The 57,671-nt window shown below is 56.6% G+C and carries 49 protein-coding genes and 1 riboswitch (2 of these 50 running past the window's edge); of the genes, 33 read left to right on the top strand and 16 right to left on the bottom strand.

Annotated features, from left to right (window positions below; all coding sequences use genetic code 11):
• Both ppk1 and ppx read left to right on the top strand, forming a co-directional pair.
• Positions 1 to 1,801, top strand: partial view of a polyphosphate kinase 1 gene (gene ppk1 / locus AC1RKG_RS21440; RefSeq protein WP_020828079.1) — the 3' portion only. Its footprint begins 263 nt before the window's first position; the window shows 1,801 of its 2,064 coding nt (coding positions 264-2,064); the start codon falls outside the window, past its left edge; its stop codon occupies positions 1,799 to 1,801.
• 10 nt (positions 1,802 to 1,811) lie between these two features.
• Entirely contained in the window at positions 1,812 to 3,362 is a 1,551-nt protein-coding gene (gene ppx / locus AC1RKG_RS21445) for an exopolyphosphatase (RefSeq protein WP_020828080.1), read from the top strand.
• A gap of 31 nt (positions 3,363 to 3,393) precedes the next feature.
• On the opposite strand, the gene AC1RKG_RS21450 is transcribed toward ppx, so the two are convergent.
• Entirely contained in the window at positions 3,394 to 5,541 is a 2,148-nt protein-coding gene (locus AC1RKG_RS21450) for an EAL domain-containing protein (protein ID WP_493183687.1), read from the bottom strand.
• A 647-nt stretch (positions 5,542 to 6,188) separates the two neighbouring features.
• Here AC1RKG_RS21450 and AC1RKG_RS21455 point away from each other — a divergent pair.
• From AC1RKG_RS21455 to AC1RKG_RS21470, 4 genes are all read left to right on the top strand, one after another.
• The gene (locus AC1RKG_RS21455; RefSeq protein WP_020828082.1) at positions 6,189 to 6,368 is read left to right on the top strand and encodes a YfgG family protein; all 180 of its coding nucleotides are present in this window, start codon (positions 6,189 to 6,191) and stop codon (positions 6,366 to 6,368) included.
• A 195-nt stretch (positions 6,369 to 6,563) separates the two neighbouring features.
• Positions 6,564 to 7,997: a magnesium transporter gene (mgtE, locus tag AC1RKG_RS21460; RefSeq protein WP_493183688.1), complete on the top strand. Its 1,434-nt coding sequence runs from the start codon at positions 6,564 to 6,566 to the stop codon at positions 7,995 to 7,997.
• A gap of 164 nt (positions 7,998 to 8,161) precedes the next feature.
• Positions 8,162 to 11,503, top strand: coding sequence for a diguanylate cyclase (locus AC1RKG_RS21465; protein ID WP_493183689.1), 3,342 nt, complete (start codon positions 8,162 to 8,164; stop codon positions 11,501 to 11,503).
• Positions 11,504 to 11,715: 212 nt separating this feature from the next.
• On the top strand, positions 11,716 to 12,066 hold the full coding sequence (locus AC1RKG_RS21470) for a DNA-binding protein (RefSeq protein ID WP_261157381.1): 351 nt from the start codon (positions 11,716 to 11,718) through the stop codon (positions 12,064 to 12,066).
• Between the two features lie 10 nt (positions 12,067 to 12,076).
• Here the strand turns inward: AC1RKG_RS21470 and alkA are convergent, their stop codons facing one another.
• Complete coding sequence (gene alkA, locus AC1RKG_RS21475) at positions 12,077 to 13,573, bottom strand: DNA-3-methyladenine glycosylase 2 (RefSeq protein ID WP_142814654.1); 1,497 nt, start codon at positions 13,571 to 13,573, stop codon at positions 12,077 to 12,079.
• Between the two features lie 166 nt (positions 13,574 to 13,739).
• Between alkA and yegD the strand changes: the two genes are divergently transcribed.
• Together yegD and AC1RKG_RS21485 are read left to right on the top strand one after the other, a co-directional pair.
• Complete coding sequence (yegD, locus tag AC1RKG_RS21480) at positions 13,740 to 15,092, top strand: molecular chaperone (protein ID WP_020828087.1); 1,353 nt, start codon at positions 13,740 to 13,742, stop codon at positions 15,090 to 15,092.
• Between the two features lie 89 nt (positions 15,093 to 15,181).
• Positions 15,182 to 15,706, top strand: a complete 525-nt coding sequence (locus AC1RKG_RS21485) for a P-loop nucleotide/nucleoside kinase family protein (protein WP_115058291.1) — start codon at positions 15,182 to 15,184, stop codon at positions 15,704 to 15,706.
• A 5-nt stretch (positions 15,707 to 15,711) separates the two neighbouring features.
• Here the strand turns inward: AC1RKG_RS21485 and AC1RKG_RS21490 are convergent, their stop codons facing one another.
• A complete protein-coding gene (locus tag AC1RKG_RS21490; protein WP_493183690.1) occupies positions 15,712 to 16,665 on the bottom strand; it encodes an aldo/keto reductase in 954 nt (317 codons plus the stop codon).
• Positions 16,666 to 16,934: 269 nt separating this feature from the next.
• Here AC1RKG_RS21490 and AC1RKG_RS21495 point away from each other — a divergent pair, with 269 nt between their 5' ends.
• The 6 genes from AC1RKG_RS21495 to baeR are packed head-to-tail and all read left to right on the top strand — an operon-like array spanning position 16,935 to position 27,917.
• Complete coding sequence (locus AC1RKG_RS21495) at positions 16,935 to 18,182, top strand: MdtA/MuxA family multidrug efflux RND transporter periplasmic adaptor subunit (protein WP_493183691.1); 1,248 nt, start codon at positions 16,935 to 16,937, stop codon at positions 18,180 to 18,182.
• Positions 18,182 to 21,301, top strand: coding sequence for an MdtB/MuxB family multidrug efflux RND transporter permease subunit (locus AC1RKG_RS21500; RefSeq protein ID WP_046372940.1), 3,120 nt, complete (start codon positions 18,182 to 18,184; stop codon positions 21,299 to 21,301). The genes AC1RKG_RS21495 and AC1RKG_RS21500 overlap by 1 nt, the downstream gene beginning before the upstream one ends.
• A complete protein-coding gene (mdtC, locus tag AC1RKG_RS21505) occupies positions 21,298 to 24,378 on the top strand; it encodes a multidrug efflux RND transporter permease subunit MdtC (RefSeq protein ID WP_493183692.1) in 3,081 nt (1,026 codons plus the stop codon). The genes AC1RKG_RS21500 and mdtC overlap by 4 nt, the downstream gene beginning before the upstream one ends.
• A gap of 10 nt (positions 24,379 to 24,388) precedes the next feature.
• The gene (locus AC1RKG_RS21510; RefSeq protein ID WP_493183693.1) at positions 24,389 to 25,819 is read left to right on the top strand and encodes an MFS transporter; all 1,431 of its coding nucleotides are present in this window, start codon (positions 24,389 to 24,391) and stop codon (positions 25,817 to 25,819) included.
• Complete coding sequence (gene baeS / locus AC1RKG_RS21515; RefSeq protein ID WP_046372938.1) at positions 25,819 to 27,201, top strand: envelope stress sensor histidine kinase BaeS; 1,383 nt, start codon at positions 25,819 to 25,821, stop codon at positions 27,199 to 27,201. Before AC1RKG_RS21510 ends, baeS begins: the two co-directional genes overlap by 1 nt.
• Entirely contained in the window at positions 27,201 to 27,917 is a 717-nt protein-coding gene (gene baeR / locus AC1RKG_RS21520) for an envelope stress response regulator BaeR (protein WP_020828095.1), read from the top strand. The genes baeS and baeR overlap by 1 nt, the downstream gene beginning before the upstream one ends.
• Positions 27,918 to 27,923: 6 nt before the next feature.
• Here the strand turns inward: baeR and AC1RKG_RS21525 are convergent, their stop codons facing one another.
• A complete protein-coding gene (locus tag AC1RKG_RS21525) occupies positions 27,924 to 28,310 on the bottom strand; it encodes a type II toxin-antitoxin system VapC family toxin (protein ID WP_493183694.1) in 387 nt (128 codons plus the stop codon).
• A gap of 2 nt (positions 28,311 to 28,312) precedes the next feature.
• Entirely contained in the window at positions 28,313 to 28,576 is a 264-nt protein-coding gene (locus tag AC1RKG_RS21530; RefSeq protein WP_020828097.1) for an antitoxin, read from the bottom strand.
• A gap of 351 nt (positions 28,577 to 28,927) precedes the next feature.
• On the opposite strand from AC1RKG_RS21530, the gene AC1RKG_RS21535 reads away from it, so the two are divergent.
• The 16 genes from AC1RKG_RS21535 (at position 28,928) to gutQ (ending at position 44,971) form a co-directional block, all read left to right on the top strand.
• Entirely contained in the window at positions 28,928 to 29,266 is a 339-nt protein-coding gene (locus AC1RKG_RS21535) for a YegP family protein (protein WP_020828098.1), read from the top strand.
• A gap of 300 nt (positions 29,267 to 29,566) precedes the next feature.
• Complete coding sequence (gene trhP / locus AC1RKG_RS21540) at positions 29,567 to 30,919, top strand: prephenate-dependent tRNA uridine(34) hydroxylase TrhP (RefSeq protein ID WP_041414820.1); 1,353 nt, start codon at positions 29,567 to 29,569, stop codon at positions 30,917 to 30,919.
• Between the two features lie 473 nt (positions 30,920 to 31,392).
• Positions 31,393 to 32,310 (top strand): lipid kinase YegS, encoded by a 918-nt coding sequence (gene yegS / locus AC1RKG_RS21545; protein ID WP_020828101.1) that lies wholly within the window; start codon positions 31,393 to 31,395, stop codon positions 32,308 to 32,310.
• Positions 32,311 to 32,522: 212 nt separating this feature from the next.
• Positions 32,523 to 33,737, top strand: a complete 1,215-nt coding sequence (gene manD / locus AC1RKG_RS21550) for a D-mannonate dehydratase ManD (protein WP_020828102.1) — start codon at positions 32,523 to 32,525, stop codon at positions 33,735 to 33,737.
• Positions 33,738 to 33,751: 14 nt separating this feature from the next.
• The gene (locus AC1RKG_RS21555; protein WP_493183707.1) at positions 33,752 to 34,768 is read left to right on the top strand and encodes a Zn-dependent oxidoreductase; all 1,017 of its coding nucleotides are present in this window, start codon (positions 33,752 to 33,754) and stop codon (positions 34,766 to 34,768) included.
• A 67-nt stretch (positions 34,769 to 34,835) separates the two neighbouring features.
• A complete protein-coding gene (locus tag AC1RKG_RS21560) occupies positions 34,836 to 36,125 on the top strand; it encodes an MFS transporter (protein ID WP_020828104.1) in 1,290 nt (429 codons plus the stop codon).
• 54 nt (positions 36,126 to 36,179) lie between these two features.
• Positions 36,180 to 37,673, top strand: a complete 1,494-nt coding sequence (locus tag AC1RKG_RS21565) for a mannitol dehydrogenase family protein (RefSeq protein WP_493183695.1) — start codon at positions 36,180 to 36,182, stop codon at positions 37,671 to 37,673.
• A gap of 145 nt (positions 37,674 to 37,818) precedes the next feature.
• A complete protein-coding gene (locus AC1RKG_RS21570; RefSeq protein ID WP_201896099.1) occupies positions 37,819 to 38,505 on the top strand; it encodes a GntR family transcriptional regulator in 687 nt (228 codons plus the stop codon).
• 205 nt (positions 38,506 to 38,710) lie between these two features.
• Positions 38,711 to 39,760 (top strand): class I fructose-bisphosphate aldolase, encoded by a 1,050-nt coding sequence (gene fbaB / locus AC1RKG_RS21575; protein ID WP_012146277.1) that lies wholly within the window; start codon positions 38,711 to 38,713, stop codon positions 39,758 to 39,760.
• Positions 39,761 to 40,024: 264 nt separating this feature from the next.
• Positions 40,025 to 40,573 (top strand): PTS glucitol/sorbitol transporter subunit IIC, encoded by a 549-nt coding sequence (gene srlA / locus AC1RKG_RS21580; RefSeq protein ID WP_020828107.1) that lies wholly within the window; start codon positions 40,025 to 40,027, stop codon positions 40,571 to 40,573.
• A gap of 15 nt (positions 40,574 to 40,588) precedes the next feature.
• Positions 40,589 to 41,566, top strand: a complete 978-nt coding sequence (srlE, locus tag AC1RKG_RS21585; RefSeq protein ID WP_493183696.1) for a PTS glucitol/sorbitol transporter subunit IIB — start codon at positions 40,589 to 40,591, stop codon at positions 41,564 to 41,566.
• A 22-nt stretch (positions 41,567 to 41,588) separates the two neighbouring features.
• Complete coding sequence (srlB, locus tag AC1RKG_RS21590) at positions 41,589 to 41,951, top strand: PTS glucitol/sorbitol transporter subunit IIA (protein ID WP_493183697.1); 363 nt, start codon at positions 41,589 to 41,591, stop codon at positions 41,949 to 41,951.
• A gap of 10 nt (positions 41,952 to 41,961) precedes the next feature.
• Complete coding sequence (srlD, locus tag AC1RKG_RS21595) at positions 41,962 to 42,741, top strand: sorbitol-6-phosphate dehydrogenase (protein WP_020828110.1); 780 nt, start codon at positions 41,962 to 41,964, stop codon at positions 42,739 to 42,741.
• A 52-nt stretch (positions 42,742 to 42,793) separates the two neighbouring features.
• A complete protein-coding gene (gutM, locus tag AC1RKG_RS21600) occupies positions 42,794 to 43,150 on the top strand; it encodes a transcriptional regulator GutM (protein WP_122080004.1) in 357 nt (118 codons plus the stop codon).
• Between the two features lie 83 nt (positions 43,151 to 43,233).
• Positions 43,234 to 44,007, top strand: a complete 774-nt coding sequence (srlR, locus tag AC1RKG_RS21605; RefSeq protein WP_020828112.1) for a glucitol operon DNA-binding transcriptional repressor SrlR — start codon at positions 43,234 to 43,236, stop codon at positions 44,005 to 44,007.
• Positions 44,000 to 44,971, top strand: coding sequence for an arabinose-5-phosphate isomerase GutQ (gene gutQ, locus AC1RKG_RS21610; protein WP_020828113.1), 972 nt, complete (start codon positions 44,000 to 44,002; stop codon positions 44,969 to 44,971). Before srlR ends, gutQ begins: the two co-directional genes overlap by 8 nt.
• Before the next feature lie 57 nt (positions 44,972 to 45,028).
• Here the strand turns inward: gutQ and AC1RKG_RS21615 are convergent, their stop codons facing one another.
• From AC1RKG_RS21615 to thiM, 4 genes are all read right to left on the bottom strand, one after another.
• A complete protein-coding gene (locus AC1RKG_RS21615; protein WP_061069179.1) occupies positions 45,029 to 46,063 on the bottom strand; it encodes a methyltransferase in 1,035 nt (344 codons plus the stop codon).
• Between the two features lie 358 nt (positions 46,064 to 46,421).
• The gene (locus tag AC1RKG_RS21620; RefSeq protein ID WP_046372928.1) at positions 46,422 to 46,880 is read right to left on the bottom strand and encodes an inhibitor of vertebrate lysozyme family protein; all 459 of its coding nucleotides are present in this window, start codon (positions 46,878 to 46,880) and stop codon (positions 46,422 to 46,424) included.
• 85 nt (positions 46,881 to 46,965) lie between these two features.
• Complete coding sequence (thiD, locus tag AC1RKG_RS21625) at positions 46,966 to 47,766, bottom strand: bifunctional hydroxymethylpyrimidine kinase/phosphomethylpyrimidine kinase (protein WP_046372927.1); 801 nt, start codon at positions 47,764 to 47,766, stop codon at positions 46,966 to 46,968.
• Positions 47,763 to 48,557, bottom strand: coding sequence for a hydroxyethylthiazole kinase (gene thiM, locus AC1RKG_RS21630; RefSeq protein WP_046372926.1), 795 nt, complete (start codon positions 48,555 to 48,557; stop codon positions 47,763 to 47,765). Before thiM ends, thiD begins: the two co-directional genes overlap by 4 nt.
• Before the next feature lie 36 nt (positions 48,558 to 48,593).
• Positions 48,594 to 48,695: riboswitch (TPP riboswitch) on the bottom strand.
• A gap of 68 nt (positions 48,696 to 48,763) precedes the next feature.
• On the opposite strand from thiM, the gene AC1RKG_RS21635 reads away from it, so the two are divergent.
• Positions 48,764 to 49,189, top strand: a complete 426-nt coding sequence (locus AC1RKG_RS21635; protein WP_493183698.1) for a GNAT family N-acetyltransferase — start codon at positions 48,764 to 48,766, stop codon at positions 49,187 to 49,189.
• Positions 49,190 to 49,235: 46 nt separating this feature from the next.
• Here AC1RKG_RS21635 and AC1RKG_RS21640 read toward each other — a convergent pair whose 3' ends face one another.
• The 4 genes from AC1RKG_RS21640 to AC1RKG_RS21655 form a co-directional block, all read right to left on the bottom strand.
• Positions 49,236 to 50,501, bottom strand: coding sequence for an MFS transporter (locus AC1RKG_RS21640; RefSeq protein WP_122080007.1), 1,266 nt, complete (start codon positions 50,499 to 50,501; stop codon positions 49,236 to 49,238).
• Positions 50,502 to 50,608: 107 nt separating this feature from the next.
• The gene (locus AC1RKG_RS21645; RefSeq protein ID WP_493183699.1) at positions 50,609 to 51,586 is read right to left on the bottom strand and encodes a sugar phosphate isomerase/epimerase family protein; all 978 of its coding nucleotides are present in this window, start codon (positions 51,584 to 51,586) and stop codon (positions 50,609 to 50,611) included.
• Positions 51,587 to 51,595: 9 nt separating this feature from the next.
• Positions 51,596 to 52,303: a GntR family transcriptional regulator gene (locus AC1RKG_RS21650; protein ID WP_046372922.1), complete on the bottom strand. Its 708-nt coding sequence runs from the start codon at positions 52,301 to 52,303 to the stop codon at positions 51,596 to 51,598.
• 195 nt (positions 52,304 to 52,498) lie between these two features.
• Complete coding sequence (locus AC1RKG_RS21655) at positions 52,499 to 53,731, bottom strand: MFS transporter (RefSeq protein WP_493183700.1); 1,233 nt, start codon at positions 53,729 to 53,731, stop codon at positions 52,499 to 52,501.
• A 93-nt stretch (positions 53,732 to 53,824) separates the two neighbouring features.
• Between AC1RKG_RS21655 and AC1RKG_RS21660 the strand changes: the two genes are divergently transcribed.
• Positions 53,825 to 54,289 (top strand): winged helix-turn-helix transcriptional regulator, encoded by a 465-nt coding sequence (locus AC1RKG_RS21660; RefSeq protein ID WP_261159266.1) that lies wholly within the window; start codon positions 53,825 to 53,827, stop codon positions 54,287 to 54,289.
• Between the two features lie 3 nt (positions 54,290 to 54,292).
• On the opposite strand, the gene AC1RKG_RS21665 is transcribed toward AC1RKG_RS21660, so the two are convergent.
• Positions 54,293 to 54,598, bottom strand: coding sequence for a type II toxin-antitoxin system RelE/ParE family toxin (locus AC1RKG_RS21665; protein WP_493183701.1), 306 nt, complete (start codon positions 54,596 to 54,598; stop codon positions 54,293 to 54,295).
• A complete protein-coding gene (locus AC1RKG_RS21670; protein ID WP_128865072.1) occupies positions 54,599 to 54,853 on the bottom strand; it encodes a type II toxin-antitoxin system Phd/YefM family antitoxin in 255 nt (84 codons plus the stop codon). It abuts the gene before it with no gap.
• A 166-nt stretch (positions 54,854 to 55,019) separates the two neighbouring features.
• Here AC1RKG_RS21670 and rluF point away from each other — a divergent pair, with 166 nt between their 5' ends.
• Entirely contained in the window at positions 55,020 to 55,805 is a 786-nt protein-coding gene (rluF, locus tag AC1RKG_RS21675) for a 23S rRNA pseudouridine(2604) synthase RluF (protein WP_149573723.1), read from the top strand.
• Between the two features lie 94 nt (positions 55,806 to 55,899).
• Here rluF and AC1RKG_RS21680 read toward each other — a convergent pair whose 3' ends face one another.
• Positions 55,900 to 57,671 carry the 3' portion of an autotransporter outer membrane beta-barrel domain-containing protein gene (locus tag AC1RKG_RS21680; protein ID WP_115058272.1) on the bottom strand. Its footprint extends 1,315 nt past the window's final position, so only the last 1,772 of its 3,087 coding nucleotides appear in the window; its start codon lies beyond the right edge, outside the window — the gene reads right to left on this strand; its stop codon occupies positions 55,900 to 55,902.

Raw genomic sequence — 57,671 nt, forward strand, 5'->3', positions numbered from 1 at the left:
TCAAGAATTCGACAGCCTGTATAACGATTTGCTGCTGGAAATGGCACGCAACCAGATCTTCCTGATCAACGAACGCCAGGTGTCGGAAAACCAGCAAATCTGGCTGCGGCAATACTTTAAACAGCATCTGCGCCAGCACATCACGCCGATCCTGATCAACAATGAAACCAACCTGGTGCAGTTCCTGAAAGACGATTACACCTATCTGGCGGTGGAGATTATCCGCGGTACGCGCATCGATTACGCGCTGCTGGAGATCCCGTCCGACAAGGTACCGCGCTTCGTCAACCTGCCGCCGGAAGCCCCTCGTCGCCGCAAGCCGATGATCCTGCTGGATAACATTCTTCGCTACTGCCTGGACGACATCTTCAAGGGCTTCTTCGATTACGACGCGCTCAACGCCTATTCGATGAAAATGACCCGCGATGCGGAATACGATCTGGTTACCGAGATGGAATCCAGCCTGCTGGAACTGATGTCTTCCAGCCTGAAGCAGCGCCTGACTGCAGAGCCGGTGCGCTTTGTTTATCAGCGCGACATGCCCAATGAAATGGTGGAACTGCTGCGCGGCAAGCTCGGTATTTCCAACTATGATTCGGTCATTGCCGGCGGCCGTTACCATAACTTCAAAGACTTCATCGGTTTTCCGAACGTCGGCAAGGCCAACCTGGTCAACAAACCGCTGCCGCGCCTGCGCCATACCTGGTTCGAAAAATTCCGCAACGGGTTTGACGCCATTCGCGAGCACGACGTGCTGCTTTACTACCCGTACCACACCTTTGAACACGTGCTGGAGTTGGTGCGCCAGGCGTCGTTCGACCCCAGCGTGCTGGCGATCAAAATCAATATTTACCGCGTGGCAAAAGACTCGCGCATCATCGAATCGATGATCCACGCCGCCCATAACGGCAAAAAAGTCACGGTGGTGGTGGAGCTGCAGGCGCGCTTTGATGAAGAGGCCAATATCCACTGGGCCAAGCGCCTGACGGAAGCCGGGGTGCACGTTATTTTCTCCGCGCCTGGCTTGAAAATTCACGCCAAACTGTTCCTGATCTCACGCCGTGAAGGCGACGAGATTGTGCGCTATGCTCATATCGGCACCGGTAACTTTAACGAGAAAACCGCGCGCATTTACACCGACTATTCATTGCTGACCGCCGATTCGCGCATCACCAACGAAGTACGCCGGGTGTTCAACTTTATCGAAAACCCGTACCGGCCGGTCACCTTCGACAACCTGATGGTGTCGCCGCAGAACTCGCGTCTGAAATTGTATGAGTTGATCGACAACGAAATTGCCAACGCCGAAGCCGGGCTTCCGGCCGGCATTATGCTGAAAATCAACAATCTGGTGGATAAAGGGCTGGTAGATCGGTTATATACCGCCTCCGGCGCCGGCGTAAAAATCCGCCTGTTGGTGCGCGGGATGTGTTCTTTGATTCCCAACCTGCCGGGGATCAGTGACAATATTCAGATAATCAGCATCGTCGACCGCTATCTGGAACACGATCGGGTTTACGTTTTCGAAAACAAAGGTGACAAACTGGTTTATCTGTCCTCTGCCGACTGGATGACCCGTAACATAGATTACCGCATCGAAGTCGCGGTCTCGCTGCTGGATCCAACGCTGAAACAACGGGTTCTGGATATTCTGGAAATCCTGTTCAGCGACACGGTCAAGGCACGTTACCTCGATAAAGAACTGAGCAACCAGTACGTGCCGCGCGGCAACCGCCGCAAAGTCCGTTCTCAGGTTGCCATTTACGAGTATTTAAAAGCTCTGGAACAACCAGGACAGTAGGCCAGCAACTATGCCGCTAAAAAGCACTGCAACGAACAAACCGCAGGAAATCGCTGCCATCGACCTCGGGTCGAACAGCTTCCACATGGTGATTGCCCGCGTCGTCAATGGCGCCTTACAGGTATTGGGGCGTTTAAAACAGCGGGTCCACCTCGCCGATGGATTGGACAGCAACAATGTGCTCAGTGAAGAGGCAATAGAACGCGGCCTGGCCTGCCTGGCGCTGTTCGCCGAACGGCTGCAAGGCTTCCCGGCGGATAACGTCACCATCGTCGGTACCCACACCTTGCGCCAGGCGGTGAACGCCGAGGTATTCCTCAAGCGCGCAGCCAAAGTGATCCCCTACCCGATCGAAATCATCGCCGGGCAGGAAGAGGCGCGTCTGATCTTTATGGGTGTGGAACATACCCAACCGGAAAAAGGTCGCAAGCTGGTGATCGACATCGGCGGCGGTTCTACCGAGCTGGTGATCGGCGAAGATTTTGAACCCCTGCTGGCGGAAAGCCGCCGCATGGGCTGCGTCAGCTTCGCCCAACAGTTCTTCCCGGGCGGGGAAATCAGCAAAAACAACTTCAAACGCGCACGCCTGGCGGCGGCACAGAAGCTGGAAACGCTGGCCTGGCAGTACCGCATTCAAGGCTGGCAATATGCTCTGGGCGCGTCGGGCACCATCAAGGCCGCGCACGAAGTGCTGGTGGCAATGGGCGAAAAAGATGGCCTGATCACCCTCGAGCGGCTGGAAATGATGGCGGAACAGGTGCTGCAGTTTAAAAATTTCAGCGCTATGAGCCTGCCGGGGCTGTCGGAAGACCGCCAGTCGGTATTTGTGCCGGGGTTGGCAATCCTGTGCGGCGTGTTCGATGCGTTGGCGATCCGCGACCTGCGCCTTTCCGACGGTGCGCTGCGCGAAGGCGTGCTGTATGAGATGGAGGGCCGTTTCCGTCATCAGGACATTCGCAGCCGCACCGCCAAGAGCCTGGCCGATCACTACAATATCGACCGCGAGCAGGCCAAACGTGTGCTGGATACCACTGAGCTATTGTATGCGCAGTGGATGGCACAAAATACCAAGCTGGCGAACCCGCAGTTGGAAGCCTTGCTGAAATGGGCAGCGATGTTGCACGAAGTGGGGTTGAGCATCAACCACAGCGGCATGCATCGCCACTCGGCCTACATTCTGCAAAACACCAACCTGCCGGGCTTCAACCAGGAGCAGCAGTTGCTGCTGTCGGCGCTGGTACGCTTCCATCGCAAGGGTATCAAGCTGGAAGAATTGCCGCGCCTGAACCTGTTCAAGAAAAAGCATTACCTGCCGCTGATCCAACTGTTGCGTCTGAGTACCCTGCTCAACAACCAGCGCCAGTCGACCACCACGCCGGAAACGCTGCGCCTGAGCACCGACGATAACCACTGGACGCTGCGCTTCCCGGCCGGTTATCTGGCGCTGAACAACCTGGTGCAACTGGATCTCGAACGTGAACAGGCCTATTGGAACGACGTCGTGGGCTGGAAACTGATTTGCGAAGAGGAAGGTTCGCAAGACGAGCAGCGCTCGGCCTGAGTCTGTCGCCCCCGTACTGCGGGGGCGACCATCAATTCTGTTCTGATAGCAACGTCGCCAAGGGTTGCGGTTCGCCGACGAAATACCCCTGCATATAGTCTACGCCCACCCCTTTCAACGCGACCAACTGCTCCAGGCTTTCTACGTATTCCGCCACAATGGTCAAGCGCTTCATTCGCGCGACTTTACAGATAGAGGCAATCACCTGGAAATCCACCGCGCTGGTGAGCATGTCACGTACAAAGCTGCCGTCGATTTTCAGCATATCAACCGGCAACATCTTGAGCCGATCGTAACCGGCATAACCAGTGCCGAAATCATCCAGAGCAATGCGGCAGCCCATTTCACGCAGCGCCTGCAGGTTGGCGCCGGCGTAATCCGTATTCTGCAGCAGATGCGACTCGGTCACCTCCAACGTCAGTTGATACGGTTCGATGCGATACTGCTGCAACAGGTTGTCTACATCCTGGCTCAGCATCGGTCGGCACAGCGAAGAGGGCGTCAAATTCACCGCAAAGCGTGCACTGGGCAGATCGATACGGTGCTGGTCCATAAACTTCAACGTATTGCGCAGCACCCACAGATCCAGCCGATAAGCCAGGCCAAACTCATGCGCCACCGGCAGAAAATCATTCGGCGATACTGTGTTCCCCTGATCGTCGAGCATACGCAGCAGAATCTCATAATAACGATCACCGCGCAGGCCCACTATCGGCTGCGCCATCAAGATAAAGCCGTCGTTATCCAGCGAACGTTGTACCCCATGTAAGAGCGCCACCTTGCGTTTGACTTCATCCTGCACCAAATTGCCGCTGCTCTGCACATTCTCCGGCTTACCGCTGGTCAGCGACACTTCCGCCAACGCGCTAAGCTCCCCCAGCAACTGGTAGAGGTGTTCAAAATCGGGCAGCACGCTGCAATACCCTAACCCCAGCGGGGGGTGCAGCGGCAAACCGTTCCAGATCAGGCGGAATTTTTCCAACGCGCGGTAAATCGCTTCGACCTTTTCTTCGCTATTGTCCGCATCCACTCGCAGCAACAAGTCATAGCCCGGCAGATGATAGACCCCTTCACCGGGGGCCAATACCTGATGCAGCAGCGCCGCCAGTTGCTGTTTGAAACGAATACGAAGCTGCATGCCATAGTTACGGCTCAGCAAATCCAGTTCGCTGACGCGCAGGAAACACAGGGTTGAAGGCGGAGACTGAGCCAGATCACGCTTGAGGGCACGCAGGTTCGGCAGGCCAATTACCGGATCTTGCAGCGAGGCGCTTTGTGCCCTGGCATGGCTTAACCGTTGGTGAGTATTGAGCGCCGACATCAGGAAAATGCACAGGGTGAACACCACCATCATCGAAGAGATGACCGCCAGGTTATGCAACAGATTGTCGGGTTGTGAAGCGCCGGGATAATGAAAAAACAGCACCAACAGAGTGGCAGACCAGATAAGGCAGTTGAATTGATAGCCAAAACGCATCGCACCGTAGAGCATTACCGGCAGCAGTAAGACCAATCCGTACCCCCCGAGCAACAGGGGAATGGCTTCTTTAGCGTGATGGGACAGCACCGCCACCATCCCCACCAGCACCAACAGCCACAGCGACAGCTCTTTTTTATCGACGTTTGGCGCCATTTCACGACCAAAGCGTCGCCAGAGCGTCAGGGCAAAACGGGGTTTATTCAAGATGCGCAACATGATGTAGAGCAAGGGCATGGCGGAGAGACAGCCCAGCAACAGCGCTTGAAAATTAACCAGTGCCATCAGGTAGCTGTTATCGCCGGGCATCATCCCGAGTTCGTCGGGCAACCGGGCAAAGGCGACCAGCAGTTTCAGGCCGAAGACAAACAGCAATGCCGGTAGCACCACCAGCCAGATTAGCCGCTCCTTCACCAGCGCCGCACCACCCGGGGCCGCACACCAACGGCGTTGCGTTTGCCTGCGATACCCCAGCCAACACAGGCTCAGGCAAGACAGGTACAGCAGCGTCACCAGCAGGCCGCTTTCCAGCCCCAGCCGGTGGGCGTAACGCAGCATGATGGCGAGGGCAATACCCGGCAGCGCCCGCCAGTCGTAGACCATCAACAGCGCAATACAGGCGGTGAGCGGTAGATAGAGCAGATAGACTTTGCCTTCAGGCAGCATTATCCGCGGCGATAGCCAACCTGCGAACGGGATCAATAACAGGCTCCAGAGGAGGGGACACCCCCACCAGCGCTCGCGTAAATGCTTCCAGAATATTGGCTTGATCATAAAAATAACGAGTCCGTCAGGGCGTAATTCCATTCACGCGTTCGGGTAACAAGGCAGGTTCCTTTTCGTACCTCTATCCATTCATGAGGCAAGCTGAAAGTATCATATGCGACAGGAGAATGGCGGAAATTTTAGGCGCCGGGCGGGGGTGAGGCTTGACTCCGATCAACCAAAGAGGAAAAGTTGGGTAAAAATGTGTAAGCCTATTTTTTGCCTCATCTTAAGCTGCTGATCCGACAGATAAAGCCAAACTTAAGCTAAACAGCGGCGAGATACCGGGTTTTGCTGCCCGGAAATATATACTCTAAATAATTGGAGTTGCATCGAGGCGGCAACGCAGCGAATCCCCAGAAGCTTACACTAGTAAGTGACTGGGGTGAGTGAGGAAAGCCAACAAAGATGCAGCTTCAAGTATGACGGGTATAGACAATATTTGTCATCAATGGCTAGAATTCCGTTTACACTCTATGGGCCTGCATCAGTGTTCAATATCTCTATAAATTTCAAGTGGCCGCAGCACGGCCAGCGTGAAAGATGGCGGGCATAACACAGGAAACCGGCATGCCGGGTGATATATGCGTAGAAAATCCACCGGACAGATGACCAAAATAGTGCTGTTTGTCAGCTTTATCATTTTAGTCGGCCGTCTGCTGTATGCCGCGGTCGTCGCGGTGCCCCACCATCAGGAAAAAAAACTCGCCCCTCAGCAAAGCACCACTGAGATGAGCGACGAAAACCGGGACACCACTCCCTGAACTCACAGATTCAAGTTATCCCGCAGGGCTTGCGAATAGTTAAGCAGCCTGCCGTCGGCCAGTATCTCGGCGCGCCAGACCCCTTACTTATTCCTCAGCAACTGCTCCCATTTCATAAAAATGACGCCTGCATTCACTATGCTCTATCTAGTCCAGAGTGGGTCTTAAGGATCACGGGTGCCAGTAAGGAAGACCATGTCAGCTGCAACACATAACGTTAAAAAAGTCGCTGAGTACCGCCAGCGCATTCTTTCTCTGCTGTTAAACAACAAAGATCTGGTCGATGGCATTCTCGGCCGGCCAGGGGATGAAAACACCCTCAGCAAAAGCGAGCTGCTAAACCAGACTGCAGAAATCACCGGCCTGCTGGACGACATGCACGCCGCTGACCTCGCGGACCTGCTGGAAGCGCTGCCCCAAGACGAGCGACTGGCACTGTGGCGGCTGGTGGGGAACGCCAAACGCGGTCAAACGCTGGTGGAAGTTGCCGAGCCCGTGTGGGACAGCCTGATCGAAGAGATGAGCGACAAGGACCTGCTCAAAGCGATCAAGACGCTGGACGTCGATGAACAGGCCTATTTGGCACAATACCTGCCGCGTAACCTGATGGGACGCCTGTTGACCTCCATGGAGCCGGATCAACGCGCACAGGTGCGCGAGATGATCCACTACGGCAAGGACACCGTCGGCTGGATGATGGATTTTGAACTGGTCACGGTACGCCCCGACGTCACTATCGGTGCCGTACATCGCTTCTTGCGCCTGCGCAAAACCATCCCGGAAGCCACCGACAAGCTCTTCGTCACCGATCGTAAAAATACTCTGCTGGGCGAACTGCCGCTCACCGCCGTGCTGCTTAATGACCCGGAAACCCTGGTCCAGACGGTGATGGACAGCGACCCTACCCGCTTCCAGCCGGATGACAAGGCCGAAGCGGCGGCCAGCGCATTCGAACGTTATGACCTGATCAGCGCCCCGGTGGTCGACGCCAAGGGCAAGCTGATGGGCCGTTTGACCATCGAAGAAATCGTCGATGTGGTCAATGAAGAAAGCGACAGTAACCTGCGCCGCATGGGGGGCTTAAGCCCGGAAGAAGATGTGTTTGCCCCGGTCAGCAAGGCGGTGAAAACCCGTTGGGCATGGCTGGCCATCAACCTGTGTACCGCGTTTATCGCCTCGCGCGTCATCGGCCTGTTCGAACACACCATTTCACAACTGGTGGCACTGGCGGCGTTAATGCCGATCGTCGCGGGGATCGGCGGCAATACCGGTAATCAGACCATCACCATGATCGTACGCGCGCTGGCACTGCACCAAATTGAGGTCGGCAACATTTCCCGCCTGATGTTCAGAGAACTGGGGGTAGCCATTATCAACGGCGTGGTCTGGGGCGGCATCATGGGAGTCGTGACCTGGCTGCTGTACGGCGACTGGGCGATGGGCGGCGTCATGACGCTGGCGATGATCCTCAACCTGCTGGTAGCCGCGCTGATGGGGGTGGTGATCCCGATGACCATGCTCAAACTGGGGCGCGATCCGGCGGTAGGTTCCAGCGTATTGATCACCGCTCTGACCGATACCGGCGGCTTCTTTATCTTCCTCGGACTGGCTACCTTGTTCCTGCTTTAAACCTCCAGAAGGCCGGCCACGCGCCGGCTTTTGCGTTTGCTCACTAAAGCTGTCTGATTCAGTGGGTTTTATTGCCGCGCTGTACTACCCTTTGCCAATAAACTTTCCATCTCATTCGCGTCATGACCTCGTTCAGTGACAGATGCCAGAGTTAAGGGTTGTCTATGGATATCAGCGCACCGAATCATCTCATCACGCGTCAGGGCGCCTTGTTGACGCACAGCCTGCTGGCGGCGGTGGCGGTATTTTTACTGGCATTGCTGTGCCTGACGCTGTCGAACGAATCCAGCCACTTTACCCCGCTGTGGTTCCCCACTGCCGCCATTATTGCCGTGCTGTTTCGCCACTCGCCACGCCAATGGGGGTTGCCGCTGCTGGCATGCGGGGTTGGCATCGTGGCCGCCAGCTTCACGCTGTTCGGCTTTAGCTGGTTCCCGGTAAAACTGACCCTGATCAACCTGCTGGAAGCCGTGGTTTGCACCCTGCTGTTGCGCCGCATGCTGCTGCAGGACGATCCGCTGAACAGCCTGGCCAGTTGGCTTAAATTTGTCGTCTGCGCGGTGATATTCACCCCTTTGTTCAGCGCCCTGCTGGCCGCCTGGTGGGTTCCCGCCCCGGGTCACCCTTTCTGGCACCCCTTCAGTACCTGGTTTATTTCAGAAGCTATTGGCGTCCTGTCGCTGACGCCCATCGGGCTGGTTTATCGCCGTCGCATGCTGGATACGCTGAATCTGTACACTCTGCTGCTGACGTTGATAGTCGCGCTGACCTTCAGCTATCTGGCGCTGAGCTACCTGCCCTTTCCGTTCACCTTCGTCATTCTGCCGCTGCTGTGGGCGGCAATCGCGCTGCCGCGGCTCGAGGCTTTCGTCATCTGCTTTTGCACCACGCTGATGATCACCGTGATGATTTCCATCGGGTTGCTGCATTTTCATGCGCCCACCGGTCCGTTCAGCGATATCGAGATTTACCTGCCGATCCTGTTGATTTTGATCCCGGCGCACTCGATGGCCATGGTGATGCACGCCTTCCGGGTGGAGAAACAGCATATCGTCGAGAGTGAAACTCGCTTTCGTAATGCGTTGGAATATTCGGCCATCGGCATGGCGCTGGTGTCGCCGCAGGGGAAATGGCTGCAGGTCAATCAGGCGTTGTGCAAACTGCTCGACTATACCCCGGAGGCTCTGCGGCGCCTGACTTTCCAGGAAATCACCCACCCGGACGATCTGAACGCCGATCTGACGCAGCTGCACGATCTGCTCGATGGGCATATCAGCAGTTACACCCTGGAGAAACGCTATATTCGCAGCGACGGCGAGCACGTCTGGGCGCTACTGGCCGTATCGCTGGTGCGCGATGCCGAAGGGCTGCCGCTGTATTTTATTTCGCAGGTAGAAGACATCAGCGAATTGAAACGCACGGCCGCAGAGAACCATCGACTGATGGAGCGCATTACGCTGGCGAATAAAGTGGGCGGCATCGGCGTTTGGGAATGGATGATGCACGGCGAAGAGCTCACCTGGGACAAGCGTATGTTTGAACTTTACGACCTCAGCCCGGACCAGACGCCAACGTTTTCGCTATGGCGGACGCTGCTGGTACCGGAGGATCGTGAACGCACCGACCGTGAGATGGCCACATTGTTGAAGCGGCCGGGCCCCTTTGTTCTGGAGTTCCGACTGCTCACCCGCGAGGGAAAAGTGCGGCATATCCGCGGCCAGGGTAACGTTATTTTAGACGCTCAGGGTCTGCCGCTGCGCATGATCGGCACCAATATCGACATGACGGAGGTCCGTAATCTGACCGAAGCACTGCACGAAGAAAAAGAGCGTCTGCACATTACGCTCGATGCGATCGGCGAAGCGGTGATATCCACCGACGACGAAATGCACATTACCTTTATGAACCCGGTGGCCGAACAAATGTGTGGCTGGCCACTCAGTCTGGCGATCGGCATGCCCGTCGCCGGCGTGGTTCGAATGACCAACGGCAAAGACGGTGAAGAGGTAGAAAACCCGATCCAGTGCTGCCTGCAGGAAAACCGGCAGCTGTCCCCAGACTATGCCCTGGTGCTGCATGGTCGCGACGGTCGCTGTTTTGACATCCAGCAGTCGGTATCACCATTGAAAACGATCGACGGCAACGTCATGGGCGCGGTGATGGTACTGCAGGATGTCACGGCCTCGCGCGAACTGATGCAGAAGTTGAGTTACAGCGCGTCCCACGATGCCCTGACCACGCTGCCCAATCGCACCAGTTTTGAAAAGCGCCTGAAGGCCGCTATCGCCAACGCCACTGAAAAACGACTGCAGCACGCGCTGGTGTTCCTCGATCTCGACCGTTTCAAGGCGGTCAATGACAATGCCGGCCACGCCGCGGGCGACGCGCTGTTGAAAGATCTTTCCCTGTTGATGCGGCACCATCTGCGTAACAGCGACTGTCTGGCCCGGCTTGGCGGCGATGAGTTCGGGCTGATCCTGTTCGACTGCACGCGGGAACAGGCCCAGTCGCTGATACAGCAATTGGTTAATCACATCAGCCAGCATCCGTTCTTTTGGGAAGGGAAGATTTACCACGTCGGCGCCAGTGCAGGCGTAACCCGTATTGATGCCGATGCCGGCAAGAGCAGCGAGCTGCTGGCGCAGGCGGATATTGCCTGTTATACCGCCAAGCATCGCGGACGTGGCCAGGTTTATCTCTATGAGGCGCGTCAAAAAATGATCCTGGAACGTCAGCATGAACTGCTGACGCGTCAGGAAGTGACGGACATCATCAACGATGGGCAATTATTGCTGCATGTCAGGGCGGTCGCACCGCCAAAAACGCCGCTGGCGGTCTGTTTCTATCAGTTGAAACTGCAGGTGAGGGATCAGGACGGTCAGGCGCTGGCGAGCGACGATTTTATCTCCGCTGCCCGGCTATACGATCTGACGCAAGAGGTTGACCGCTGGATCATCGGGCAGATTTTGACGCAGCGCGCCCCTGATATTGCCCGCAAGGGGTTGTCCATCGCGCTGCCGCTGACAACCGACAGCCTGCTGGACGCCAGCTTCCAGGACGATCTGCTGGCAGCGCTGGACGCCTCCCCCTTGCAACCAGGAGCATTGCTGCTGGCGGTCGATGATGCGGTGGTGCTGGAGCACGCCGGTATTTGCAGGCCGTTCCTCCAGCAGTTGCAGCAACGGGGCTGCAAGCTGATCGTTAACGGTTTTGGGCACAGCCTCAACGCCTTTGACGAGTTGCATGGCCAAAAGATTGACTATATCCGCGTCGACGAACGCTTCATCACCAACGTGCACTGCAACCAGATGGACGAACTGATGGTGTCGATGCTCAATGGGGCGACGCATCGGGTGCACGCCCAAACGCTGGCCGGCCCGGCACACCAGCAGATAACGCTGAACACCCTGCAGGCGATTGGCATCGATCTGTCGGACGGCGACGCCATCGCACTGGAACAATCGCTGACGGAACTGCTCAGCGGCGGTTACTTTGGTATCCGCTAGTCGCCATTCCCAGCAATATCCCCCTGCCTTTCGAGCGGCGGCCTCGCCGCCGCATCTCATCCATTCTGCTTTTTTTGCTTAGCCCGCCTGAGGTTAGTGGTATAACTAACAGGTCAAAGTTAATCGCTTGCATAACACCTCGATACGGAAATCAGCATGCGAATTAATTTTTTCCTCTCTCAATACACCTAATTGTTCAGGGATGAATGGCTATGAAAAAAGAGTGGTTTGCCGCCAGAGAGCTGACCGGCATTGCAGGACTGCCCTCCTCGCCACAGGGCATCAATTTAATGGCCCGCCGCGAAGGCTGGATCAGCCGCCGGCGCAAAGGCGTGCAGGGCAAAGCGGTGGAATACCACATCAACAGCCTGCCGATCGGCGCGCGCAGCTTACTGATACTGCAAGAAGATCCTGCTGAATATCAGGTTGAACGCCAAGATCCGCTGGCGGTGTGGATTGAGTATTACCATCATCTGAGTGAAAGCGAGCGCGAGAAGGTACTGAGCTTCCTGATGCGCGAAGGAATAGACGGCCTGCTGACGCGCATTGCTGCCAAAGACTAGCCCGTCGCCGCTACCCGACAGCCTCCGTTGACGGCGCCCAGCCATCGTTATGCCACAGATGCAGCGTGGCGTAGGAACGCCAGGGTCGCCAGCTTTCAGCATAGCGCTCAATCTGGCGTGGCGTCATGCCGGGAAAACGCTGTTTGATCAGATAATCCCCCGCCAGGAACACGTCCGGCCACGACCAGGCTCGCATGGCGATATAGCTGGCGGTCCAACTGCCAATCCCCGGTAGCGCAGTCAGCGCCTTGATCCCCTGCTCAATATCCAGCACGTTCTCCAGTTGCAACCGCCCTGCGGTCACCGCCTGCGCAATACCGATTAACGCCGCCGCTCGTTTTAACTGCACCCCCAGCGGGCGTAGCGCCTCAGGCTGTAATCGCGCAATCTGTTCGGCAGTGGGAAAGACGTGGGTAATGCCACCGTAGGGCTGTTCCAGCGGGGTGCCCCAAAGTTCAGCCATCCGTCCGGCAAAGGTCGCCGCCATTTTGACGCTGACCAACTGCCCAAGCACCGCGCGGGTCGCCTGTTCGAATGCGTTGACGCAGCCCGGTAGCCGCAGGCCCGGCGCCTCGGCAGCCAACGGCCCCAATGCCTGAGCGATAAGGTCCGGCGCGGCGTCGAGATCAAACAGTTGGCGAGTGCGGCGCAGCACTTCCGTCGTCACCCGGCTCAGGGAAGGTGCAATTTCCACCCTTACCCGATTATGCGCCTCTTCCGGCTGCACGCTGACCCAGCCACGATATTCGATGCCGCCCTGAGTGATGGCTATCGCCCGCAGGTACTGTTGCCCCTCCACCCGCTCCACACCGCTCACCGCACGGGTTTGCAAAAAACCCAGCATGCGCGACCAGTCATAGGGCGGTCGATAGCCCAGATGAAACACCAGCCCGCTGGCGACGGTACGTTCGTTACGGCCACTGCTGCTGCGCAGTGCCGAGGGGACCAGCCGGTAGCGCGCCTTGAACAGTTCGTTAAAACGCCGCAGGCTGCCGAAACCGGCGGCAAAGGCCACCTCACTCAACGGCATATCGGTATCCGCCAGCAGGCGTTTGGCCTGCAACAGCCGGTGCGACTGGGCATAATCAATCGGCGAGGCGCCAAACTGATCGGCAAAAATACGCCGCAGGTGGCGATCGGAAATGCCTAGCCGCGTTGCCAGTTGCTCGCAGCTGTGCTCCGACAGATACCCCTGCTCAATCAACTGCACCGCCACCTGAGCATAACGATTGCCGAGATCGATCAATGCCAATCCCGGCGCCAATTCCGGCCGACACTTCAGGCAGGGGCGAAACCCCGCCAGTTCCGCCGCCGCCGCGCTCGGGTAAAAGGTGCAGTTTTCAATTTTTGGCGTACGGGCGCTACACACCGGGCGACAATAAATACCGGTCGACGAAACGCCGACGAAGAAGCGACCGTCAAATTTGCGATCGCGCGCACTCAGTGCTTCATACAACGCCTGCTGTTGGTTTTTCATAGCCACGCTCGGGGTCAGTTTTTTGTGCATTATGCGACTCGATGGGTGCGCTGACGTGCGAGATTCGGACATTAAGTTAAGCATGCTAGCGCCGTCGCCGCTAAATTTTTCGTCAGTTAAGCGCTCTCAGATTGCCCAGGGGCCGAGTCTCGGGTAAAGTCGCCCCCCTTCATTGGCATGGGGATAGAGAAAAGACATGTTTATTGGATTTGACTACGGAACGGCCAACTGTTCCGTCGCAGTGATGCGAGAAAATGGCCCCGAGCTGCTGACGCTGGAAAACAACGAGCCCTATCTGCCGTCGATGCTGTGTGCTCCGACGCGCGAAGCCGTCAGCGAGTGTTTGCACCGCCACTGGCAGGTGCCGACCGCCAGCGAGGAAAACCAGCAACTTCTGCGCCGGGCAATCAACTATAACCGCGAAGAAGATATCCCGGTCGCCAGCGACAGCGTGCTGTTTGGCCTGCAGGCGCTGGCGCACTACGTTGAAGATCCGGAAGAAGTGTATTTTGTCCGCTCCCCGAAATCCTTCCTCGGCGCCAACGGCCTGAAACCACAACAGATCGCGCTGTTTGAAGATCTGGTGTGCGCCATGATGTTCCACATCAAACGTCAGGCGGAAAACGTACTGCAAGACAGCATCAGCCAGGCGGTGATCGGCCGTCCGATCAACTTCCAGGGCATCGGTGGCGAAGAAGCCAACCGCCAGGCGCAGGGTATTTTGCACCGCGCTGCCGAGCGTGCAGGCTTCAAAGACATTGAATTCCAGTTCGAGCCGGTCGCCGCAGGCCTGGATTTCGAAGCGACTCTGGAAGAAGAAAAAACCGTGCTGGTGGTGGATATTGGCGGCGGGACAACCGACTGTTCGGTGCTGTTGATGGGGCCGCAATGGCGTGACCGTGCCGATCGCCAGCAAAGCCTGCTGGGCCACAGCGGTTGCCGCGTTGGCGGTAACGATCTGGACATCATGCTGGCGTTCAAACAGTTGATGCCGCTGTTCGGTATGGGTGGCGAAACTGAAAAAGGCATCGCTTTGCCTGCGTTGCCTTACTGGAATGCGGTAGCCACCAACGACGTTCCGGCGCAGATCGACTTTTACAGCGCCGCCAATGGCCGCATGCTGCGCGATTTGATCCGCGATGCCGCCGAGCCTGAAAAAGTTAAACGCCTGCTGAAAGTGCATCAGCAACGCCTGAGCTACCGTCTGGTGCGTGCCGCGGAGGAGAGTAAAATCGCCCTGTCGGCACAGCAAAACATCAGCGCTCCGCTGGCCTTCGTCCAGACTGATTTGGCAGAAACCATCAGCCAGGATCAGCTTGCCGAGGCCATCTCACAGCCGCTGCTGCGCATTCAGGAACAGGTCAGCGCCGCGCTGGCCAGTAGCCAGACCGCACCGCAGGTGATTTATCTCACCGGCGGCAGCGCACGTTCCCCGCTGTTGCGCGCCGCGCTACAACAGCAGTTGCCGGGCATTCCTATCGTCGGCGGCAACGACTTCGGCTCGGTCACCGCCGGGTTGGCTCGCTGGGCGCAGACGCTGTTCCGTTAAGGGCACCAGGGCGCGGTAGCTCAATGCCGCGCCCCGCCGCCAAGCCATTCGCTGCGAAATCAGGTACTGTATCGGCTGGAACCATAATCATGGCAGGAACAACAATGCTGATCGTTCTTTCCGGGCTGCCAGGCAGTGGTAAAACTACGCTCGCACGGGCGCTGGCTCGCGCATTACCGGCAATGCATCTGCGCATCGATACCCTTGAACAAGCTATCCGTAACAGTGGCTCCCTGGCCGATGACGTCGGCCCCGCCGGGTATTTTGCCGCTTATGGCGTTGCCGAAGACAACCTGCGTCTGGGCCACTGGGTGATTGCCGACTCGGTCAACCCGTTGCCGGTCACTCGCGAAGCCTGGCATAACGTCGCACAACGGGCTGGTGTAGCCTGCATAGATTTTGAGGTGGTTTGCTCAGACAGTGCCGAGCACCGTCGCAGGGTTGAAACCCGCGACGGGGACGTTGCCGGACTGCGCCTCCCTAACTGGCACAGCGTCACCCGCCACGATTACCTACCCTGGCATACCCCGGTGGCCCGTATTGATACCGCAGGCCAGCCAGTGGAAGCCAGCGTGGCTCAGTTGCTGTCCTTGATTAACGCCGTCGGCAACTGAGCAGGTCACCAGGCGCTGGCGTCGTTCAGGATGCGGATATCCTCGGCATCCAGCCGCAGCCGGGTAGCGCTGATCAGCTCATCCAACTGCTTTAGCGACGTGGCGCTGACGATCGGCGCGGTGATGTCCGGCCGCGCTATCAGCCAGGCCAGTGAAACCTGCGTTGGCGAGGTGTGGTGTTTTTCCGCAACCCGATCCAGCGCAGCCAAGATCTTGAAACCGCGTGGATTAAGGTATCGCTCAACGATGGTGTCACCACGTTGGCTCTTGCCGATATCTTTTTCACTGCGGTATTTGCCGGTCAGGAAACCGCTGGCCAGCGAGAAGAAGTTAATCACGCCCAATCCATGGCGCTGCACCACCGGCGCCAGGCTGCGTTCATACTCCTCACGCGCATAAAGATTGTACTCCGGTTGCAGGGTCTCATAGTGCGCCAACCCATTATCTTCACTGACTTTCAATGCCTCCTCCAGACGATCGGCCTGATAGTTGGAAGCGCCTATCGCCCGCACCTTACCGGCCTTGATCAAGCCGTCGAACGCCGCCAGGGTTTCCGCCAACGGCGTGTCCCGGTCGTCGTCATGCGATTGATAAAGGTCGATATAATCGGTCTGCAAACGCCGCAGTGAATCCTCTACCGCCTGCTGGATATAGCGTGGTGACAGCCCCTGCTTACCCTCGCCCATCGGCTTGCCGACTTTGGTAGCGATGATCACCTGGTCACGCTTGCCGCTCTTTTTTAGCCACTGGCCGATGGTGGTTTCCGATTCACCGCCCTGATTGCCCGGCACCCAGCTCGAGTACACGTCGGCGGTATCGATAAAGTTGAGCTGATTTTCCACCAGCGCATCCAACAGGCTGAATGAAGTTTCGCGATCCGCCGTCCAGCCAAACACGTTACCGCCGAAGGTCAATGCCGGCACTTTGATGCCCGAACGGCCCAGTTCTTTATGACTCATTGCATGCTCCATGGAGTTGATGATTCGCAGGGTAATTATTAGCGCGAAAGCAGGAAATCCGCTAAAACGCATTCGCTATAAGCCGGATGGCAACGCTTATAAACATAGCATGATCAAATCTACAACTTATTCGGACAATGCTGACGGTTCCTCCATATTTCCTTCATTTTTATGCCGTCTTTCCTCGCTAAACTAGTATTCTGTAAGGAGTGTAACTTTTTTGGCAATGAGTGCCCGCACGCCTGCCTTTTGGAGAGATTTTCGCCACCATGAATGCAAAAAACCCACGTCGTTCACTGTTACTGCGCCTGTTGGTGGTGGTTATTGTGGCTATTGCCGCCGTGCTGATATGGCGTCACTTCAGCGCTCCGCAGCCGGCCGACAATGCTGCCCCTGGAGCGCGTCACGCCGGTGGGGGCAAAGCGGCGGCAGGCGCAGGACGACGGGGAGCGCCAATGTCACCGGTACAGGCTGCGACCGCCACGCAGCAAACGGTGCCGCGTTACCTTTCCGGGCTGGGCACGGCTACCGCCGCCAACACCGTGACCGTCACCAGCCGGGTCGATGGCCAACTGATGGCGATCCACTTCACCGAAGGGCAACAGGTCAAAGCCGGCGATTTGCTGGTTGAAATTGACCCGCGTCCGTTCCAGGTACAGCTGGCTCAAGCGCAGGGACAACTGGCCAAAGATCAGGCCACCCTCGCCAATGCCCGGCGCGATCTGGCACGTTATCAGCAACTGGCCAAAACCAATCTGGTGTCGCGGCAGGATCTGGACACTCAGCTGTCGCTGGTGCAACAGACCGAAGGCGCAATCAAAGCCGATCAGGGCTCCGTCGACAGCGCCAAGCTGCAAATCACCTACAGCCGTATCACCGCACCAATTGACGGTCGTGTCGGTCTGAAGCTGGTGGACGTCGGTAATTACATCACCAGCGGCAGCACCACCGGCATTGTGGTGATCACCCAAACTCACCCTATCGATGTGGTATTTACCCTGCCTGAGGCTACTATCAGCGATTTGATCAAAGCGCAAAAAGCTGGCCCGGTCAGCGTCGAAGCCTGGGATCGCACCAACCAAAATCTGCTGTCGACCGGTTCACTGCTGAGCCTGGATAACCTAATCGACACCACCACCGGCACCATCAAACTGAAAGCGCGCTTCACCAACGAGGACGACGCGCTGTTCCCCAACCAATTTGTTAATGCACGCCTGAAAGTGGCAACGCTGCTGGATGCGATCGTTATCCCTACGGCGGCCTTGCAGATGGGCAACGAAGGCAACTTCGTCTGGACCCTGAGCGAAGATAACAAGGTCAGTAAACATTTGGTGACCACCGGCGTGCAGGACAGCCAAAAAGTGGTGATTAACGCCGGGCTGAACGCCGGTGACCGGGTAGTGACCGACGGCATAGATCGCCTGACCGAAGGCATGCAGGTTGAGGTGGTCACGCCGCAGGCGGCGTCTGCGGCCGGCAAACCAATCCACTCACCTCGCACCCAGGGGAAATCCTGATGCAGGTGATGCCACCTAACGCCGGCGGCGGTCCATCCCGCCTGTTTATACTGCGGCCGGTTGCCACCACGCTGTTGATGCTGGCGATCCTGCTGGCGGGGATCATCGGTTATCGCGCTCTGCCGGTGTCCGCCCTGCCGGAGGTCGACTATCCGACCATTCAGGTGGTCACGCTGTATCCCGGAGCCAGCCCGGACGTGGTCACCTCGGCGATCACGGCTCCGCTGGAGCGTCAGTTTGGCCAGATGTCCGGCCTCAAGCAGATGGCATCGCAAAGTTCCGGTGGCGCCTCGGTCGTCACCTTGCAATTCCAGCTTGAGCTGCCGCTCGACGTCGCCGAACAGGAAGTGCAGGCGGCAATCAACTCCGCCACCAACCTGTTGCCGAACGATCTGCCCTACCCGCCGATTTACAGCAAGGTTAACCCGGCCGATCCACCGATCCTGACGCTGGCCGTGACCTCCAGCGCCATGCCGATGACCCAGGTGGAAGACATGGTGGAAACCCGTGTCGCGCAGAAAATATCTCAGGTCACCGGCGTCGGACTGGTGACCATTTCCGGTGGCCAACGGCCGGCAGTCCGCGTGAAGCTCAATGCGGCGGCCGTTGCCGCCTACGGTCTGGACAGCGAAACCATCCGCACCGCCATCAGCAACGCCAACGTCAACTCTGCCAAAGGTAGCCTGGACGGCCCGACGCGTTCGGTCACCCTTTCGGCCAATGACCAGATGAAATCAGCCGACGACTATCGTCAGCTGATTGTCGCTTACCAGAACGGTGCGGCTATCCGCCTGCAGGATATCGCCACCATCGAACAAGGCGCGGAAAATACCCGGCTGGCGGCCTGGGCCAATAAGCAGCCGGCCATCGTGCTCAATATTCAGCGCCAGCCAGGCGTAAACGTCATCACCACCGCCGACAGCATCCGCGAGATGCTGCCTCAGTTGATTAAAAGCCTGCCCAAGTCGGTCGACGTCAAGGTGCTGACCGATCGAACCACCACCATTCGCGCCTCGGTCAGCGACGTGCAGTTCGAGCTGCTCTTGGCGGTAGCGCTGGTGGTGATGGTGATTTACGTGTTCTTGCGCAATGTCCCGGCCACTATTATTCCCAGCGTCGCCGTACCGCTGTCGTTGATCGGTACCTTCGCCGCCATGTACTTTTTGGACTTTTCGATCAATAACCTGACGCTGATGGCGCTAACCATCGCCACCGGTTTTGTGGTCGATGACGCCATCGTGGTGATCGAGAACATTTCACGCTATATCGAAAAGGGCGAGAAACCGCTCGACGCCGCCTTAAAAGGCGCCGGCGAAATCGGCTTCACCATTATTTCACTGACCTTCTCGCTGGTAGCCGTGCTGATCCCCTTGCTGTTTATGGGTGATATCGTTGGCAGGTTGTTCCGTGAATTTGCCGTGACGCTGGCGGTGGCAATTTTGATTTCGGCGGTGGTTTCGCTGACGCTGACACCGATGATGTGCGCACGCATGCTGAGCCACGAATCCCTGCGCAAGCAGAACCGTTTTTCCGCCGCTTCTGAACGCTTCTTTGACCGGGTCATCGCCCGCTACGGCAAATGGCTGAAAACCGTGCTGAATCATCCCTGGTTGACGCTAGGTGTGGCGTTCAGCACGCTGGTGCTCACCGTCTTGCTTTACCTGCTGATCCCGAAAGGATTCTTCCCGGTACAGGACAACGGCATTATTCAGGGCACGCTGGAGGCGCCGCAGTCGGTGTCGTTCAGTAATATGGCCGAGCGCCAACAGCAGGTGGCGGCAGAAATCCTCAAGGATCCGGCGGTGGAGAGCCTGACGTCGTTTGTTGGCGTCGATGGCAGCAACGCCACGCTCAACAGCGGCCGGTTGCAAATCAACCTCAAACCCTTGAGCGAACGCAGCGACCGTATTCCGGCCATCATCACTCGTCTGCAGCAGCAGAGCGCACAGTTCCCCGGCGTGAAGCTGTATCTGCAACCGGTGCAGGATCTGACCATCGACACCCAGGTCAGCCGCACCCAGTACCAGTTTACCCTGCAGGCCATGTCGCTGGACGAGCTCAGCCTGTGGGTACCGCAGCTGATGGCGGAATTGAAACAGGCACCGCAGTTGGCGGACGTCACCAGTAACTGGCAGGATCAAGGACTGGTGGCCTACGTGAACGTCGATCGCGATTCGGCTTCCCGCCTCGGCATCAGCATGAGTGACGTGGATAACGCCCTGTACAACGCTTTCGGCCAGCGGTTGATCTCCACCATTTACACCCAGGCCAATCAGTACCGGGTGGTGCTGGAACATGACGTCAGCACCACGCCAGGGTTGGCGGCGCTGAGTGAGATCCGCCTGACCAGCAGCAACGGCACCATCGTGCCGCTGAACACCATTGCCAAAATCGAAGAGCGTTTCGGACCGCTATCGGTCAATCATCTCGATCAGTTCCCGGCGGCCACCATCTCCTTTAACGTGGCCGGCAATTATTCGCTTGGGGAAGCGGTCGACGCCATCACCCTGGCGGAAAAAAATCTCGATATGCCGAAAGATATCACCACCCAGTTCCAGGGCGCGACGCTGGCGTTCCAGGCGGCGTTGGGGGGGACCCTGTGGCTGATCCTGGCGGCGGTGGTAGCGATGTATATCGTGCTGGGCGTGCTGTATGAGAGCTTTATTCACCCGGTTACCATTCTTTCAACCTTGCCCACCGCCGGGGTCGGTGCCTTGCTGGCACTGATGATGGCCGGCAGCGAACTGGATGTGATCGCCATCATCGGCATCATCTTGCTGATCGGCATCGTGAAGAAAAACGCCATCATGATGATCGACTTCGCGCTGGCCGCCGAACGTGAGCAAGGTATGACGCCGTACGATGCGATTTATCAGGCCTGCCTGCTGCGTTTCCGGCCGATACTGATGACCACGCTGGCGGCATTGCTGGGGGCACTGCCGCTGATGCTCAGCACCGGCGTCGGCGCGGAACTGCGACACCCGCTCGGGGTTTGCATGGTCGGCGGGCTGGTAATGAGCCAGATCCTGACGCTGTTCACCACTCCGGTGATCTACCTGCTGTTTGACAAGCTGGCGCGTAACACTCGCCGGCAGCCGGATGTGCAGGAGCTGCCGTGAAATTCTTCGCCCTGTTCATCTACCGACCGGTGGCCACCACGCTGCTGACGTTGGCAATTGCCATCAGCGGTGTGATTGGTTTTAGCCTGTTGCCAGTATCGCCGCTGCCACAGGTCGACTATCCGGTGATTTCGATCAGCGCTTCGTTGCCGGGGGCCGATCCGGAAACCATGGCCTCGTCGGTGGCTACGCCGCTGGAACGCGCTCTGGGCCGGATAGCCGGGGTCAATGAAATGACCTCGATGAGTTCACTCGGCAGCACCCGGGTCATTTTGCAGTTCGATCTCGACCGTGATATCAACGGCGCGGCCCGTGACGTGCAGGCGGCGATCAACGCGGCGCAAAGCCTGCTGCCCACCGGTATGCCGAGCCGCCCGAGCTACCGTAAGGTCAATCCGTCAGACGCGCCAATCATGATCCTGACGCTGACCTCCGACACCTACAGCCAGGGCCAGCTTTACGACTTCGCCTCGACTCAGCTGGCGCAAAAAATCGCCCAGACCGAAGGGGTGGGCGACGTCTCGGTCGGCGGCAGTTCACTGCCTGCGGTGCGGGTCGAACTTAACCCAAGCGCGCTGTTCAATCAGGGGATATCGCTCGATGCGGTGCGCCAAACCATCAGTGATGCCAACGTACGCAGACCGCAGGGTTCGGTAGACAATCAGCAGCAGCGCTGGCAGATCCAGGCCAACGATGAATTGAAAACCGCCGAGGCTTATCGCCCGCTGATTATCCACTACAACAACGGCGCGGCGGTGCGCCTGAGTGACGTGGCCGAGATCAAAGACTCGGTACAGGACGTACGCAACGCCGGGATGACCAACGCCAAACCGGCGATTATTCTGGCCATCAGCCGGGCGCCGGACGCCAACATCATCGAAACCGTCGATCGCATTCGCGCCGAATTGCCCGCCTTGCAAGACAACATCCCGGCGTCCATTCAGCTGAATATCGCGCAGGATCGCTCGCCAACCATCCGTGCTTCGCTGGCGGAAGTGGAACAGTCGCTGGTGATCGCCATTGGGCTGGTGATATTGGTGGTGTTCATCTTCCTGCGGTCCGGGCGCGCGACGCTGATCCCGGCGGTGGCAGTACCGGTGTCGCTGATCGGCTCTTTTGCCGCGATGTACCTGTGCGGCTTCAGCCTGAATAACCTGTCGCTGATGGCGCTGACCATCGCCACCGGCTTTGTGGTCGATGATGCCATCGTGGTGCTGGAAAATATTTCGCGCCACGTCGAAGCCGGCATGAAACCGCTGAACGCCGCGTTGCAGGGGGTTCGGGAGGTCGGCTTTACCGTGCTGTCGATGAGCGTGTCGCTGGTGGCGGTATTTATCCCGCTGCTGTTGATGGAAGGCCTGCCCGGCAGGCTGTTCCGCGAGTTTGCCGTCACCCTGTCAGTCTCGATCGGGCTGTCGTTGATTATCTCTCTGACGCTGACGCCAATGATGTGCGCCTACCTGCTGCGTCACCAGCCGCCGCGAGCGCAGCGGCGCATTCGTGGTTTCGGTAAAATGCTGCTGGCGCTACAAAAAGGCTATGGACGCTCGCTGAGCTGGGTGCTTGGCCATTCACGCTGGGTATTGGCCCTATTTCTCGCCACCATCGCGCTCAATGTCTGGCTGTATATCAGCATTCCGAAAACCTTCTTCCCGGAGCAGGACACCGGCCGACTGATGGGCTTTATCCAGGCAGACCAGAGCATCTCCTTCCAGGCTATGCGCGTTAAGCTGGAAGATTTCATGAAGATCGTGCGTGAAGATCCGGATGTGGAAAACGTCACCGGTTTCACCGGCGGTTCACGCACCAACAGCGGATCGATGTTTATCTCGTTAAAACCGCTATCGGTGCGCAGCGACGATGCACAGAAAGTGATTGCCCGGCTGCGTGCCCGGTTAGCGAAAGAACCGGGAGCCAGTCTGTTCCTGATGGCGGTGCAGGATATCCGCGTCGGCGGCCGGCAGGCTAACGCCAGTTACCAGTACACGCTGTTGGCGGACGATCTCGCCGCGCTACGCGAATGGGAACCGAAAATCCGTATTGCGCTGGCTGCACTGCCAGAGCTGGCAGACGTCAACTCCGATCAGCAGGACAAAGGTTCAGAAATGGATCTGGTTTACGATCGCGAGACCATGGCCCGTTTGGGTATTTCGGTTTCCGATGCCAACAACCTACTGAATAACGCCTTTGGCCAACGTCAGATTTCGACTATCTATCAACCGCTCAATCAGTACAAAGTGGTGATGGAAGTCGCCCCCCCATACACCCAGGACGTCAGTTCACTGGACAAAATGTTTGTGATCAACAAAGACGGCAAGGCAATCCCGCTGTCCTACTTTGCCAGTTGGCGGCCCGCCAATGCACCGCTGTCGGTCAATCATCAGAGCCTGTCGGCCGCGTCAACTATTTCGTTTAACCTGCCGGATGGCGGCAGCCTGTCGGACGCCACCTCCGCCGTAGAGCGAACCATGACGGCGCTCGGCGTGCCTTCCACCGTACGCGGCACTTTTGCCGGGACCGCCCAGGTGTTCCAGGAAACGCTGAAATCTCAGTTGCTGCTGATCGCCGCCGCCATCGCTACTGTGTATATCGTGCTGGGCATTCTTTATGAAAGTTACATTCATCCGCTGACCATTCTGTCCACCCTGCCCTCCGCCGGGGTGGGTGCCCTGCTGGCGCTGGAGCTGTTCGGTGCGCCGTTCAGCCTGATAGCGTTGATTGGCATTATGCTGTTGATCGGTATCGTGAAGAAAAACGCCATCATGATGGTCGATTTTGCCCTCGACGCGCAGCGCAATGGCGGCATCAGCGCACATGACGCCATTTTCCAGGCGTGCCTGCTGCGCTTCAGGCCAATCATGATGACCACCCTGGCGGCGCTGTTTGGCGCATTGCCGCTGGTGTTGACCCACGGCGACGGCGCCGAGCTGCGCCAGCCGCTTGGTATCACCATCGCTGGCGGCCTGATCGTCAGCCAGCTGTTGACGCTGTACACCACCCCGGTGGTGTACCTGTATTTTGACCGGCTGCAGATGAAATTCCGTCGCGGCAAGAAACTGGATCCATTGCCCCAATAATGGCCACCCGATGCTGATAAAACACACCGCCTCCGTACAATGGCAACTTTGGATCGTGGCATTCGGCTTCTTTATGCAGACGCTCGACACCACTATCGTCAACACCGCCCTGCCGTCGATGGCCGTCAGCCTGGGGGAGAACCCGCTGCGCATGCAGTCGGTGATTGTCTCCTATGTGCTGACGGTGGCGGTGATGCTGCCTGCCAGCGGCTGGTTGGCGGATCGATTTGGGGTGCAGCGGGTGTTCTTCAGCGCCATCGTGTTGTTTACTCTGGGGTCCATTCTGTGCGCCCGTTCTGAGACGCTGAATGAGCTGATCGCCTCGCGCGTGATCCAGGGCATCGGCGGCGCCATGATGGTACCGGTGGGTCGCCTGACGGTGATGAAAATCGTCCCGCGCGAACAGTATATGGCCGCGATGACCTTCGTCACCCTGCCCGGCCAAATTGGCCCGTTAATGGGGCCGGCGTTGGGCGGTTTTCTGGTGCAGTACGCCAGTTGGCACTGGATTTTCCTGATCAATATCCCGGTGGGGATCGCCGGTGCCATCGCCACGTTGCTGCTGATGCCCAATTACCGCATGCAGACCCGTCGCTTCGACATCAGCGGCTTTATCATGCTGGCGATCGGCATGGCGACGCTGACGCTGGCGCTCGACGGCCACAAAGGGATGGGGCTCTCCTCTCCCGCCATCGCCGCGCTGGTGATTGCCGGCATCGCGGCACTGGCGGGTTACTGGTGGCATGCGCATGGCAATAGCCGCGCATTGTTCTCACTGCGGTTATTCAAAACCCAAACCTATAAAGTGGGGCTGACGGCCAGCCTGCTGGGCCGTATCGGCAGCGGCATGTTGCCCTTTATGACACCGCTGTTTATGCAGGTCGGCATGGGCTTCTCCCCGTTCCACGCCGGGTTGATGATGATCCCGATGATTATCGGCAGCATGGGAATGAAACGCATTGTGGTGCGGGTGGTTAACCGCTTCGGTTACCGTAACGTGCTGGTTGCCGCCACGCTGATGCTGGCGTTGATCAGCCTGAGTTTCCCGCTGGTAGCGATGCTGGGCTGGATCTGGCTGCTGCCGGTAGTACTGTTTTTCCAGGGCATGGTCAACTCATTGCGCTTCTCGGCCATGAACACCCTGACGCTGAAAGATCTGCCGGATCGACTGGCCAGCAGCGGCAACAGCCTGCTGTCGATGGTGATGCAGCTGTCGATGAGCCTCGGCGTCAGCATCGCCGGTATTCTGATCGGCAGCTTTGCCCATCATCAGGTGGTTACCGACAGCCCGGCCATCCATAGCGCATTTATTTACAGCTACTGTTGCATGGCGTTGATCATCGCGCTGCCCGCGCTGGCCTTCGCCCGCGTTCCGGCCGATACCGCCCCCAACCGTACGCTGACCAAAGAGCCGGGGACCGGCTCCAAGAGGTTGCAATAATGAAAATAGGCATCACCGGCAAGCTGTTCATGGCCATTTTCGCCACCTGCATGTTGGTGCTCATTACCATGCATTGGGGCGTTCGCATCAGCTTCGAGCGCGGTTTTATCGACTACATCAAAAACAGCAACGAGCAGCGCATCAACATGCTGAGCGAAGCATTGGAAGAACAGTACAGTCGTCACGGTAACTGGGTTTTTCTGCGTAATAACGATCAGGTGATTTACCAGATCATGCGTTCGTTCGAACAAAACAGCGACAGCAGCCACAATTTGCCGCCCAAAGGCTGGCGCACCCAGTTTTGGGTGGTGGACAGCCAGTACAACCGGCTGGTGGGGCACTCCGGCCCGGTACCGAAGGAGGGCCCGCGTCATCCGATTCGCTACAACAATGAAATCGTCGGCTGGGTAATTACGACGCCCATAGAGAGGCTGACACGTAATACCGACATCAGTTTCGATCAGCAGCAAAGACGCACCAGTTGGATGATTGTCGCCCTGTCCACCCTGCTGGCAGCGGCGGTCACCTGGCTGATGTCGCGCGGGTTGCTGGCGCCGGTCAAACGGCTGGTAGCCGGTACCCACCGGCTGGCGGCTGGCGATTTCAGCACCCGCGTAGCCGTCAGCAGCCAGGATGAACTGGGTCGGCTGGCGCATGACTTCAACCAGCTCGCTACCTCATTGGAAAAAAATGAGCAGATGCGCCGCGCCGTGATGGCCGACGTCTCGCACGAGTTGCGTACCCCGCTGGCGGTGCTGCGCGGTGAGCTGGAGGCGCTGCAGGACGGCGTACGTCAGCCTACGGCTGCTTCGCTGGGATCCTTGCAGGCCGAAGTCTCCACCCTGACCAAACTGGTGGACGATCTGCATCAACTGTCGTTATCCGATCTCGGTGCGCTCGCCTACCGTAAATCGCAGGTTGATTGCGTGCATTTACTGCAAATCGCGGTTGCCAGCTTCCGCGAGCGTTTTCACGCCAAAGGGTTGGACATCGTGACCCAACTGCCAGAACAGGCACCGCTGTTTGGTGACCCGGACAGGCTTAACCAACTATTCAACAACCTGCTGGAAAACAGCCTGCGTTACACCGACGCCGGTGGCAAGCTGGAGATTGGCGCCCAGACGCAGCCAGGCCGCCTGCTGATTTACTGGCAGGATAGCGCACCGGGCGTCAATGACGATCAGTTGGCGCGCATTTTCGAACGTTTTTACCGTACCGAAGGTTCGCGTAACCGCGCCAGTGGCGGCTCCGGTCTGGGGTTGTCAATCTGTCAAAACATAGTGGAAGCACACAACGGGACGATCTACGCCCAGCACTCGCCTTTGGGCGGCGTGCGGATTACAGTAGAATTCGCCACCCCGGTAATGAATAAGGCGTCATGATGGAAACCCAGAATCAACCGTTGCAAATTATGATTGTTGAAGATGAGCCCAAGCTCGGCCAACTGCTGGTGGACTACCTGCAGGCGGCGGGATATGCCACGCGTTGGCTGACCAACGGCAGCGAGGTGGTCCCGGCGGTACATGAACATTCGCCGGCGCTGATCCTGTTGGATCTGATGCTGCCGGGCAGCGATGGGTTAACGGTATGCCGAGAATTGCGCCGTTTCACCGATATTCCGGTGGTGATGGTGACGGCAAAAATTGAAGAGATCGACCGCCTGCTGGGGCTGGAGATCGGTGCAGACGATTATATCTGCAAACCTTACAGCCCGCGTGAAGTGGTTGCGCGCGTAAAAACCATTCTGCGCCGCTGCTATCGCCCATTGGACAATATGCAGGAAGAAACGCAGCTTCACATTGACGAACCGCGCTTTCAGGCCAGCTATCAGGGGCAGATGCTGGATCTCACTCCGGCGGAGTTTCGCCTGTTGAAAACCCTGGCCAGCCAGCCGGGCAACGTGTTCTCGCGCGAGCAGCTGCTGAATAATCTGTATGACGACTACCGGGTGGTGACCGACCGTACCATCGACAGCCACATCAAAAACCTGCGGCGCAAACTGGAGCTGATCGACGGCGAGAAATCATTTATCCGCTCCGTGTACGGCGTCGGTTACCGCTGGGAGTCCGAACCTTGCCGCCTGGTGAACGGGCTTTAATCGGCCCTAGGTCCAGTCTTCTATCGTCAGGCCTGGCACCATGGCAAACGCCCGGTCGTTAGTCACTATTGTCGCTCCGCGGCTCTGCGCGTGGGCGGCAATAAGCTGATCCAGGGCCCCCATCACCCGCCCCTTTTGCGTCATTTCCGCCCGCAGCGTGCCATAGCAATGCGCGGCTTCACTGTCCCAGACATATACCGTCACGGAATCAAGAAATGCCGCGACCGTCGCTTTCAGCGCAAGGTTCTGCCGCTTGGCTACGCCATAAAGCAGTTCCGCCTGCGTAATGCTGGAAATGCATACCGCAGAAGGCGGGATTTTTTCCATTAGGCTCAGCAAGCGGGGATGCCGACGGAACAGTTGGCTGACCGTATTGGTGTCAAACATATACATGCTTACTCTTCCCCGGCGAACGGATCGCGGGTGGCACTGCCCTGCTGACGTTCATCAGCCGCCAGAAAGTCATGCGGTACCTGCGTTTTTTCGATCATTTGCAGCAGCGGAGCCCAGCTGTCAGGTTTGGCCGGATATTTAGATAAAATCACGTTTCCCTCCCGATCGCGGCGGATATACACACGATCTGTATCAAATTCGAATTCCACGGGTAACCTCACCGCCTGATTTCTGCCGTTTTTAAACAGTTTCGCGACCCTTTCCATTTCCATCCCCCTTAACAGGCATAGGCCTAAGCATATGCCTGTTAAGGGGAGATGCCAATATGCGGTGCTTATTTTTTGACCGCAATAATGCAACGGCCTCACCCTAGCCTTCCCAGGTTGCGGTTGAAATACTGCGTGCTCAAGAATGCGGCGGGCTGCGCAAAATTTCGGCATGACAATCCCCCGTTAGCTTCCCGTGCTACAGCAGTATCCGCTGCACAAAACTCCCTGTCAGCGCAAAAAAATGGCGTTTTTTTTGCGCTACCCTTCTCAAGTCCGGTTTATTAGCCGCTCAATTTCAAGCCATTGGCTACACTTACATCACTAATCGGAACCCACAGGAGAAGAACCATGGCAATCGGTCACTATGAGCTGAAAAAAGCAAAGAATGGGCAATACCACTTCAACCTGAAAGCCAGCAATGGCGAAATCATTCTGGCCAGCGAGATGTACGCCAGCAAGGCCTCGGCGGAGAATGGCATTGCCTCGGTGCAAACCAATTCCCCCCACGAAGCACAATACGAACTGAAGCACAGCACCAGCAATCAGCCTTATTTCGTGCTGAAAGCCAAAAACCATCAGGTGATCGGCGTCAGTGAGATGTACAGCTCTGAAACTGCGGCAAAGAACGGTATTCAGTCGGTGATCAAAAACGGTCCGGCCACCGACGTGCGCGATCTGAGCGCTTAATGCATCTGTAAGGCGCGCGATGCCCGCCATCGCGCGTTTTTCTTATGACCAGGATCAATCTCCCTGTAATAAATCCGGTTACCTGCTGATTTCTCGCCGCGCTGCGGCTACAATTCCCCGCTTTTACTGCGCCATTTGGGGCGCGTTATACCCACTGGCTTTCATACAGCAGCTAGGCGGCAAGTTCGTGAGTCTCCGGGAGCTTGGTAGACCAAGTGACTGGGGTGAACGAATGCAGCCAACAACGCTGCGGTTAGAAAGACAGAGGTATACTGACCTGAAATCAGACCGAGACTCATTATGTTTACACCGGAACTCCTCTCCCCAGCCGGCACGCTGAAAAACATGCGTTACGCCTTTGCCTATGGCGCCGACGCGGTTTATGCAGGCCAGCCGCGTTACAGCCTGCGGGTACGTAACAATGAATTCAACCACGAGAATCTGGCGCAGGGAATTAACGAAGCCCATGCGTTGGGAAAACGCTTCTACGTGGTAGTGAATATCGCCCCGCACAATGCCAAGCTGAAAACCTTCCTGCGCGATCTTAAACCCGTGATCGACATGGGCCCGGACGCGCTGATCATGTCCGATCCCGGCCTGATCATGATGGTACGTGAAGCCTTCCCGCAGATGGATATCCACCTGTCGGTGCAGGCAAACGCGGTAAACTGGGCGACGGTAAAATTCTGGCAGCAAATGGGCCTGACGCGGGTGATCCTGTCGCGTGAACTGTCGCTGGAGGAGATCGCCGAAATCCGCACCCAGGTGCCGGAGATGGAACTGGAAATCTTCGTCCACGGTGCGCTGTGCATGGCCTACTCCGGCCGCTGCCTGCTGTCCGGCTATATCAACAAACGCGATCCTAACCAGGGCACCTGCACCAACGCCTGCCGCTGGCAGTACAAAGCGGAAGAAGGTAAAGAAGACGAGACCGGCAACATCGTGCATATGCATGAACCGATCCCGGTGCAAACCGTCGAGCCGACGCTGGGCATCGGGGCCCCCACCGACAAGGTGTTCATGCTGTCCGAAGCGCAGAAACCCGGTGAATACATGAGCGCCTTTGAGGATGAACACGGCACTTACATCATGAACTCGAAGGATTTGCGCGCCATCCAGCACGTGGAGCGCCTGACGCAACTTGGTGTGCATTCGCTGAAGATTGAAGGCCGCACCAAATCCTTCTACTACTGCGCGCGTACCGCGCAGGTCTATCGTCGCGCTATCGATGACGCCGTCGCCGGCAAGCCTTTCGATCCCACTCTGTTGACCACGCTCGAAGGCCTGGCACATCGGGGTTACACCGAAGGCTTCCTGCGCCGTCACGTACACGAAGCGCAGCAAAACTACGATTACGGCTCATCGCTGTCTGAGCGCCAACAGTTTGTCGGCGAATTCACCGGGGTACGGCGTGACGGCTGGGCTGAAGTTGACGTGAAAAACAAATTCCTGCTCGGCGACAGCGTAGAAATGATGACCCCAGGAGGTAACGTCTTGTTTACCCTGGAGAGCATGCAAAATAAGAAAGGTGAAGCGATCGACGTGGCGCCGGGTAACGGCCATATCGTTTATTTGCCGATCCCGCAAGATATCGATCTCAATTACGCGTTGCTGATCCGAAATTTGCCGGATACCAATACTCCTGCGGCATAAAATGCAGGGAGTGATCCTTTAATGGCATTTTTTAGCAAATATTAGAATTGGATCACATCAATTACTCCGCAGCTTGGTTAACATCAGGCTGCTTAAAACTAAGAACGAAAAAGATTTGCATAGCAATACTAGGAACCACCTCCTTAGCCAGTCCAATCTCCCTTGGACTGGCTTTTTCTTTGCTGTCGTAAAATAATCCTATCTAATATATCCATTAGCTTTCAATTCACTGACTTGCCTATTTTTCATTACGACCTGTTGTCATGGCGATATAAAAATAAAGCTACAACGATTAATTAATGCATTAACAAAAACCACTAACTTGCCCACGGATATATCTTAATTTAAGTCAATCCTGCAGAAATAATCTCTGCCAGGTCAGGATTAATCAGAATTAACTGAATATTCTGATGGCCTGCCGCCGATGGGTAGTTTATCGTTGCCCTATAGTTTACAGCCGGGAGATATCGGGAATGCATTCACCAGCACCAGCGCTTCTTATCATTAACGGCAAAGGCGCCGGCAACGACGAGGTTCGCCTTGCCGTACAAAAGTTGCGAGATGAAGGCCAGCCTCTTCACGTTCGCGTAACCTGGGAACAGGGTGACGCAGCGCGTTACGCACGGGAAGCCTGCCAACTGGGTGTGAAAACGCTGATTGCCGGCGGTGGTGACGGCACCATCAACGAAGTGGCTGCGGCGCTAACGGCCTTGCCGGCGGCCGGACGCCCGGTACTGGGTATTCTGCCGCTGGGCACCGCCAATGACTTTGCCATGGCCTGCAACATTCCTTTGATGCCGGAACAGGCATTGCGGTTGGCAGTAAAAGGCCGCGCGGTGCCGATAGACCTGGCGAAAGTGAACGATGAACGCTATTTCATCAATATGGCAACCGGCGGATTCGGCACACGCATCACCACCGAAACACCAGAGAAGCTGAAGGCGGCGCTGGGTGGCGTGTCCTACTTTATCCACGGTTTGTTGCGCATGGATACGCTCAAGGCCGACCGCTGCGAGATCCGCGGGCCGGATTTCCACTGGGCAGGCAATGCGTTGGTCATCGGCATCGGCAATGGCAAACAGGCCGGAGGTGGTCAGCAACTCTGCCCGGACGCGCTGATCAACGACGGCTTGCTGCAACTGCGCCTGTTGATCGCGGATGAACTTCTGCCGGCGCTGGTAGCCAGCCTGTTTAACGACGAAGAAAACAAAAACGTCATCAGCGCCGCACTGCCGTGGTTGGAGATCAAGGCCCCGCACGAGATGACCTTTAACCTCGACGGTGAACCCCTGAAGGGCAAGCATTTTCGCATTGAAGTGTTGCCGCATGCCATTGAATGTCGCCTGCCGCCTAACTGCGGGCTGCTGGGTCAAGGCCCTACCCCCGAATAACCGTCTATGGCGCTCACCGGCAAGGCTGAGCGCCACTCGTCATAGCATCAGCCCCTTTATCCCAAAGAATTTACCGCCTGTCGCTTGCACTTTATTCCGCATCGAAATGTGATCCTCTCCGGCAAATCCTTTAAATCATACTTGTATGGTAGTTGGTTCATAGCGTATTTTCCGTCCAATATGATGACCCGTGGGAACAGGATAAAGACGTTATGAAGATTGTTAACGCAGAGGTATTTGTGACCTGCCCAGGCAGGAATTTTGTCACGCTGAAGATCACCACCGACGAGGGTATTACCGGTATCGGTGACGCCACGCTTAATGGCCGTGAACTACCGGTGGCGTCCTATCTGAAAGATCATGTCTGTCCGCAGTTGATCGGCCGGGACGCCCATCAGATCGAAGACATATGGCAGTTCTTCTATAAAGGCGCCTACTGGCGCCGCGGGCCTGTCACCATGTCCGCCATCTCTGCCGTAGACATGGCGCTGTGGGACATCAAGGGCAAGGCCGCCAATATGCCGCTGTACCAATTGCTCGGTGGCGCATCGCGTACCGGCGTCATGGTGTACTGCCACACCACCGGCCATTCCATCGACGAAGTGCTCGACGACTACGCCAAACATAAAGAGTTGGGCTTTAAAGCCATTCGTGCCCAATGCGGTGTGCCTGGCATGAAAACCACCTACGGCATGGCCAAAGGCAAAGGCCTGGCTTATGAACCCGCCACCAAAGGCAACTGGCCGGAAGAACAGCTGTGGTCAACGGAAAAATACCTCGATTTCACCCCCAAGCTGTTTGAAGCAGTACGTAACCGTTTCGGTTTCGACGAACATCTGCTGCACGACATGCACCATCGGCTGACCCCTATCGAAGCCGCCCGCTTCGGTAAAAGCATTGAACAATACCGCCTGTTCTGGATGGAGGATCCGACCCCGGCAGAAAATCAGGAATGCTTCCGTTTGATCCGCCAGCATACCGTGACCCCTATCGCCGTCGGCGAAGTCTTCAACAGTATTTGGGACTGCAAGCAACTGATCGAAGAACAGCTGATCGACTATATCCGTACCACCCTGACCCACGCCGGCGGCATTACCGGCATGCGCCGTATCGCCGACTTTGCCTCGCTGTATCAGGTACGTACCGGTTCACACGGGCCATCCGATTTGTCCCCTATCTGCATGGCGGCGGCGCTGCACTTTGATCTGTGGGTCCCTAACTTCGGCGTACAAGAATACATGGGCTACTCCGAACAGATGCTCGAAGTATTCCCGCACAGCTGGAGCTTCAACGACGGCTACATGCATCCGGGCAACAAGCCGGGGCTGGGTATCGAGTTCGATGAAAAACTGGCGGCCCGTTATCCCTATGAACCGGCTTATCTGCCGGTCGCACGCCTGGAGGATGGCACCTTATGGAACTGGTAACAGAAGAACACACCATGCACAGCGTGGTCATTGAAAAACCAGGCCAACTGGTTATCCAGCAACGCCCCTTGCCGCAGCCGGCAGCCAACGAAGTGCGGGTGAAGATAAAGTTCGCCGGTATTTGCGGCTCAGATGTGCATATCTACCATGGCCATAACCCTTTCGCTCGCTACCCGCGCGTCATCGGGCATGAGTTTTTTGGCGTCATTGACCAAGTGGGGAGCGATGTCGATCCACAACGCATCGGGGAACGCGTTGCGGTCGATCCGGTCGTCAGCTGCGGGCATTGCTACCCTTGCTCTATAGGCCGCCCTAACGTCTGCACCGAACTGCAGGTAATTGGCGTGCACCGCGACGGGGGATTCAGCGACTACGCCTGCGCTCCGGCGCGCAATGCCTACCGCATCCCGGACAGCATCAGCGATCGCCATGCCGCCATGGTCGAACCCTTCACCATTGGCGCCAATATCACCGCCCACCTGCAACCCACTGCCGATGACATCGCACTGATCTACGGCGCCGGGCCGATGGGGCTGACGGTGATCCAAACGCTGAAAGGGGTCTACGGCGTGAAGCAGGTGATCGTGACCGACCGCATCAGTGAGCGCCTGGTGATGGCGCAGGAAAACGGTGCCGACTGGACCTTCAATAACGCTGAAGGCTCGCTGCAAGCCGAGTTGGAGCGGCGCGGACTCCAGCCGACGCTGATCGTCGACGCCGCCTGCCATCCGGCCATTTTGCAGGAGGCGATTAACCTGGCATCACCGGCGGCGCGTATCGGCATCATGGGCTTCTCCGGCGAGGCCTGCCCCCTGACCCAGCAAAGCATCACCAGTAAGGAGCTGTCGATTTTCTCCTCACGCCTAAACAGCGGGCGCTTCCCGCAGGTCATCGATTGGATGGCCAGCGGCAAAATCGATCCGCAACGATTAATTACCCACTGCGTCTCGGCCAGCGAGGTTGAGCAGGCGATGCTGATGTTCGAACAAGACCAGCGCACCTGCTGCAAGGTGTTATTACAGTTCGATTAGCACCCGGCGTCGCCACCTTTGCAAAGAACTAAGCATCACAATGAAAACAACATAAGTGGAGTGCTTTATGTTTAAAAACCTGCGTTGGACCATCGTATTCCTGCTGTTTATGGTCTACATGATCAACTACCTCGACCGCGTTGCGCTGTCGATTACCGTGCCGATGATCGAGAAGGATCTGATGTTGAATGCCGAACAGTTCGGCATCATCTTCGGCAGCTTCTTCTTCGGTTACGCCATCTTCAACTTTGTCGGCGGGCTGGCGGTAGACAAGTTCGGCCCGACGCTGGTGCTCGGTGTCGCCGTTGGCCTGTGGTCGATTTTCTGCGGCATGACGGCATTAGCCACCGGTTTCTATTCCATGCTGATCCTGCGCGTGCTGTTCGGCATGGCAGAAGGGCCAATCTGCGCCTCGGCCAATAAGATGATCAACGGCTGGTTCCCGAAGAAACAGGCCGCAACCGCCATGGGGCTGCTCAGCGCCGGTTCACCTTTGGGTGGTGCCGTCGCCGGGCCAATCGTCGGCTATCTGGCACTGGCGTTCGGCTGGCGACCGGCGTTTATGATTATCTGCTCGATCGGTATCGTCTGGATGCTGGTGTGGTTCTTCGTGGTGGCGGATAATCCGGCGAAAAGCAAACGCGTCAGCGATGAGGAACTTGCGCTGGTCAACCGGATGAAACAGGAAACCCACAGCGCGGAAGAAGAGCTGAGCAACGCGGCACACGGGCTGGGTTACTACCTGAAACAGCCGATCATCCTGGTCACTGCGTTCGCTTTCTTCTGCTACAACTACATCCTGTTCTTCTTCCTGAGCTGGTTCCCTTCCTATCTGGTTCAGGCGCATAACCTGAACATCAAGGAAATGAGCCTCACCACCATGATCCCGTGGATTGTCGGCTTTGTCGGGCTGGCGCTCGGCGGCTATATCTCCGACAAGATTTTCAATATCACCGGCAAGCTATTGCTGTCGCGCAAGATCGTGCTGGTCACCAGCCTGCTGGCGGCGGCCATCTGCGTGGCCCTGGCGGGTACCGTCAGCAGCGTAGTACCGGCGGTGGTACTGATGTCAGTATCGATCTTCTTCCTGTACATCACCGGCGCCATTTACTGGGCGATTATTCAGGACGTGGTGCATAAGTCCCGGGTCGGCGGTGCCAGTGGCTTTATCCATTTGGTCGGCAGCGTTTCCGGCATCATTGGCCCTATCGTGACCGGCTACATTGTGCAAAACACCGGTAAGTTCGACAGCGCCTTTATGTTGGCTGGCGGCGTGGCTGCGCTGGGTGCAGTGCTGGTGCTGTTGGTGATCAAGGCACCGCGCAACACCGTACAGCCGCAAATCTCGAAATCTTAATGCTTCAGGGGCGGCCAAGGTCGCCCCGCTTTCCCCTTCTTCAGGAACGACAACATGACGCTTTCCAGCACCGCCGCGCTACCGGCGGCAATTGCAGCACCAGGCTACGATCGCCAACGGCTAAAACCCCGAATCGTACACCTCGGTTTTGGCGCATTTTTCCGGGCTCATCAGGCGATTTACGCCGAGCGTCTGGCAAAGGATCACGCCAGCGATTGGGGCTACGGCGTGATCAGCATGCACAACGGCCAGCAAAAAATCGCCGATATACAACGTCAGGACCTGTTATATACGGTGGCCGAAATGGACGACAGCGCCTGGCGAGGTCAGGTTGTCGGCATTATCAGGCAAGCGCTGCATCTGCAGGTCGACGGGCTGGAAGCCGTACTTGAAGCTATGGCGCAGCCGGAAGTCGCTATCGTTTCACTGACCATCAGCGAGAAAGGCTACTGTTATCATCCCGCCAGTGGCCAGTTGCTGGCTGAACATCCGGACATTCAGCATGATATCGCCCACCCGCAGCGGCCAAAGTCCGCTCCCGGTTTGCTGCTGGCGGCGCTACGGCTACGTCGTGAGCGTGGGCTGCCGGCATTCGCCGTGATGTCCTGCGACAACATGCCGGCCAATGGCCAGGTGACCCGCAACCTGCTCTGCCAACTGGCGCAGCGACAGGATGCGGAACTGGCGGCGTGGGTTCAACAGCATGTCGCTTTTCCCTCCACCATGGTCGACCGCATTGTTCCGGCGATGACGGCGGAAACGCTGCGGCACATTGAAGGTTTACTGGGTGGTATCGTCGATCCGGTCGCTGTCGCCTGCGAGCCCTTTAGCCAATGGGTAATAGAAGATAACTTCCCACAGGGGCGTCCGGCGTGGGAAAAGGTCGGAGCCGAACTGGTCCACGACGTGCTGCCTTACGAAGAAATGAAGCTGCGGATGCTCAACGGCAGCCACTCTTTTCTGGCTTATCTGGGCTATTTGGCCGGCTATGCGCATATCAGCGACTGCATGCAGGATGCGCATTTTGTGCGTGCGGCGCGCCATCTGATGCTGGCGGAACAGGCGCCGACGCTGCAAGTCAGCGGTGTGGATCTGACGCAGTACGCCGAATCGCTGCTGGCTCGCTATCGCAATGGTGCGCTGAAGCACCGCACCGGACAAATCGCCATGGACGGCACGCAAAAACTGCCACAGCGTTTGCAGGACGCCATCCGCTGGCACCTGGCACAGGGCAGCGATTTTAGCTGCCTGGCTTTAGGGGTGGCCGCCTGGATGCGTTACGTCGGCGGCCAGGACGAACAGGGTCAGATTATCGAAATCAACGATCCCCTGCGTGAACATCTTGCCGAACGGGTCGGCAACAGCCGCGAAGGCGCCGAACGGGTATTGGCGCTGCTGCAGCTTGAAACGGTGTTTGGGCGCGATCTGCCGGACAGCTTACGGTTCGTCAAGGCGGTGACCGATGCCTACCTTACGCTGCTGGCGCAGGGGGCTCGAGCCACCGTTGCCGCGCTGCCCGTCATCGAAAACACATCGGAAGCACGATGATGGATGTCACTGTGCCGAAGCCCCTGGCCAGCGAATGACATCATTGAGTTATCATATTAAGTGGGTGGATTAATCCGCCCGCCATCAAAGAATAATCTGCTAGTATGGTGGCATCCGAATCTCAGCCAGATTACCGATCTTCACCATGTCTGAAACCTACAGCCTTACCAACAACCTCCCGGTCAATCAGCAAATCTATCGGTTCCTACGTAAGGATATCGTCGATTGCACCATTCCCCCCGGCACCTTGTTGTCTGAGAAAGAGATCTCCACCCGCTTTAGCGTTTCACGTCAGCCGGTGCGCGAGGCCTTTATCAAGCTGGCGGAAGCGGGACTGGTGCAGATCCTGCCGCAGCGCGGTACTTTCGTGATGAAGATTTCCGCCAAGCGGGTAGCCGACGGGCGCTTTATTCGTCAGGCAGTGGAATGCGCGATTGTTCGTCGTGTCGCAGAACGGATCACGGCGGAGCAGCTGATGACGCTGGAGCATAATTTGCATCGCCAGACGTTGGCGGCGCAAAATCGGCAAACCCGTGAGTTTTTGGCTCTGGACGACGAGTTCCACCAGTTGCTAACCCAGTTTGCCGACTGCCCGCTGGCCTGGGAAACCATCGAAACCATCAAGGCCACCATGGATCGGGTGCGCTTTCTCAGCCTGAGCGAGGTTTCGCCGCCGGAAAGCCTGATCCAACAGCATTACCGCATTTTTGAAGCGCTGAAAGCACAGGATGCCGACGCCGCCGAGCGCGCCATTCATGAACACCTGCAAGAGATGATTTACTCCATTACCCCTATCTCTATGCAAAATACCGAGTGGTTTGAAGTCGAATAATCAGCCACAAATCTTCCGTGGGGCGATCGTCCCCACGTATTTGGCCACGCAAATGGCAATTCCTCTCAATCGCATCTATTGTTTCTCCTTGCCATCAGGATTTCATTACTATCGTTCTATCAGCTTCAATCACCGCTTTTTGCTACGCCGGTGGTCAGATACCTTAGGTTGCCGGTGTATGAAGAAGCTAAATCGGGAGTTAATCATGACTGATATTGCACAGTTGTTAGGAAAGGAAGCGGAAGACCTGTTGCAACACCGCTGTACTACCATCCCTGCTGAAAATCTCTACCTGCCGGGCGCCGACTTTGTTGACCGGATAATGATCGATAACAACCGCCCCAACACCGTGTTGCGTTCAATGCAAAGCCTGCTTAACCATGGCCGCCTGGCCGGCACCGGCTACCTGTCTATTCTGCCGGTCGATCAGGGCATTGAGCATTCTGCCGGCGCGTCTTTCGCCGCTAACCCGCTGTATTTTGATCCGAAAAATATCGTCGAACTGGCCATTGAGGCCGGTTGTAACTGCGTCGCCTCCACTTATGGCGTGCTGGCGTCAGTCTCGCGCCGCTACGCGCACAAAATTCCGTTCCTGGTCAAACTGAACCATAACGAAACCCTGAGCTACCCGACCCAATACGACCAGACGCTGTACGCCAGCGTCGAGCAAGCGTTCAACATGGGCGCGGTTGCGGTCGGCGCCACTATTTACTTTGGTTCCGAGCAGTCACGCCGCCAGATTGAAGAAATTTCCAGCGCCTTCGAGCGCGCTCACGAGCTGGGTATGGTCACCGTGCTGTGGGCCTATCTGCGCAACCCGGCGTTCAACAAAGATGGCGTGGACTATCATTCCAGTGCCGATCTCACCGGCCAGGCCAACCACATTGCCGCCACTATCGGCGCCGATATCGTTAAGCAAAAAATGGCGGAAAACAACGGCGGCTACCGCGCGGTGAAATTCGGTTATACCGATGACCGCGTTTACAGCAAGCTGACTACCGACCATCCGATCGATTTGGTGCGCTACCAACTGGCCAACTGCTATATGGGCCGCGCCGGGTTGATTAACTCCGGCGGTGCCGCCGGTGAGAATGACCTGCAGGAGTCGGTTCGCACCGCGGTCATCAACAAACGCGCAGGCGGCATGGGCCTGATTCTGGGGCGCAAGGCGTTCAAGAAATCGATGAAAGAAGGCGTGGCGTTGATCAATGCCGTTCAGGACACCTACCTGGACAAGAAAGTCACCATCGCCTGATCCCAAGCCACACCCAGTTCGTTTCTCCAGCCCGGTTCGCCGGGCTTTTTTGTCGCATTTTTCTGTCGATCCCCGCTCCCCTTTTCTGCTCCCCCGCCGCTTAATGTTATTTTTCTTTCATCATTAACTTTCACAATAAAATATTTATCTTTCAAATTGTGATCTATTTAAAACAAATGAATCCATAAAGTGATTAGTGTTAGGCCCATGGCGACAGAGCCGCCGTTCGCTCCAGGCCATACCTTCCATCACAGGAGAATAATAATGATTGAGCTAATCACCCACGGAGCCGAATGGTTTATCGGCCTGTTTCAGAAAGGCGGTGAAGTGTTTGTCGGCATGGTGACGGGCATTTTACCTTTGTTAATCAGCCTGTTGGTCATTATGAACGCGCTGATCAAATTTGTAGGCCAGGAACGTATCGAACGCTTGGCGCAGCGCTGTGCGGGGAACCCGGTTTCTCGTTATCTGCTGCTGCCGCTGATCGGCACCTTTGTTTTTTGCAACCCGATGACCCTCAGCCTAGGGCGCTTTATGCCGGAGAAATACAAACCCAGCTATTACGCGGCAGCGTCCTACAGTTGCCACTCGATGAACGGTCTGTTCCCGCATATCAACCCTGGCGAACTCTTCGTTTATCTCGGCATTGCCAGCGGGTTGACCACCCTCGGCCTGCCACTGGGGCCGCTGGCGGTGAGCTATTTTCTGGTCGGGCTGTTCACCAACTTTTTCCGCGGCTGGATCACCGATCTCACCACCAGCCTGTTCGAACGCAAGATGGGGATCCGCCTGGATCGCCAGGTGCAACTTTAATTCGTGGAGTGCAGCATGAGTGCTTATATCCGTATTGAGAAAGGCGCCAGCGGCTGGGGTGGCCCATTAACGTTGCCGATCGAACCTGGCAAAAAAGTGGTGTACATCACTGCCGGTACCCGCCCATCGATCGTCGACCGGATTAGCGAACTGGCCGGCTGGCCTGCCGTCGATGGCTTTAAAGAAGGCGAACCGCCAGCAGACGAAATTGGCGTCATGGTGATCGACTGCGGCGGTACCCTGCGCTGCGGCCTGTACCCGAAGCGCCGTATTCCGACGGTCAACATTCACGCTACCGGCCAATCCGGCCCGTTGGCGAAGTTTATCCTCGAGGATATTTACGTCTCCGGCGTGCGTGATAGCAACATCAGCCGGGTGGAAGCAGCTACCGATCAGATCCCGACAGCCACGTCGCAACCCAAGGGACGGGATTACGACACCAGTAAAAAAATCACCGAGCAGAGCGACGGCCTGTTGGCCAAAGTGGGTATGGGCATGGGATCGGTGGTGGCGGTGTTCTTCCAGGCCGGGCGCGACACCATCGACACGGTGCTGAAGACCATACTGCCGTTTATGGCGTTCGTCTCGGCGCTGATCGGCATCATCATGGCTTCCGGCCTGGGGGATTTTATCGCCCATGGCCTGACGCCATTGGCCAACAGCCCGATTGGGTTGGTGACGCTGGCGCTGATCTGCTCCTTCCCACTGCTATCGCCGTTCCTCGGCCCTGGTGCAGTGATCGCTCAGGTGATCGGCGTATTGGTCGGGGTGCAGATAGGCCTCGGCCATATTCCGCCGCAACTGGCGCTGCCCGCGCTGTTCGCGATTAACGCGCAGGCCGCCTGTGACTTTATTCCCGTCGGCCTGTCGCTGGCGGAGGCCAAGCAGGATACGGTTCGGGTCGGCGTTCCTTCGGTATTGGTCGGACGTTTCCTGACCGGCGCACCGACGGTACTGATCGCCTGGGCCGCATCCGCCTTCATCTACCAATAACTTCGTTTGCCAGGGAGCCGTTATGAATACCATTTTCCAGACCACCATCACCCAGATTGGCGACTGCGCCCGCGAGGCGCTGCAAGATGACATGTTGATCACCTTCCGTGAAGGCGCACCGGCAGACATCGAAGAATTCTGTTTCATCCATCAGCACGGCAACACTTCCGGTGAATTGAAGGCCGGGGGGTGGATGGAGCTGGCAGAGCAACGTTATCCAATCACCGCCGTTGGCGACGTCGCCACTCAAAACCTGCGTGAATTGGGCCACCTTACCGTACGTTTCGACGGCGAGCCACAGGCCGAATTCCCCGGATCGATCCACGTATCCGGCACCACGCCGGCGGATATCCCGCTGGGCAGCACGCTGAAATTTATCGCATAAGGAGTAAACCATGTCTGAAGTAGCTGTAGTGATTGGCGGTGGCCAAACGTTGGGTGCATTTCTGTGCCAGGGTCTGGCGCAGGCGGGCTATCGCGTGGCGGTCGCCGATTTAAACGCGGATAACGCCCGGCAGGTAGCACAACAGATTAACGACCAATACGGCGCGGGCAGCGCGCGTGGTTTCCAGGCCGACGCCACCGACGAACAAAGCGTGATTGCGCTGGCGGCAGCGGTTGACGATGAATTCGGCCCGGCCAACCTGCTAGTGTACAGCGCCGGTATCGCCAAGGCGGCACCGATCACCGATTTCCCGCTGGGGGATTTCGACCGCTCGCTGCAGGTCAATCTGGTGGGCTATTTTCTCTGTGCCCGCGAGTTTTCTCGCCTGATGATCCGCGACGGCATTGCCGGACGCATCATTCAGATCAACTCTAAATCCGGCAAGGTCGGCAGCAAGCACAACTCGGGCTACAGCGCCGCCAAGTTCGGCGGCGTGGGGCTGACACAGTCGTTGGCGCTCGATCTGGCGGAATACGGCATTACCGTGCATTCCTTAATGCTGGGTAACCTGTTGAAGTCGCCGATGTTCCAGTCGCTGCTGCCGCAGTACGCACAAAAACTGGGGATCGCGCCGGATCAGGTTGAAAAGTATTACACCGACAAGGTGCCGCTGAAACGCGGATGTGACTATCAGGACGTGCTCAATACCCTGCTGTTTTACGCCAGCGATAAGGCTTCTTACTGCACCGGCCAGTCGATCAACATTACCGGCGGTCAGGTGATGTTCTGATCTTGTCAACGCTCCCTCTCCTTCTGGAGAGGGAAAACAAACAGGAGGCTATATGACTCAGGCATTGATCACCTTCGCAGTTCTGGCCTGGCTACTGCAAATCGCCCTCGGCTGGTGGCAGATCCAACGTTTCAACCGTGCCTTCGACGGCCTGTGCCGACTGGGTGCCGTCGGTGTCGGGCGTTCCGGCGGACGCTTTCAACCCCGGGTGGTGCTGGCGCTGGCCTTTGATTCCGAGCGGCGGGTTTGCGGCAGCATGTTAATGCGCGGCCTGACCATCTTTGCCCAACCGAAACCTATCGCCAGGCTGCACGGCCTGCATCAGCGCGATCTTCGCCCGGATGTGATCTTCCCCGAGGATCCCGCATGCCAGACTGCACTATCGTTAGCGATTGCCCCTAAATCATGATATTTTCACATTAAAAGACATTACCTTTCATATTGAATTGTTAGCCGAAGGGAAATGCGCAACTCTTGTGAACAGGACGGGCTATGAAACCAAAGCAGCGGCAGGCCGCTATCCTTGAATATCTGCAGCGGCATGGCAAAACGGCAGTGGATGCCCTGGCAGCGCACTTTGCCACCACCGGCACCACCATCCGCAAGGATCTCACCCTGCTGGAAGAGGAAGGTGAAGTGATCCGCACTTATGGCGGCGTGGTGCTCAGCCGCGACGATGGCGATCAGCCTATCGACCGCAAAACTCATATCAATACCGAAAAGAAACGCCAGATCGCCTATGCCGCCATCGGGCTTATCAACGACGGCGACTCGCTGATTTTCGACGCCGGCAGCACCGTGCTGCAAATGGTGCCGCATCTGGCGCAGTTCAATAACATCACCGTCATGACCAATAGCCTGCACATCGTCAATGCGCTGGTGGAGCTGGATAACGACCAAACCATCCTGATGCCCGGCGGCACCTATCGCAAAAAGTCGGCGTCCTTTCACGGCAGCCTGGCGGAATCGGCTTTCCAGCAGTTCAGCTTCGACAAACTGTTTATCGGGGCGGACGGCGTGGACCTTAATGCCGGTGTCACCACCTTTAACGAAGTGCACAACGTCAGCAAGGCGATGTGCGAAGCCGCCAGCCGCATTATCCTGCTGGTGGACTCGTCAAAGTTCGGCCGCAAAAGCCCGAACGTGGTCTGCGACCTGAGCGCCGTGGATACCCTGATCACCGATAAAAACATCAATCCGGATTACCTCGCCGCATTGCAGGCGAAAGGGATCAATATCATTCTGGTAGGAGATTTTGATGAGTAACGCCGCTGCCCTGCTGGCCTTTGCCCGCGAAACGCTGGAAATTGAGCTGACTGAAGCACAACGCCTGCTGGCGCGACTGGACGATAATTTCGTCTGCGCCTGCGAACTGCTGCTGAACTGCCGGGGCAAGGCGGTGATTTCCGGCATCGGCAAGTCCGGCCACATCGGTAAAAAAATTGCCGCCTCGCTGGCCAGTACCGGCACTCCGTCGTTCTTCGTGCACCCGGCAGAAGCACTGCATGGCGATCTCGGCATGATTGGCGCCGACGACGTGGTGGTGTTTATCTCTTATTCCGGCCGCGCCAAAGAGCTGGATTTAATCCTGCCGTTGCTGGCGGAAAATAACATCCCGGTGATTGCCATCACCGGCGGCAAAGAGTCACCTCTGGCGTTGGCTGCGGCCTGCATGCTGGACATCAGCGTCGAACGCGAGGCTTGCCCGATGGGTTTGGCGCCGACCTCCAGCGCGGTCAATACGCTGATGATGGGCGACGCATTGGCAATGGCTTTAATGCGCCAGCGCGGTTTCAACGCCGAAGACTTTGCCCGTTCACATCCGGGCGGCAGCCTGGGTGCGCGTTTGCTCAACCGGGTACATCACCTGATGCGCACCGGCGATCGTCTGCCGAAAGTCAGTGAAAGCGCCAACGTGATGGAAGCCATGCTCGAACTGAGCCGCACCGGGCTGGGGTTGGTCGCGGTGTGCGACGCACAGCAGAAAGTGGTGGGGGTATTTACCGATGGCGACCTGCGCCGCTGGCTGGTAAAAGGCAATAGCCTGCAGGATGCGTTGAGCCCGGCCATTACCCGCCCTGGCTATCGCTTGCCGGAGCAGTGGCGCGCAGGGGAAGCCCTGGAAGCTTTGCACGAACAGCATATCAGTGCCGCACCGGTGGTCAATCTGGACGGCGTGCTGGTCGGCGCGATCAACCTGCACGATTTGCATCAGGCCGGGATCGGCTAATTAAACTGAAGAAACCCGCAGCAATGCGGGTTCCTCCTTGCCTATTCATCCCGGGTATCAATTCGGTACAGCCTCGACGATCGACAAATAACAACCGGTATCGATAATCCGGTTCAGCTTCAGGTCGGCGCTGGCCAACAGCGCCTTCAGTTCTTCTTCGGTGCGCACCTGCCCACCGTCAAAACTGCCCATCAGAACCAAATCAAGCTCCCGGCAGCTGTCCCAGGCGGTGTTATTCGGCACTATTACAGGTTCAATAAGCAATAGCTTCGATTGCGGGTGCATCGCATTACGACAGGTGCGTAATATGCGACTGGCCGGCTCATCGGCCCAGTCCATGACGATAAATTTCAACAGATAAAAGTCTGCCGTCGGACAGGCTTCAAAGAAACTGCCCGCGCAGGTTTCCCAACGCGAATCATCACCCAATTCACCAAGGCGGTTTCTTGGCAATACCTGCGGTTGGTCAAAAAGAATGCCTTTAACCGTCGGATTGGCGCGCAATACGCTCAGCAGCAATCCGCCAAATCCCCCGGCGATATCTACCACCGTAGAATGCTCGGGGAATTTATAACTGCGCATCAAAATTTTATTTTCCAACGCCGACATCGATGCCATGCCGATATGGAAATCATTTTCCGCGTCAGGAATATCCTCTTGCGACCAATAATCATAGAATGGCATGCCGAATATTTGTTTAAATACCGGCTCGCCGCGTAACGTTGCCGCCAATTTTCCCAACGGACGCCACATTGTTTCATCCGTCAGCATCATTACACCGCCGCGCAGTGAATCCGGCAAGTCTGAACGTAAATATTGCGCTACCGGGTTAAGCGAGAAACGTCCGTCTTCGGAAACGGAAAAAATATTGCGCGATGCCAGAATACTCAAGACCCGATGCAGCATTCTGCTATTTACTTCCAGCTTCCTTGCCAGCTCCTGGGCCGTTTTGGGGCCGTCGATCAGATGATCGGCCACGCACAGCTCAGCCGCAGCCCGCAAGGCGGCCTGCACGGTGAATCCCATCGTTTGATCCAACAAATACAAAGAGGCTTTTTCATCTTCAGAAAGAGTGACGTGATTAGTTGCCATGATCATAATGCTCCGTTTGGATATTTAACCTCAAACACCATTGCAAAATTAACAATGATTATTTATTTCAGGTGAAATAAATTCGCCAAACAAGATCATAGACACTAAATAAAATAAAACCATAAACCCAACAAGGTTATCAGGCAAAAACAACCATAAATCACGCAACCAATTAAATGACAAAGGAATATATATAACAGAGAAAACAAAATGATAAAGCATAGATACAATTAGATAATTAATTCATGATGAAGCAATACACTCCTCACTAGGATTTATTTCATATAAATATTATTTCAATAATAGACACATACCTTAAAAATTCGGCTGAATGCAGATGCCTTCAGCCGAAAAATGATTATTTCCAGTCGGGATTATTCTCAAACTGTTGTTTCAGCAACGCCTTCATATCGTCGTTCGGTTTACCCAGCCATTGGTATTTGGCGTATTTCTTCGGATGGTCAACCGCTTCCGGCTTATCCGCCACCTCAACGCGCACGGCCCAGGCCTGTGATTTGTCTTCCTTAAACGCCACTATCATAAAGTTGTTGGCGCAGTCATGCGGCTTGCACAGATTGCCCACCAGATAGTTCTGCCCTTTCCAGCTCAGGCTCTGCGCCGGCGTGGAGGTTCCCATCCCCTTGCGCGCCCAACCCGGCAAGCGAGCCTGACCTTTGACCATATTTTGCCAACTGGTCTGGTAACCCGGCTGCTGGATCACGTCCGAGGTGGTGACGATCTGCTGAGCGAAACCACCCACGCTGAAGCTGAGTAACGCGCCGAAGATGGCGCCGCGAAGTGCGTTTTGTCCTGTCATGGCCTTCTCCCTAGAAAAATTCGGTTGCACCCGGCCCAAGCCGGGTCTGGATCTAGTCAGACCACAAGGGTAGCAAAAAGTTGACTTACCACCAGGCATGAAAATGATGTACCGGCCCAATACCGTGCCCCACTTCCAGGGTATCCGCCTGCAGCAAGGCCTGTTGCAAATAGTCCTTGGCGGCAGCGACCGTTCCGGCCCAGTCGTCGTGACGCGGTCGCAGCGCCGCCAGGGCGGCAGACAGCGTACAGCCGGTGCCGTGAGTATGTCGGGTCGCCACGCGCGGCGCGGTAAACCGCAGCTCCTGCTCGGCCGTAAACAGCCAATCCGGACTTTCGCTTTCGCTAAGGTGACCCCCTTTCATCAACACCGCCTGACACCCCATCGCCAGGAGCGCCCGGCCCTGCTCACGCATCTGGCGCTCATTTTCCGCCGGGGCGCACGCCAGCAGCGCCGCCGCCTCCGGCAGGTTCGGCGTGATGATCGACACCAGCGGCAACAGTTCACGACGGATCGAATCCACCGCCTCCGGCGCCAGCAGCGGATCGCCGCTTTTTGCCAGCATCACGGTATCCAGTACCACAAAAGACGGCTGATAATGGCGCAAACGCTCCGCCACCGCCTGCACAATATCGGCGTTGGCCAACATGCCAATCTTGGTGCTGTCGATGCGCAGGTCGCTGAAGACGGAATCCAGCTGAGCGGCGACAAAGGCCGGATCTATGTTGTAGACCGACTGCACACCACGGGTGTTTTGCGCCACCAGCGCGGTAATCACCGAGGCACCATAGGCCCCCAACGCAGAAAAAGCTTTTAGATCGGCCTGAATGCCGGCGCCGCCGCTCGGATCGGTCCCGGCAATTGTCAGTGCGTTAATGCGTTTCATTGCAGTTCCTCCGGGCGCAGTTGATACAGTGCGTCGAGGAACGCCGGGGTGAAACTGCCCGGCCCGGCGGCACGGCGCGTGGCCCGTTCACCGCAAAGCGACATCACCCGGCAGGCGGTCGCCACGTTATCGAGCCGATCGCCCGGTAAACTGCAAAATGCCGCCACCACCGCAGAAAGTGCACAACCGGTACCGACCACCCGCGTCATCAGCACATCACCGCCGGTGACCGCCCAGTCACGCTGGCCATCGGTGATGTAATCAACAACGCCGGTTACTGCCACTACCGCACCGCTGCTGCGCGCCAATTCGCGCGCCGCCGGCAATGCCGCCAGCGAGTCGTCTGCACTGTCTACGCCACGTCCGTTAGCCTGCAAACCGCTCAGCGCCATGATTTCAGAAGCGTTGCCGCGGATCGCCGCCGGCTTCTCACCCAACAAACGATGGGCAAACGCAGTGCGATAGACCAACCCGCCGACCGCTACCGGATCCAGCGTCCAGGGTGTTTGTGCCACGTTGGCAGCTTCCACCGCAGCCAGCATGGATTCAGCGCGTGATGCATTGAGGGTGCCAACGTTGATCAGCACCGCATCCGCCAGTCGGCTGAACTGCGCTGCTTCGGTCGGTTCTACCACCATCGCCGGCGAAGCGCCGAGCGCCAACAGGACGTTAGCCGTCAGTTCCTGCACCACTTCGTTGGTCAGGCAATGGATCAGGGGCGATTGGCGTTTAAATTGAGTCAAACAGGCCGCGGCGCGGGCGCCGGGGAAAACATCAGGTCGAGCGAGCATATTCCTCCCAACCGGCGTTCAAGAAGGCGGGTACCGGTTGGGGCACCGAGACTTCCCTACGCTGGCATAATCCAGATCAGGTAATACGGGTAAAATCTCAGCCACCGCGCATCGCGCAGGGCACCCCGAGTCAAGACGGCCATTATTGGGGTTGCCGCCGGTGAGGTCAATCGCGCTATAGTGTCAAAAAATAAAAAGGAGGCGCCATGCAGATAAGAAAATACCAAGAGGCCGATCGCCCCTTCCTGCGCACCCTGTATCTGGCTTCGCGTAAAGCGGCGTTTCCGTGGCGCGATACCGAAGATTACCGGCTGGAGGATTTCGATCGCTCAACGCTGGGCGAAGATATTTGGGTGGCGGAAGATCAGGGGAAGCGGCTGGGATTTGTGTCGATTTATCGCCAGGACAACTTTATTCACAACCTGTATGTCGATCCGCATCTGCCGCCGCTCGGCGTCGGCAGCGCTCTGTTACAAGCGGCGGAACAGACCTTTACCGCCACCGGTTCGCTGAAATGCCTGGTGAAGAATAAGAAGGCGCTAGCGTTCTACCACAAGCACGGTTGGCGAATCATCGCTACTGGCAATGACGGCGGGGAAGAATATTACCTGCTGCACTCCCCGGCAAAATAAAATAAGGGCACAGCGCAAACCGTGCCCGTTCATTAAAGCCCCCGGCTCAGGCGACAGAAGCCGCCGGGGTCAGTTTTGCGCGTGCGCGGATATTTCTGACCAACAGCCCCGACACTATGATCCCGGCACAGGCAAACATGCCCATCAGCCCGAAAACGATCTTGTAACCGGTCAGTCCTGGGAAGGCATCGAGAATATGACCGTACAGGCTAAAACAGAACATCGCCGGGGCATAACCGATAAAGCTGCCCAGCGCCATAGCCGCACCGGTATGTTCTTCGTCAATGCCGGCCTCACCGATGGGGGCAAAGAACACCGCTCTTTGGGTAAAGACCACTGCACCAAATCCCAGCGTACAGGCCATGCCCAAGTAAACCGGCATTTGTTCATGCGGTAACAGGATCAATAGCGCCAGCGCAATGGCGCTGATAATAAAGGTATAGAATAAATACTTGCTGGGAGACTTTAATACTTTATCGGCAATGAGACCACCAATCGGCCCCCCCACCATTTTTAAGCAGTATTGATTAATGATCCCGTAAGCACCCACCAGTGCAATCGGCAGCGCATAGACATGACTCAGGAAAGGAATAAAGAACGTCAATCCGCAATACACCGCGTAAACACAGAAAACGCTGAAGGCAATCAGCCATACCGTTTTGTTTTTCAATACGCTGCCCATGCCCGGTTTTTTATTAACGGGGGGTTGTTCTTTAGCGGGTAACTTTTCCTCTGGGCTTTCTTTCATCACCAACAGAATAATAACCCCTACGCAAATAGCGATGGCCGAATAAAACAATATGCCGACTTTAAAACCCAGGTAGCCGCTACCAAATGCGGTAAACAGCGCCAGCGCAGAAAAGGCCACCACCGTGTCGACAACCCCGCGCCCGGTTTCAAAAAAGCCGAACAACCGCCCCTGCTGAGTATTATCCCCCAGCATACTCACCGATTTGAGCAGCACCGGCCAATTCAGCATGTCACAGGTCACGCCGAACAGCGCCCAGACAAACAGTATGCCCCAGTACCCCGGCATGCTGGACAGGTAGATACCAAGCAAGCCAGTAGCAATCAGCGAAAACGACATGGTAAAACGTCGCGGCAGGCGATCGGAAAAATAGATTGATAAGAAGAAGCCAATGGTCGTCACAATCGAGTTAACCGACATGGCATTGCCTATTTCGCCATTACTCAAGTGAAAATACTGTTGCATCGGAACATAAAAAGCATCTTTAAGGGAAGGCAATTTATAGATTGTCCCTCCACATAAAACCAACAAGCTAAATAATGCCCATCTTTTTTTAGTTAACATAGTCCCCTCACAGCCAATAATTAATAAGCGGTGTTGTTTACCCGATAATGAGACGAGCGTTGATCGCTCATCAGCGAGAATATGTGATTTATAGATTTATTTTTATATTATGCCGGATTTAGCAGTTCCTGAGCTTGCTGCGTTAAACTGTCAATGATGGTGCGAACATAGTGAATTTGATTTAAAGCATCCTGAGTTTCTTTCTTTAATCGCGCTTCCAACCCTTGCTCCGGTAACGCTGTTTCACTCATTTCTCGCCATGGAATGGGAGGATTATTCCCTTCGTCGCTGAAACGAAACGGCGGTGCGTAATAATCCACCTCTTCTTCCAGCCCGTAGGCGGTGACCTGCGGTTGATCTTCACCCAGACAGATCAGCCCCAATAACAGTTCTCGGAATGGCAGATCTCCCTGTCCGGAAATACAGGCACGATGCCCCATCCCCTTGTTCTCTCGCACAATAATTGCGTCCTTGATGTGCACCTGGGTGATTTCCCCACTCATTGCCGCCAGTGCCGGCAGCGGCTCTTCATTGGCGTTAATCATGTTGGCGAAATCAAACAGCAGGGAAAGCTGAGGGAAATCTGCCGCCCGGACCAGGCCGACCAATTCATGGCTCTTGAGATCTTCATGCTGTTCCAGAGTAAAACTCAGGCCGCTGTGTTGATAACGCTGTTTGATGTACTGAATATCCGCACCGATACGCGCCAACACCTCTTGCAAAGGGCCCTGATAGCGCGGATAAAAACGCACTGAGCTGGCCCCACATTTCAGCGCGATATTCACCGCCTGATCGATAGTTTGTGAGTCGGAGGCACTGGTTTCGATATGAATATCCAATCCATAGCGCCGAGCCTGTTCGCCAAACCGGCGCAGCCGGGCATCATCAGCATGGCAAAGCGCCTGACTTTCCCCATCCAGCACATGCAGCTTCACCCCTCGCAACCGCTGCTGATGGGCGATGCTCAGCAAATCCTCTGGCAGGATCTTCTCCATACGCATATTGAGATGAAAGGCGTAAGCATGCAGGTAAAGGGGCAAGTTATGCGCCCGTAGAAGGACTTTCTCCGCCGTTAAGCGATCCATGATATTCACCTATAAGTTAATAAAGAAATCTACCGACTCGAAGCGCCAGTGCTCGATATCCACCTGCACGATACGGCGTTCGGCATCGGCACGATGCTTTTCGACCAAAATCGCAGGCGTGCTGGCATTTCCGCCCATCACCTTGCAGGCCTCTCCGGATAACCGGGTGGGTTTAAAGGCCAGATGACGGGTTCGCGTGGAAGTGCCATAAGCCTGTTCCCAGACCTCGGCAAACGAGTTCTCACCCAGGCGTTCGATAAAACCGGGTGCCACTCGCGGGCTGATAAAGGTTTCGTGATAAAACACGATGTGATTATCCAGCGCTCCCCAACCAGAAATCTTGTAGATCTCGCTCGCCGCGTCGACCTGCAATAACTCTTTGATAAACCCCGGAGCTGCCAATACGCACTCTTTGGTCATATAGTCCCAGGAGGGACAACGGCCCTGCTCGATAGCCGCCTGTTTGAAACTGGTAGAGGAATTGGGGTTGTAGTTAAAACGCGGCAGTGCCGCAAACCAACCCCGTCGATCCTTGCGGAAGATCCTCGATTCGCTTTCCAGGAACAACAGCGCCTGACGTAACGTCATGCGTTTGATGTTCAGCAATTCTCCCAGTTCTCGCTCCGAAGGAAGCTTGTCACCGGGGGCGATTGCCCCCTGGCTCAGCCAGTCATTCAACCTGGCCTTTGCCAATTCAACGGTTGAGCTGTTTTCCATATCCACACCTAATTGGTTTAAACCAGATTGCACAACAGTATCGCGGTGAATTATGACAAACAATGGGGGTATTGGATTTTATGTGTGACTTCGGTCCCAGAACAGAAGGGATCTTGGCAACCTTGGGCAAGATCCCCCCTCCGGTCCTCTCTTACTGCGGATTAAGCAAGCGGCCAGGCAGAATCAAGAACGCCGTCATTTTCCCGGCGCCGTCGGCATCGCACGCAGCGTCAGCCCCCAGAACACCAGGGCAATAAAGCTGACGCCCGCCCCCAGCCAGCACACCCCCTGCCAACCTGCCAGGGCGAATACGTGAGTGCTGGCAAAAGCGCCGAGCCCACTGCCAATGGCATAGAACAGCATGTAGACGCCCACTAACCGGCTATGCGCCTGCGGATGTGCGCTGAAAATCAGGCTCTGATTCAACACATGAATGGCTTGGCCTGCCAAATCGAGCAATACAATGCCGATAATCAACCACCCCAGGCCATAACCCAGCATGCCGAGCGGCAGCCAGGCCAGCACCAACAGCAGCAGACAGATGCCGCTCGCCACCTGCGCCAAGCCGCGGTCCGCCAGGTGCCCTGCTCTTACCGCCGCCAGCGCCCCCACTGCGCCCACCAGGCCAAAGGCACCAATCACCGCATGCGAAAAGTTGAACGGTGCCTGACTCAGCGGCAGCACCAATGCACTCCAGAAGATGCTGAATGCCGCAAACATCAACAGCGCCAGCATGCCGCGAATTTGCAACGTGCGATCGCGCAGCAACAGCGTCAGCATCGAACGCAGCAAGGCGGTGTAGCTAAGCGTTGAAGGCGGCGTGCTCGGCGCAGGCAGCAAACGTGCCAGAATCGGCAGCAAGACCAGCGTCACTCCGGCGGAAAAAAAATACACCGTGCGCCAACCTCCTGCGTCTGCCAACGCGCCGGACAGGGTTCTCGCCAATAGCAGACCCAGCACCACACCGCCCTGCGCCGCCCCCACGACCCGCCCGCGCTCATGAGGTGCCGCCAGCGTGGCGGCAAAAGCGATGAGTCCTTGCGTCATGGCGGTGCCCAATAATCCCACCAGCAACATGCCGATCAGCATAAGCAGGCTGCTGTTTGCCCAACCGACCATGCACAATGCGGCAATCAACAACAGTTGCTGTACCGCTAACAGCCGATGGCGATTAATGCGATCCCCCAGCGGGACCACCAATACCAGCGCCAACGCGCAACCAAGCTGGGTGGCGGTGATCACCATACCCACCGACGCCACGCTGATAGCAAATTCCTGGGCTATGGCATCCAACAACGGCTGGGCGTAATAGACATTAGCCACGCTAAAAGCGCTGGCGCCGGCCAGCAACAACACCAGCGAAGCCGGCAGCCGACTCAGTCCCCTCGCCTGAGATACGCAGATCGGATCCAGCGTTTTGTCACTCATCGTTTCCTCCAAAGTGGTTTCATTATTAAACTTAATGGACATTACGCGCAGAGGTTTTATAATGCAACCAGATAGTGTGGCAGGAGGGATAACGTGAAACGTAAAAGCCTGGAAGATGCGCCGTGCCCGGTGGCACGCACTTTGGATGTGATTGGAGACTGGTGGTCACTGTTGATTGTGCGCGACGCGTTCGACGGCGTGCGCCGCTTCAGTGAATTCCAAAAGGGGCTGGGGATGGCGAAAAATATCCTTTCCACCCGTCTGCGCACCCTGGTGGCACAGGGCATTCTGGAGATCGCACCGGCCTCAGACGGCAGCGCCTATCAGGAGTATATTCTCACCGACAAGGGCCGAGCCCTGTTCCCGGTGATCGTCGGCTTGCGCCAATGGGGGGAAGACCATCTGTTTGCCGAGCAAGAGGCGCATTCAACCTTGGTCGAAAGCGACAGCGGCCAACCGATCCCGCGCATGACGCCGACCGGCAGCGTCGGGCAAACGCTCACACCGCTGAATACCCGGGTGGTAAAGGTGGGTGAAGAGTCAAATCACATTAGTTGAACCTTAGAGCCGCTGAGGCAGATGTTTGGCTGGAACGCGGCTTTGGTGCAAAACTGCAAGAATGGTAATTTCGCTGTTTGCTGTAGCGTAATAAATCATATGGCTGAGGTAGGGAAAGCTATAAACACCGTTCCCTGGATCCTCGACTCGATGCTGCCCAATGCCTGGTATTTCCGTCAGGTTGGTTAATCCTTGGCGCAGTCTTACAAGGTAATCTCTGGATTGCTGCATGCCCCTGTCGCTCAATGTGTAGTCGCGAATCTCCCGGATATCGTTTTGCGCCTCACCGGTCAGTCGGTAACTGGCCATTTATCCTTTATCCTGCTCCAGCAGCTCAGAGAAAAACGTCTCGCCATCAACGGCATTGCCGATCGCCATATCATGCTGGGAACGCTGAATCTTCATTTGTAACAGTTGGAGTTTCATCGCTTCAATTTGCTCGTAATCTTCGGCAGTCACCGCAACGGGCTTGCCATTACGGGTGATTTGCACCGGTTCACGCTGAGCCTTAAGCAGCAAATCGCCAAACTGGGTTTTGGCTTCATTGGCTGTCAGAATATGCATTTTCATTACCTTTCGACTGAATCGTTCGATTCGCTCATTCGATTTCTTGAGCAAAAATTATTCACACGATTTTCTTGGGGGCGATCTTTCGGTTTACGCATTACCCCATATGCCCCTTCGCAAGGCCTCAAGGGTTACTGTATAGTCCGCGTTTTACGGGGAAATCATGCTGACTCAATCATCCATTCGCCTTAATAAATACATTAGCGACAGCGGCATCTGTTCACGCCGCAGTGCCGATCGTCATATCAAACAGGGCAACGTTTTCATCAACGGCAACGTAGCCGCCGTGGCCGCTCAGGTATTTGTCGGGGACGTGGTGCAAGTTAACGGCCAGCGGATTGAGCCACGTAATGCGGAAGATTTGGTGCTTATCGCGCTGAACAAGCCGGTGGGCATCATCACCAGCATGGGAAAGCACGTGCAAAATAACATCGGTGATTTCGTCAATCACAGCAAGCGCACCTTTCCTATAGGCCGTCTGGACAAAGATTCCCAGGGGCTGATTTTCCTGACCAATCACGGCGAACTGGTCAATAAGATCCTTCGTGCCGGCAATAACCACGAAAAAGAGTATCTGGTTACCGTCGATAAGCCGCTGACCGACGCGTTTATTCAGGGGATGAGCGCCGGTGTCCCCATCCTGGATACGGTGACGAAAAAGTGCCGGGTGGAGAAAATCGCGCCGCAGATGTTTCGCATCACGCTGGTTCAGGGCCTTAACCGCCAAATCCGCCGTATGAGCAAATACTTTGGTTATCACGTCACCAAACTTGAGCGTGTGCGCATTATGAATGTCGATCTGACAGGATTGCCGCTGGGCGAATGGCGAGATTTGACCGGTGACGAAAAGAACGTGCTGTTTAAGCTGATTGAGCACTCATCTTGCGAGGATGTTCGCCTGCCCGTTTCGCTAGCGCCTGATGTCAGCGAAAGTCTCGACACGGAGTGAAGGTTTTCTGGAGCAGAGATATCGCCAGGCAACCAGGTAAAACTGCAAGTTGCCCAACGACATCTCAAGACCAAAGGCCCTTTTCCTCAGTGAATCAGAACGACCATCTGATATTGGCATTGACCGAATTGACCTGGGTATCAGAACCGTACTGCCCCTGATAACCGAGAGCCAACGTAGTGGAACGCGACAGCTTCACGCTCACCCCCACATCCGCCACCAGCAGATTGTCATCTACCGCCTGTCCCTGCGTGATAAATGCGTCGCTGCCGGCAAATGCCATGCGCGATGACGTATTTTTATCGCCGTAAGCGTGCTGCCAGCCTAATGAACCGTAAAGGCTGACGTTTTTCGGCAGTTCGGTAGATCCCCGCACGCCCAACGTTGAATAGAACGTATTCATCGTTTCATTACGGACGCTCAGCGCCGCTGCCCCGCCTTTCTCCTGGAAGTTATCGGTATGCAAACGGATATAACTCAGGTTGACGAATGGCTCGATATTCGCATCCAACTGACCAAAACGGTAACCCGCTTCGGTGAACGCCAGCAGCGAGTCTGCGTCATAGTCCGCCTTGAGCCGATCCGAGTAATTGCCGAAATTAACGTTGCGCTCATTTTCGAGTCGGTGCCAGGTATAGCCCAGCGCACCGCGCAGGGAGAAGGCATCCTGCTGCCCTGCAGCGTACAGACCCAGGTGGTAATTATCGCTGTCGGAACTGGAGCGACGGCTATCGACATCATAGTCGCCACGGCTATAGCCTACGTATCCCCCAACGCGGATACTGTGGTCAGCGAGTTTACGATCGGCGCCCAACAGGAAACCGCTGGTGTGGCCGTCCAATTTCCCAACGTTATCGTTACCGCTGTTTCTCATCCAGGAGCCGAACGTCTGCCCCCAAACGCCGTTATTTTCAGCCTGAGCCGGTTGAACCAACGTCATCGCCATCGGTGGAACAGGCAGCGCATCATTATCAAATACGCGAAGCATGCGCTGATTCAACACGTTGAGCAGCATGCTACTGCCGGCGATCAGGTTAGACTGAATGGACGGATAAACTTCACCGGACAGTTGATTGAACGCCTCGCGCGCTTCCGGTGCGCTCAACAGCAGCACAGAGTTATACAAGGCCAGCGAAGGACCGCTTTGCGTTAACGTCGAGAGCGCACCGGCGGTATTCCACTGATTGCTACTTTGCGCGACCGTTTGGAAAATACCGGGCTTGCCGCCCTCGCCTGGGTTACCACCTTCACCTGGGTTACCGCCCTCGCCTGGGTTACCGCCCTCGCCTGGGTTACCGCCCTCGCCTGGGTTACCGCCCTCACCTGGGTTACCGCCCTCGCCTGGGTTACCGCCTTCGCCTGGGTTGCCGCCTTCACCTGGGTTACCGCCCTCGCCTGGGTTGCCGCCCTCACCTGGATTACCGTCCTTTTGTGCAATCGTCAGATCCACGGCGTTGGTGCTGTGGTTAAGCGCAACGTCCAAAAATGCAGATTTTGAGACGGCTTCAGCAAACCGACCGTCAATCCCGCCATCCGAGGTCAAAATGCGATAGCTTTGGCCGGTTTGATAGCTGGTTTGCGGATCCAACGCGGTCACCTGCACCTTGGCCTGATCGCTGATGGTGGTTTTGCCTGAAACGACCAGTTTGTCGCTGCTGCCATCACCGGCGATATCGACGTCATAGAAGGATTCACCCAGGAAATTCAGATAGCGTTTCAGCGTCAGGGTACCGATGTTGCCGTCGCCAGGGGAAATATGGCCGCCGGACTGGATTTCAGTCTGCCCCAAGGTGCCGTTGCCGCCCAGCGTCCCGCCGGCTTTGATTGACGCGGCGCTGCTGTAACCCAGACCATTGCTGACGTCAG

Source organism: Serratia sp. GW822-FHT06D09, assembly GCF_058799515.1.

Coding starts and splice junctions, on each gene's coding strand:
- ppx (WP_020828080.1), top strand. CDS start 1,812: ATGCCGCTAAAAAGCACTGCAACGAACAAACCGCAGGAAATCGCTGCC.
- AC1RKG_RS21455 (WP_020828082.1), top strand. CDS start 6,189: ATGCGTAGAAAATCCACCGGACAGATGACCAAAATAGTGCTGTTTGTC.
- mgtE (WP_493183688.1), top strand. CDS start 6,564: ATGTCAGCTGCAACACATAACGTTAAAAAAGTCGCTGAGTACCGCCAG.
- AC1RKG_RS21465 (WP_493183689.1), top strand. CDS start 8,162: ATGGATATCAGCGCACCGAATCATCTCATCACGCGTCAGGGCGCCTTG.
- AC1RKG_RS21470 (WP_261157381.1), top strand. CDS start 11,716: ATGAAAAAAGAGTGGTTTGCCGCCAGAGAGCTGACCGGCATTGCAGGA.
- alkA (WP_142814654.1), bottom strand. CDS start 13,573: ATGCACAAAAAACTGACCCCGAGCGTGGCTATGAAAAACCAACAGCAG.
- yegD (WP_020828087.1), top strand. CDS start 13,740: ATGTTTATTGGATTTGACTACGGAACGGCCAACTGTTCCGTCGCAGTG.
- AC1RKG_RS21485 (WP_115058291.1), top strand. CDS start 15,182: ATGGCAGGAACAACAATGCTGATCGTTCTTTCCGGGCTGCCAGGCAGT.
- AC1RKG_RS21490 (WP_493183690.1), bottom strand. CDS start 16,665: ATGAGTCATAAAGAACTGGGCCGTTCGGGCATCAAAGTGCCGGCATTG.
- AC1RKG_RS21495 (WP_493183691.1), top strand. CDS start 16,935: ATGAATGCAAAAAACCCACGTCGTTCACTGTTACTGCGCCTGTTGGTG.
- AC1RKG_RS21500 (WP_046372940.1), top strand. CDS start 18,182: ATGCAGGTGATGCCACCTAACGCCGGCGGCGGTCCATCCCGCCTGTTT.
- AC1RKG_RS21510 (WP_493183693.1), top strand. CDS start 24,389: ATGCTGATAAAACACACCGCCTCCGTACAATGGCAACTTTGGATCGTG.
- baeS (WP_046372938.1), top strand. CDS start 25,819: ATGAAAATAGGCATCACCGGCAAGCTGTTCATGGCCATTTTCGCCACC.
- baeR (WP_020828095.1), top strand. CDS start 27,201: ATGGAAACCCAGAATCAACCGTTGCAAATTATGATTGTTGAAGATGAG.
- AC1RKG_RS21525 (WP_493183694.1), bottom strand. CDS start 28,310: ATGTATATGTTTGACACCAATACGGTCAGCCAACTGTTCCGTCGGCAT.
- AC1RKG_RS21530 (WP_020828097.1), bottom strand. CDS start 28,576: ATGGAAAGGGTCGCGAAACTGTTTAAAAACGGCAGAAATCAGGCGGTG.
- AC1RKG_RS21535 (WP_020828098.1), top strand. CDS start 28,928: ATGGCAATCGGTCACTATGAGCTGAAAAAAGCAAAGAATGGGCAATAC.
- trhP (WP_041414820.1), top strand. CDS start 29,567: ATGTTTACACCGGAACTCCTCTCCCCAGCCGGCACGCTGAAAAACATG.
- yegS (WP_020828101.1), top strand. CDS start 31,393: ATGCATTCACCAGCACCAGCGCTTCTTATCATTAACGGCAAAGGCGCC.
- manD (WP_020828102.1), top strand. CDS start 32,523: ATGAAGATTGTTAACGCAGAGGTATTTGTGACCTGCCCAGGCAGGAAT.
- AC1RKG_RS21555 (WP_493183707.1), top strand. CDS start 33,752: ATGCACAGCGTGGTCATTGAAAAACCAGGCCAACTGGTTATCCAGCAA.
- AC1RKG_RS21560 (WP_020828104.1), top strand. CDS start 34,836: ATGTTTAAAAACCTGCGTTGGACCATCGTATTCCTGCTGTTTATGGTC.
- AC1RKG_RS21565 (WP_493183695.1), top strand. CDS start 36,180: ATGACGCTTTCCAGCACCGCCGCGCTACCGGCGGCAATTGCAGCACCA.
- AC1RKG_RS21570 (WP_201896099.1), top strand. CDS start 37,819: ATGTCTGAAACCTACAGCCTTACCAACAACCTCCCGGTCAATCAGCAA.
- fbaB (WP_012146277.1), top strand. CDS start 38,711: ATGACTGATATTGCACAGTTGTTAGGAAAGGAAGCGGAAGACCTGTTG.
- srlA (WP_020828107.1), top strand. CDS start 40,025: ATGATTGAGCTAATCACCCACGGAGCCGAATGGTTTATCGGCCTGTTT.
- srlE (WP_493183696.1), top strand. CDS start 40,589: ATGAGTGCTTATATCCGTATTGAGAAAGGCGCCAGCGGCTGGGGTGGC.
- srlB (WP_493183697.1), top strand. CDS start 41,589: ATGAATACCATTTTCCAGACCACCATCACCCAGATTGGCGACTGCGCC.
- srlD (WP_020828110.1), top strand. CDS start 41,962: ATGTCTGAAGTAGCTGTAGTGATTGGCGGTGGCCAAACGTTGGGTGCA.
- gutM (WP_122080004.1), top strand. CDS start 42,794: ATGACTCAGGCATTGATCACCTTCGCAGTTCTGGCCTGGCTACTGCAA.
- srlR (WP_020828112.1), top strand. CDS start 43,234: ATGAAACCAAAGCAGCGGCAGGCCGCTATCCTTGAATATCTGCAGCGG.
- gutQ (WP_020828113.1), top strand. CDS start 44,000: ATGAGTAACGCCGCTGCCCTGCTGGCCTTTGCCCGCGAAACGCTGGAA.
- AC1RKG_RS21615 (WP_061069179.1), bottom strand. CDS start 46,063: ATGGCAACTAATCACGTCACTCTTTCTGAAGATGAAAAAGCCTCTTTG.
- AC1RKG_RS21620 (WP_046372928.1), bottom strand. CDS start 46,880: ATGACAGGACAAAACGCACTTCGCGGCGCCATCTTCGGCGCGTTACTC.
- thiD (WP_046372927.1), bottom strand. CDS start 47,766: ATGAAACGCATTAACGCACTGACAATTGCCGGGACCGATCCGAGCGGC.
- thiM (WP_046372926.1), bottom strand. CDS start 48,557: ATGCTCGCTCGACCTGATGTTTTCCCCGGCGCCCGCGCCGCGGCCTGT.
- AC1RKG_RS21635 (WP_493183698.1), top strand. CDS start 48,764: ATGCAGATAAGAAAATACCAAGAGGCCGATCGCCCCTTCCTGCGCACC.
- AC1RKG_RS21640 (WP_122080007.1), bottom strand. CDS start 50,501: ATGTTAACTAAAAAAAGATGGGCATTATTTAGCTTGTTGGTTTTATGT.
- AC1RKG_RS21645 (WP_493183699.1), bottom strand. CDS start 51,586: ATGGATCGCTTAACGGCGGAGAAAGTCCTTCTACGGGCGCATAACTTG.
- AC1RKG_RS21650 (WP_046372922.1), bottom strand. CDS start 52,303: ATGGAAAACAGCTCAACCGTTGAATTGGCAAAGGCCAGGTTGAATGAC.
- AC1RKG_RS21655 (WP_493183700.1), bottom strand. CDS start 53,731: ATGAGTGACAAAACGCTGGATCCGATCTGCGTATCTCAGGCGAGGGGA.
- AC1RKG_RS21665 (WP_493183701.1), bottom strand. CDS start 54,598: ATGGCCAGTTACCGACTGACCGGTGAGGCGCAAAACGATATCCGGGAG.
- AC1RKG_RS21670 (WP_128865072.1), bottom strand. CDS start 54,853: ATGCATATTCTGACAGCCAATGAAGCCAAAACCCAGTTTGGCGATTTG.
- rluF (WP_149573723.1), top strand. CDS start 55,020: ATGCTGACTCAATCATCCATTCGCCTTAATAAATACATTAGCGACAGC.